Annotated in this window: 54 protein-coding genes, 1 pseudogene and 1 riboswitch (1 of these 56 only partly in view); of the genes and pseudogenes, 25 read left to right on the top strand and 30 right to left on the bottom strand. The window is 46.5% G+C overall.

Annotated elements, in window-relative coordinates; translation table 11 throughout:
• Positions 1-190, top strand: the 3' portion of a protein-coding gene (locus L4D19_RS06680; protein ID WP_036821101.1) for an Lpp/OprI family alanine-zipper lipoprotein. 74 nt of this gene lie to the left of the window's left edge; only the last 190 of its 264 coding nucleotides appear in the window; its start codon lies off the left edge, out of view; the stop codon is at positions 188-190.
• A 45-nt stretch (positions 191-235) separates the two neighbouring features.
• Here L4D19_RS06680 and L4D19_RS06675 read toward each other — a convergent pair whose 3' ends face one another.
• A complete protein-coding gene (locus L4D19_RS06675; protein WP_428451780.1) occupies positions 236-904 on the bottom strand; it encodes a response regulator transcription factor in 669 nt (222 codons plus the stop codon).
• Between the two features lie 629 nt (positions 905-1533).
• Here L4D19_RS06675 and L4D19_RS06670 point away from each other — a divergent pair.
• Positions 1534-2820 carry a cytosine deaminase gene (locus L4D19_RS06670; RefSeq protein WP_428451779.1) on the top strand — a complete coding sequence of 429 codons (1287 nt, stop codon included), beginning with the start codon at positions 1534-1536 and terminating at the stop codon, positions 2818-2820.
• Positions 2821-2873: 53 nt separating this feature from the next.
• On the opposite strand, the gene L4D19_RS06665 is transcribed toward L4D19_RS06670, so the two are convergent.
• The gene (locus tag L4D19_RS06665) at positions 2874-4163 is read right to left on the bottom strand and encodes a S1 family serine peptidase (protein WP_428451778.1); all 1290 of its coding nucleotides are present in this window, start codon (positions 4161-4163) and stop codon (positions 2874-2876) included.
• A gap of 228 nt (positions 4164-4391) precedes the next feature.
• Positions 4392-4886: a hypothetical protein gene (locus tag L4D19_RS06660; RefSeq protein WP_428451777.1), complete on the bottom strand. Its 495-nt coding sequence runs from the start codon at positions 4884-4886 to the stop codon at positions 4392-4394.
• Positions 4887-5186: 300 nt separating this feature from the next.
• On the opposite strand from L4D19_RS06660, the gene L4D19_RS06655 reads away from it, so the two are divergent.
• The gene (locus L4D19_RS06655; RefSeq protein WP_075761912.1) at positions 5187-5759 is read left to right on the top strand and encodes a PhnA domain-containing protein; all 573 of its coding nucleotides are present in this window, start codon (positions 5187-5189) and stop codon (positions 5757-5759) included.
• An 88-nt stretch (positions 5760-5847) separates the two neighbouring features.
• Here the strand turns inward: L4D19_RS06655 and L4D19_RS06650 are convergent, their stop codons facing one another.
• The gene (locus L4D19_RS06650) at positions 5848-6216 is read right to left on the bottom strand and encodes a VOC family protein (protein ID WP_428451776.1); all 369 of its coding nucleotides are present in this window, start codon (positions 6214-6216) and stop codon (positions 5848-5850) included.
• A 214-nt stretch (positions 6217-6430) separates the two neighbouring features.
• A riboswitch (TPP riboswitch) is annotated at positions 6431-6528 on the top strand.
• A gap of 68 nt (positions 6529-6596) precedes the next feature.
• On the opposite strand from L4D19_RS06650, the gene thiD reads away from it, so the two are divergent.
• The 5 genes and pseudogenes from thiD to tenA all read left to right on the top strand — a co-directional run bounded on the left by thiD (position 6597) and on the right by tenA (position 10728).
• Positions 6597-7424, top strand: coding sequence for a bifunctional hydroxymethylpyrimidine kinase/phosphomethylpyrimidine kinase (gene thiD / locus L4D19_RS06645; RefSeq protein WP_428451775.1), 828 nt, complete (start codon positions 6597-6599; stop codon positions 7422-7424).
• An 11-nt stretch (positions 7425-7435) separates the two neighbouring features.
• Positions 7436-8209 carry an ABC transporter ATP-binding protein gene (locus L4D19_RS06640; protein ID WP_428451774.1) on the top strand — a complete coding sequence of 258 codons (774 nt, stop codon included), beginning with the start codon at positions 7436-7438 and terminating at the stop codon, positions 8207-8209.
• A 79-nt stretch (positions 8210-8288) separates the two neighbouring features.
• Positions 8289-9017: pseudogene (locus L4D19_RS06635) on the top strand (ABC transporter permease); the annotation flags it as partial.
• A gap of 67 nt (positions 9018-9084) precedes the next feature.
• Positions 9085-10026: an ABC transporter substrate-binding protein gene (locus L4D19_RS06630; protein WP_428451773.1), complete on the top strand. Its 942-nt coding sequence runs from the start codon at positions 9085-9087 to the stop codon at positions 10024-10026.
• Positions 10027-10059: 33 nt separating this feature from the next.
• A complete protein-coding gene (gene tenA, locus L4D19_RS06625; RefSeq protein ID WP_428451772.1) occupies positions 10060-10728 on the top strand; it encodes a thiaminase II in 669 nt (222 codons plus the stop codon).
• A gap of 36 nt (positions 10729-10764) precedes the next feature.
• On the opposite strand, the gene L4D19_RS06620 is transcribed toward tenA, so the two are convergent.
• Positions 10765-11364: a TetR/AcrR family transcriptional regulator gene (locus L4D19_RS06620; protein ID WP_428451771.1), complete on the bottom strand. Its 600-nt coding sequence runs from the start codon at positions 11362-11364 to the stop codon at positions 10765-10767.
• Positions 11365-11462: 98 nt separating this feature from the next.
• On the opposite strand from L4D19_RS06620, the gene L4D19_RS06615 reads away from it, so the two are divergent.
• Together L4D19_RS06615 and L4D19_RS06610 are read left to right on the top strand one after the other, a co-directional pair.
• A complete protein-coding gene (locus L4D19_RS06615; protein ID WP_428451770.1) occupies positions 11463-12074 on the top strand; it encodes a glutathione S-transferase family protein in 612 nt (203 codons plus the stop codon).
• Between the two features lie 11 nt (positions 12075-12085).
• Complete coding sequence (locus L4D19_RS06610) at positions 12086-12754, top strand: glutathione binding-like protein (RefSeq protein ID WP_428451769.1); 669 nt, start codon at positions 12086-12088, stop codon at positions 12752-12754.
• Between the two features lie 81 nt (positions 12755-12835).
• Here the strand turns inward: L4D19_RS06610 and L4D19_RS06605 are convergent, their stop codons facing one another.
• From L4D19_RS06605 to L4D19_RS06580, 6 genes are all read right to left on the bottom strand, one after another.
• Positions 12836-13498, bottom strand: coding sequence for a YdcF family protein (locus tag L4D19_RS06605; RefSeq protein ID WP_428451768.1), 663 nt, complete (start codon positions 13496-13498; stop codon positions 12836-12838).
• A 130-nt stretch (positions 13499-13628) separates the two neighbouring features.
• Positions 13629-14171 (bottom strand): YaeQ family protein, encoded by a 543-nt coding sequence (locus tag L4D19_RS06600; protein ID WP_428451767.1) that lies wholly within the window; start codon positions 14169-14171, stop codon positions 13629-13631.
• 61 nt (positions 14172-14232) lie between these two features.
• Positions 14233-14577 (bottom strand): hypothetical protein, encoded by a 345-nt coding sequence (locus L4D19_RS06595; RefSeq protein WP_428451766.1) that lies wholly within the window; start codon positions 14575-14577, stop codon positions 14233-14235.
• Positions 14578-14787: 210 nt separating this feature from the next.
• A complete protein-coding gene (locus L4D19_RS06590) occupies positions 14788-15135 on the bottom strand; it encodes a GIY-YIG nuclease family protein (protein WP_428451765.1) in 348 nt (115 codons plus the stop codon).
• A gap of 61 nt (positions 15136-15196) precedes the next feature.
• Complete coding sequence (locus L4D19_RS06585; protein ID WP_428451764.1) at positions 15197-15868, bottom strand: YceH family protein; 672 nt, start codon at positions 15866-15868, stop codon at positions 15197-15199.
• A gap of 326 nt (positions 15869-16194) precedes the next feature.
• Positions 16195-17133, bottom strand: coding sequence for a GGDEF domain-containing response regulator (locus L4D19_RS06580; RefSeq protein WP_428451982.1), 939 nt, complete (start codon positions 17131-17133; stop codon positions 16195-16197).
• Between the two features lie 282 nt (positions 17134-17415).
• Here L4D19_RS06580 and L4D19_RS06575 point away from each other — a divergent pair, with 282 nt between their 5' ends.
• From L4D19_RS06575 to L4D19_RS06565, 3 genes are all read left to right on the top strand, one after another.
• Positions 17416-17868 (top strand): DUF3069 domain-containing protein, encoded by a 453-nt coding sequence (locus L4D19_RS06575; protein WP_075761882.1) that lies wholly within the window; start codon positions 17416-17418, stop codon positions 17866-17868.
• A gap of 252 nt (positions 17869-18120) precedes the next feature.
• Positions 18121-19419 carry a winged helix-turn-helix domain-containing protein gene (locus L4D19_RS06570; protein WP_428451763.1) on the top strand — a complete coding sequence of 433 codons (1299 nt, stop codon included), beginning with the start codon at positions 18121-18123 and terminating at the stop codon, positions 19417-19419.
• A gap of 80 nt (positions 19420-19499) precedes the next feature.
• Entirely contained in the window at positions 19500-21881 is a 2382-nt protein-coding gene (locus tag L4D19_RS06565; RefSeq protein ID WP_428451762.1) for a fatty acid cis/trans isomerase, read from the top strand.
• Between the two features lie 93 nt (positions 21882-21974).
• Here L4D19_RS06565 and L4D19_RS06560 read toward each other — a convergent pair whose 3' ends face one another.
• The 6 genes from L4D19_RS06560 to L4D19_RS06535 are packed head-to-tail and all read right to left on the bottom strand — an operon-like array spanning position 21975 to position 32668.
• Positions 21975-25694 carry a cellulose synthase subunit BcsC-related outer membrane protein gene (locus L4D19_RS06560; RefSeq protein WP_428451761.1) on the bottom strand — a complete coding sequence of 1240 codons (3720 nt, stop codon included), beginning with the start codon at positions 25692-25694 and terminating at the stop codon, positions 21975-21977.
• Positions 25685-26800 carry a cellulose synthase complex periplasmic endoglucanase BcsZ gene (bcsZ, locus tag L4D19_RS06555; RefSeq protein WP_428451760.1) on the bottom strand — a complete coding sequence of 372 codons (1116 nt, stop codon included), beginning with the start codon at positions 26798-26800 and terminating at the stop codon, positions 25685-25687. Before bcsZ ends, L4D19_RS06560 begins: the two co-directional genes overlap by 10 nt.
• Positions 26800-29040 (bottom strand): cellulose biosynthesis cyclic di-GMP-binding regulatory protein BcsB, encoded by a 2241-nt coding sequence (bcsB, locus tag L4D19_RS06550; RefSeq protein ID WP_428451759.1) that lies wholly within the window; start codon positions 29038-29040, stop codon positions 26800-26802. The genes bcsZ and bcsB overlap by 1 nt, the downstream gene beginning before the upstream one ends.
• Complete coding sequence (gene bcsA / locus L4D19_RS06545) at positions 29040-31649, bottom strand: UDP-forming cellulose synthase catalytic subunit (RefSeq protein ID WP_428451758.1); 2610 nt, start codon at positions 31647-31649, stop codon at positions 29040-29042. The genes bcsB and bcsA overlap by 1 nt, the downstream gene beginning before the upstream one ends.
• Entirely contained in the window at positions 31642-32460 is an 819-nt protein-coding gene (gene bcsQ, locus L4D19_RS06540; RefSeq protein WP_428451757.1) for a cellulose biosynthesis protein BcsQ, read from the bottom strand. The genes bcsA and bcsQ overlap by 8 nt, the downstream gene beginning before the upstream one ends.
• Positions 32461-32485: 25 nt before the next feature.
• Positions 32486-32668: a hypothetical protein gene (locus L4D19_RS06535; protein WP_428451756.1), complete on the bottom strand. Its 183-nt coding sequence runs from the start codon at positions 32666-32668 to the stop codon at positions 32486-32488.
• Positions 32669-33185: 517 nt separating this feature from the next.
• Between L4D19_RS06535 and L4D19_RS06530 the strand changes: the two genes are divergently transcribed.
• The 4 genes from L4D19_RS06530 (at position 33186) to L4D19_RS06515 (ending at position 37389) form a co-directional block, all read left to right on the top strand.
• Positions 33186-34718, top strand: a complete 1533-nt coding sequence (locus L4D19_RS06530) for a BcsE family c-di-GMP-binding protein (RefSeq protein ID WP_428451755.1) — start codon at positions 33186-33188, stop codon at positions 34716-34718.
• On the top strand, positions 34715-34876 hold the full coding sequence (locus L4D19_RS06525; RefSeq protein ID WP_428451754.1) for a hypothetical protein: 162 nt from the start codon (positions 34715-34717) through the stop codon (positions 34874-34876). Before L4D19_RS06530 ends, L4D19_RS06525 begins: the two co-directional genes overlap by 4 nt.
• A 23-nt stretch (positions 34877-34899) precedes the next feature.
• Positions 34900-36576 carry a cellulose biosynthesis protein BcsG gene (gene bcsG / locus L4D19_RS06520; RefSeq protein ID WP_428451753.1) on the top strand — a complete coding sequence of 559 codons (1677 nt, stop codon included), beginning with the start codon at positions 34900-34902 and terminating at the stop codon, positions 36574-36576.
• A gap of 141 nt (positions 36577-36717) precedes the next feature.
• On the top strand, positions 36718-37389 hold the full coding sequence (locus L4D19_RS06515; RefSeq protein ID WP_428451752.1) for a cytochrome b/b6 domain-containing protein: 672 nt from the start codon (positions 36718-36720) through the stop codon (positions 37387-37389).
• A 64-nt stretch (positions 37390-37453) separates the two neighbouring features.
• On the opposite strand, the gene L4D19_RS06510 is transcribed toward L4D19_RS06515, so the two are convergent.
• Positions 37454-37903, bottom strand: coding sequence for a c-type cytochrome (locus L4D19_RS06510; protein WP_428451751.1), 450 nt, complete (start codon positions 37901-37903; stop codon positions 37454-37456).
• Between the two features lie 171 nt (positions 37904-38074).
• On the opposite strand from L4D19_RS06510, the gene L4D19_RS06505 reads away from it, so the two are divergent.
• Complete coding sequence (locus L4D19_RS06505; protein WP_428451981.1) at positions 38075-38902, top strand: DUF2797 domain-containing protein; 828 nt, start codon at positions 38075-38077, stop codon at positions 38900-38902.
• 64 nt (positions 38903-38966) lie between these two features.
• Here L4D19_RS06505 and L4D19_RS06500 read toward each other — a convergent pair whose 3' ends face one another.
• The 4 genes from L4D19_RS06500 to L4D19_RS06485 all read right to left on the bottom strand — a co-directional run bounded on the left by L4D19_RS06500 (position 38967) and on the right by L4D19_RS06485 (position 41564).
• Positions 38967-39599 (bottom strand): putative ATP-dependent zinc protease, encoded by a 633-nt coding sequence (locus L4D19_RS06500; RefSeq protein ID WP_428451750.1) that lies wholly within the window; start codon positions 39597-39599, stop codon positions 38967-38969.
• Between the two features lie 64 nt (positions 39600-39663).
• Positions 39664-40557 carry a phosphotransferase gene (locus tag L4D19_RS06495; RefSeq protein ID WP_428451749.1) on the bottom strand — a complete coding sequence of 298 codons (894 nt, stop codon included), beginning with the start codon at positions 40555-40557 and terminating at the stop codon, positions 39664-39666.
• 337 nt (positions 40558-40894) lie between these two features.
• Complete coding sequence (locus L4D19_RS06490) at positions 40895-41125, bottom strand: DUF3389 domain-containing protein (protein WP_160650922.1); 231 nt, start codon at positions 41123-41125, stop codon at positions 40895-40897.
• 4 nt (positions 41126-41129) lie between these two features.
• On the bottom strand, positions 41130-41564 hold the full coding sequence (locus tag L4D19_RS06485; RefSeq protein ID WP_428451748.1) for a hotdog fold thioesterase: 435 nt from the start codon (positions 41562-41564) through the stop codon (positions 41130-41132).
• A gap of 129 nt (positions 41565-41693) precedes the next feature.
• Between L4D19_RS06485 and L4D19_RS06480 the strand changes: the two genes are divergently transcribed.
• On the top strand, positions 41694-42485 hold the full coding sequence (locus L4D19_RS06480) for a M48 family metallopeptidase (protein WP_428451747.1): 792 nt from the start codon (positions 41694-41696) through the stop codon (positions 42483-42485).
• Positions 42486-42575: 90 nt separating this feature from the next.
• Here L4D19_RS06480 and L4D19_RS06475 read toward each other — a convergent pair whose 3' ends face one another.
• From L4D19_RS06475 to L4D19_RS06465, 3 genes are all read right to left on the bottom strand, one after another.
• Positions 42576-43574, bottom strand: coding sequence for an OmpA family protein (locus L4D19_RS06475; RefSeq protein WP_428451746.1), 999 nt, complete (start codon positions 43572-43574; stop codon positions 42576-42578).
• Between the two features lie 254 nt (positions 43575-43828).
• Entirely contained in the window at positions 43829-44275 is a 447-nt protein-coding gene (locus L4D19_RS06470; RefSeq protein ID WP_428451745.1) for a PAS domain-containing protein, read from the bottom strand.
• Positions 44276-44278: 3 nt separating this feature from the next.
• On the bottom strand, positions 44279-45283 hold the full coding sequence (locus tag L4D19_RS06465) for a response regulator (protein ID WP_428451744.1): 1005 nt from the start codon (positions 45281-45283) through the stop codon (positions 44279-44281).
• Between the two features lie 355 nt (positions 45284-45638).
• On the opposite strand from L4D19_RS06465, the gene L4D19_RS06460 reads away from it, so the two are divergent.
• Complete coding sequence (locus L4D19_RS06460) at positions 45639-47135, top strand: FAD-dependent oxidoreductase (protein WP_428451743.1); 1497 nt, start codon at positions 45639-45641, stop codon at positions 47133-47135.
• Positions 47136-47220: 85 nt separating this feature from the next.
• Here L4D19_RS06460 and L4D19_RS06455 read toward each other — a convergent pair whose 3' ends face one another.
• The 3 genes from L4D19_RS06455 to L4D19_RS06445 form a co-directional block, all read right to left on the bottom strand.
• The gene (locus tag L4D19_RS06455) at positions 47221-47535 is read right to left on the bottom strand and encodes a cupin domain-containing protein (RefSeq protein ID WP_428451742.1); all 315 of its coding nucleotides are present in this window, start codon (positions 47533-47535) and stop codon (positions 47221-47223) included.
• A gap of 69 nt (positions 47536-47604) precedes the next feature.
• Positions 47605-48270 (bottom strand): chromosome segregation ATPase, encoded by a 666-nt coding sequence (locus L4D19_RS06450; RefSeq protein ID WP_428451741.1) that lies wholly within the window; start codon positions 48268-48270, stop codon positions 47605-47607.
• Positions 48271-48518: 248 nt separating this feature from the next.
• Positions 48519-49571, bottom strand: coding sequence for a PTS sugar transporter subunit IIC (locus tag L4D19_RS06445; protein ID WP_160650938.1), 1053 nt, complete (start codon positions 49569-49571; stop codon positions 48519-48521).
• Between the two features lie 321 nt (positions 49572-49892).
• Here L4D19_RS06445 and L4D19_RS06440 point away from each other — a divergent pair, with 321 nt between their 5' ends.
• Complete coding sequence (locus L4D19_RS06440; protein WP_428451740.1) at positions 49893-50798, top strand: DNA ligase; 906 nt, start codon at positions 49893-49895, stop codon at positions 50796-50798.
• Positions 50799-50899: 101 nt separating this feature from the next.
• On the opposite strand, the gene L4D19_RS06435 is transcribed toward L4D19_RS06440, so the two are convergent.
• A complete protein-coding gene (locus tag L4D19_RS06435; protein WP_428451739.1) occupies positions 50900-52792 on the bottom strand; it encodes a methyl-accepting chemotaxis protein in 1893 nt (630 codons plus the stop codon).
• A 267-nt stretch (positions 52793-53059) separates the two neighbouring features.
• Here L4D19_RS06435 and L4D19_RS06430 point away from each other — a divergent pair, with 267 nt between their 5' ends.
• Genes L4D19_RS06430 through L4D19_RS06420 form a run of 3 tightly spaced genes read left to right on the top strand, consistent with a single transcriptional unit; the run spans position 53060 to position 55357 of the window.
• Positions 53060-53374, top strand: coding sequence for a PepSY domain-containing protein (locus L4D19_RS06430; RefSeq protein WP_240152936.1), 315 nt, complete (start codon positions 53060-53062; stop codon positions 53372-53374).
• Complete coding sequence (locus L4D19_RS06425) at positions 53371-54030, top strand: response regulator transcription factor (protein ID WP_075761714.1); 660 nt, start codon at positions 53371-53373, stop codon at positions 54028-54030. Before L4D19_RS06430 ends, L4D19_RS06425 begins: the two co-directional genes overlap by 4 nt.
• Positions 54020-55357 (top strand): ATP-binding protein, encoded by a 1338-nt coding sequence (locus L4D19_RS06420; protein ID WP_428451980.1) that lies wholly within the window; start codon positions 54020-54022, stop codon positions 55355-55357. The genes L4D19_RS06425 and L4D19_RS06420 overlap by 11 nt, the downstream gene beginning before the upstream one ends.
• Before the next feature lie 91 nt (positions 55358-55448).
• On the opposite strand, the gene L4D19_RS06415 is transcribed toward L4D19_RS06420, so the two are convergent.
• On the bottom strand, positions 55449-55685 hold the full coding sequence (locus L4D19_RS06415) for a hypothetical protein (protein WP_428451979.1): 237 nt from the start codon (positions 55683-55685) through the stop codon (positions 55449-55451).
• Between the two features lie 264 nt (positions 55686-55949).
• On the opposite strand from L4D19_RS06415, the gene L4D19_RS06410 reads away from it, so the two are divergent.
• Entirely contained in the window at positions 55950-57596 is a 1647-nt protein-coding gene (locus L4D19_RS06410) for a P-loop domain-containing protein (protein ID WP_428451738.1), read from the top strand.
• Positions 57597-57671: the final 75 nt, after the last annotated feature.

Below are 57671 nucleotides of genomic sequence, written 5' to 3'. Positions count from 1 at the left end.
AGTTGATCAAATGCAGCAACTTACCAACAAAGTAGATATGCTCTCTGATCAGGTAGGTGCTCTGCAAAGTCAGCAAGATCAAATGGCAGGTGCAGTTAATGATGCACGTGCTGCTTCTGACGCAGCGTATCAAGAAGCAATGCGAGCGAACCAGCGAATCGATAATATCGCGAGTTCGTACAGCAAATAAATCAAAAAGTGGCGCTTCTAGCGCCACTCCTTTTATTTAGGTTGCTCAAACTACACCCACCGACTCAAGAAAACTATATCCTCTTCCTCGAACCGTTTTAATATGCTGCTTAGACAAGCCAGACTGCACCATCTTACGACGAATGTTACTTATATGCATATCAAGATTACGATCGAAAGGGCTTAACTCCTTTTTGAGCACTTCCTTTTGTAACTCGGCTTTTGATACCACAACACCGTGCTGGTTTATCAAATACTCGATAAGTTCAGACTCAGTCCCCGTTAAAGGCAACCGAGAAATCTGCTGGCTAAGATCCGTTTGGCAATGATTAATACTCTGCCTCTGACGTTCCAGGCCAACACGCCTCAATATTACAGTAATACGCGCTAATAATTCAGGCACCCGAAAAGGTTTGGCTAGATATTGATCAGCACCGGCCTGCAACCCCTCTAACATTGAAGGTTCATCGCCTAATGCCGTCAGCATCATTATTGGTGTAGCAAATCGCTGGCAAATTCGGCGAGCAACCTGCAAGCCATCAATGTTAGGCAACATCACATCAAGCAAAACAAGATCAACGGCATTATTCTGCATGTGTGCGAGTGCATTTTCACCACAATGCTCGCAATGAACATCATAGCCTTCTTCAGTCAGTACTTCTTTTAGCAATTCACACAGTTGAATATCATCATCAACAACTAGGATCTGGGACACAAACTAACACCCAAAGAAAAACAATTCGCATTATTATCCTTATTGTCATTTAGTTCAATGATGATAACAAAAATACTTATTCCACCCTTTTAAGTGAGCAAAAACCCCGCACCCGGTTCCACTTGTCTATGCCAATTTTTCCGGCCCGATAGCTTAACAAACCCAGCTAAATTTAGCGTTCAACACTCATTTCTCAGTGCCTTATTTGAAAAAATTATTGACGTTTTTTTGATATTGAACTAAATCAATCTATCTGAGATTACATGACTTTTTCATTACGTACAGTATTGACTTTGTTGAATCCGGCATGGGGATTAGGCTCAAAGCATTTCCCACAGAGTTATTCACAGCTTCTGTGGATAAACAATTTATCCCCAGCCCAATTTCAAAGTCGTACAACGAAAAAAACGTTGCTAAATACCTACTTTTAGCGGGTTCTCAGTTGATTGATACTCTGCCCTATAAAAATAGATACAACGTACCATCTCACAATTAGCGGTAATATCATTGCAGACTGCCTTAAAAACCATCATTCTCATAAGGACTTTGCTAATACTGAATTAAAACAGCCTACTGGACGGCTATCACTGGTGTAGCCCTTGGCGACTAAAGTATAAGGATTCGTTGAGATGCAAACCTCAGATATACTCATTCATAATATTTCGCTACAAGGCAAGGATGGCCTGCATCAAATTCTGATCGAAAATGGTCAGTTCAAAACAATTGCTCCGATGGATACAGTGCTACACCATACATGTAAAGTACTTGATGGCGAAGGTGGCATGGCTATGGCCCCGTTTTGCGAGCCACATGTCCATTTAGACACCACGCAAACAGCAGGTGAACCAAGCTGGAATATTTCCGGAACGTTGTTCGAAGGTATCGAGCGCTGGGCGGAAAGAAAGTCCATGCTATCTCTTGAGGATGTAAAACAACGTGCCACGCAAACGCTAAAATGGCAAATTGCCAATGGTGTCCAGCATGTACGCACCCATGTCGACGTTTCTGATCCAACACTGATAGCGCTAAAAGCGATGCTTGAAGTCAAAGAGGAGATGAAACAGTGGGTTGATATCCAAATTGTTGCTTTCCCTCAAGAAGGAATTCTCTCCTACCCTAACGGCAAAGAGTTACTCGAAGAAGCAGTGAAACTCGGTGCTGATGTGATTGGCGCAATTCCCCATTTTGAATTCACGCGTGAGTATGGTGTCGAATCATTACACTATGTATTTGAACTCGCCCGCCAATACGATCGACTTATTGATGTGCACTGCGATGAAATTGATGATGAGCAATCACGTTTTGTTGAAACACTGGCCGCCCTGGCTCATAAATTCGAAATGGGGGACAAGGTAACAGCCAGCCATACAACTGCCATGCACTCATACAATGGCGCTTACGCGTCACGCTTGTTTCGTCTGCTGAAAATGTCGGGTATCAGCTTCGTTGCCAACCCTCTGGTGAATATTCACCTACAGGGCCGCTTTGATGATTACCCCAAACGACGTGGTATTACCCGGGTCAAAGAAATGCTGACGGCTGATATCAATGTCTGCTTTGGTCACGACGATGTCTTTGACCCATGGTATCCGCTTGGTACAGCAAACATGATGCAAGTACTCCATATGGGGCTACATGTATGCCAGGTAATGGGTTACGACCAAATCAACAATTCACTGGCTTTAATTGGCACTAACTCAGCGCGTGCACTTAACATCCAACACCACTATGGTATTGAAGAAGGCAAACCAGGTAACCTGCTGATCTTACCCGCTGAGAATGGTTTTGATGCTGTTCGTCGCCAAGTACCGGTACGGTATTCAGTCCGTCAAGGCAAGATCATTGCACAAACTCAACCTGCAACGACACAAATTTGCCTAGGAGAAAACAGCGAAGAAGTGACTTTCTGCCGATAGCTACTATTGCGAATAAAGCCACCGTTCCATTCTGGTGGCTTTATTCGAATTACTTACCCTTCTCTAACCCCTGCCCCGCAACGAGCCCAGCAAGCAATAATCATCAATAATATCGCCCCGCAGGTGCTTGCTCCGCCACTTGCTGACTTCAAATTGCAGTTAGTGTGTGAAATGCCAGAAGAGTTAAGATTACAGTCACTATTTACAAGCTCATCTTCTTTTCCGTCACCGGAGCCTGTACCACTACCGGACTCTGCATCACCACCCGAACCACCTGTATCTCCCTCTGGCGAAGTCGAAGAGGATTCTTCGGCTGTAATAAAGTCGGGCTTGGTAACTGGCTTTTCGGGGATGGTACCGACAATCGATAGAATCCATGGGTAATAGGTACCAATCCGTGTATAAAAACTCGGACGCACAAGCGAACCACAAACCAATTTGCCTATAGGGCCACCGCTGACAATACCAAACTGTACCCATTCTCCCAGCTCATTCTGTGCTCTTAGAGGCCCGCCACTGTCTCCCTTGCATGAATCCGAGCCAAATTCCAGCGAAGTACCATCGCTATCAAAAATGACCGATGGCGGTAGTGTACAGATCTTTGTTCGGTTCATTGGGCTATCAATGATGTAATGAGCGTCGTTTCCAAGCTCTAGACGAGTAAAACATTCATCCATTGGGACAAACGATAGCTTAGCTTCCAACAATCTTTTTGATACCCCACCTCCATTTGTCTGAGTTGATCCCCAACCGGATACTTTTGTATTCTCAGGTCGTTCTTTATCAGACCACTGCAACCCTAACTGAACATCGAGTTCATCAGCATCTTTATCCGTTGCCAGAGCAACATGATTAATGTTCACAGAGAAAGGCTTATCAACTCGCAATAAAGCTAGGTCATTCTCTAATGCTGTACTAATCACCTCGGTAAGTATAGAACCATCCGGCTGGAGGGTTTCTTTGAGAATTATCTGGGGGGAATATTTGGGATAAACGACAACATGAGAAACCGCGTATAGCGTTGCAACGTCTTCAACAACACTGCTTGTTGTCCCTACCATCACACTCAACTGACTGGGAGGAATCACCAAAAACTTACCATCGTCCCCCTGTCTGACAACACAATGTGCGGCAGTAAGCACCCAGCGTTGGTTAACGACGGTTCCGCCGCAAGTATGGCTTAGCTGATTTGAACTTAGACGAATCGAGGCCATCCAGCTATAGTCTTGACTAGGCTTAACGGGCGAGCCTCCGACTACATAACCAGTAACATCTGAAGCGATTGCCTGGCCAATATATAACAGGCATAAGCCTACTGAGGCGAGTAAGTGCCTAACTGTCATTACGTTCAATCCCTGGCAAATAAAAGCAGTAATTTACCAATGGATATAAAAGTGAATATGAGGAAAAAGATGTTATGCGAGGATATTCGAATTAATTTACCCCGTAACATAAGCAAGCAACATTTATCAGTTAATCTGATCCAATTTTATTTATTGTTTACTCGTCTAACTCGAATATAACTAACTGGGCTTGACGTACAAACCCAGTTTTAAAACGCTGCTTACAAATTACAGCGCTTGCAGTGAAGCACAGCTTACTTCGTTATAAGCAATATCCACGTACAGCCCACCAACTTCAGCGGCTAATTTAGGATAAAATCCATTGCTTGACGCTGTTTTGACTTTATCAAGATCAATCGTATAAACCGCCAAACCGAGCATATTAATCTCACTCGGCAGGCAGCTGCTTGAATTTCCGCTCTGGAAGCAAACCTGATCAGTGATATCAATTCTACCGCAAGTCTCTCCCTCAACCGCGATTCCCAGATTTTCAAGTGTAGACTTTGAAGCAACTGGCAGACCGTCTGGCGACGTATTCCCCTGGCTTGCGCTTGTAATTACAGCAATGTCGTAGTAACCAGGATCCAATGTTCCTAGCTTACTGGCTACCTGCGCGCCCGTAACCGTAAACACTTTAGTATTCCCTTGCGCTAAATCTTTGACATCATCTTCATCACAGCCTGCCAAAGCAAGTATAGATAGTAAAAAAACAGCCTTCTTCATCACTCGTCCCTACATCGTCTTATAATATTAATTTAAGGCAATAATGATTTTATCCTTATCTCTACATTATTACAGCCTTTCAACAACAATGAGCAAATAAATGATAGCTTAAGGCGGTTATTTCTCTTCAAACAGGCTGCTCGATAACGGACAAAAAACGACCAGCGCCAATAAAGATGTTCACTTACCATACAATTCACTATCAGCTTAGGCTTATTTGTGTGACCTAAAGCAGGATTTCTTTCCTTATCGAAAAATGCTGGCATAATAATGCCACAACAAATCTACGGACAAATCCCTATGACTATTGAAAACATCGTTAAGCAGCGTGCTGACGCAAAATGTGAACTTTGTTCATCTGAAGATAACTTGAGCGTGTATGAAGTACCTGCTTCTCCGGACACAACTGCTGGTAGCTGTGTAATGGTCTGTGGTACTTGCCGAGGTCAAATTGAAGATGCTGATACAATGGATCAGAATCACTGGCGCTGCCTGAACGATAGCATGTGGAGCCAGGTACCTGCCGTTCAGGTTATGGCTTACCGTATGCTGAAACGTCTTTCGGCTGAAACGTGGGCACAAGATCTTCTTGATATGCTTTACCTAGAAGAAGACACAATTGAGTGGGCTGAAAAAGGGATCGCGCTAGAAGCACTAGACTCTATTCAAACTCTGGATGTTAATGGCACTCCGCTTCAGGCTGGTGACAACGTCACTATCATCAAAGACCTGCCTGTCAAAGGGTCTAGCCTGGTTGTTAAGCAAGGCACCGCTGTTCGTGGCATTCGCCTAACAGACAACCCTCTGCACATCACAGGCAAAGCAGCCGGTACCAACATGGTAATCATCGCCGCGTACTGTAAAAAAATGTAATTTACGTTCGCAGTAACGATGAATCACCAAAGGCGCTAGATAGCGCCTTTGGTGTTTATGAGGCTACCTAAATCATAGATTGGCCATATTATTTATCGGACCATATCGCAAGCTCGTTGCCACTTGGCTCGGTAAAATGAAAACGACGCCCACCCGGAAATGAAAAGATAGGCCTAACAATAACCCCGCCCGCCTTTTCGACACTTTGCAGCGAAGTCTCAAGATCCTGACTGTAAAGTACAACCAAAGCACCGCCACTGGCTGTGGTCGAACACAATGTCGACTGAAAAAAACCGCCATCTAACCCTTGATTGGAAAATGCGGAATAGTCTTCACCATAATCAACAAACTCCCAACCAAATGCCTGAGTAAAAAAAGCCTTTGTCGCAGAAAGATCCACTGCAGGGAATTCAACATAATTGATTTTTTCATGCGATTCTTTTTGGGAATTATCCATATTTCACCTCTTGAGATTGATTACCCCACCTTTATTTGTCTAAAGCTTACACAGGTTGGTGATTTTAATCTCAGGGGCAGGTCAAGTGAAAACAGTCCTGACCCAGAAATTTTCACAATCATGTTTGCTCTCTGATAAAAAACATGGTTAGAATAGCGGGAAAATTAATAACAGCATCATTTGCTGTTTAGTCAAACATATTAAACGAATTTTAGTACGTTAGTCGGGGAGCCTTTGGCTGAGACCATTTCGATGGGACCCGTTGAACCTGATCCATTTAATAATGGCGTAGGGAACTAGCAACCGTGTCTCTCTGCGCCCTTCTCTCATGTGGCCTTTCTTTGACACCTGCTACCCTGCGCTCAACTTTAGGGGTAGTTATGGCGATTCCATCAAAAACACCAATCACACTAACGATTGCCGGCTCTGATAGTGGCGGCGGTGCAGGCATCCAAGCCGACATCAAGGCTATTTCGGCGACAGGAAGTTACGCCTGTTCCGTCATCACCGCATTGACGGCACAGAACACTCAAGGTGTGTCTGGTATCCTTGCCGTCGAGCCAGAGTTTGTCGAACAACAACTAGACAGTGTCTTTACTGATCTTGATGTCAAAGCTGTAAAAGTTGGCATGCTAAGTGACACCAATATTATCCGTGTAGTTGCCGCCAAGCTCCGTCAATACCAGCCTAAATATCTCGTTGTCGATCCTGTCATGGTCGCGACCAGCGGTGACCTCCTACTGCAACAAGATGCTATTTCAAGCCTGAAATCAGAACTGTTGCCGCTAGCTGATGTTATTACCCCTAATCTACCTGAAGCAGCAGCCCTACTGGGTGTCGCTATCCCTCACAGCGAGCAGGAAATGACGAATATGATAGACGGATTACGTGAAATCGGCGCTAAATCCGTTCTTCTCAAAGGCGGTCACCTGGAACAGGACACCAACAGTACCGACCTGCTTATTCTGGCTAATGATGTGATCCGCATGAGCACACCTCGAATTCCGACTAGCAATACCCACGGAACCGGCTGCACACTGTCTTCGGCAACCGCATCGTTTCTTGCCCAGGGCATTGAGCTAACAACTGCCGTCCAATGCGCAAAATCCTATATCACAAAGGCTATCAGCCACGCTGATGAACTTGAAGTTGGCTCGGGACACGGGCCGGTGCACCACTTCTTTGCAGGTCACTACCAACCTGAATAAGAGTATTGGCTATGTGCGTATCCACAACAATCCAGCACTCTCGTGCTGTCGAAGTACGTATGCAGCATGTCTCGCTGACATACAAAGATGCTAACGATGCTCTGTTCGCGGATCTGAATCTAACCCTGCCTGCCGGTGAGTGGACATGCCTGCTGGGTAAAAGTGGCTGTGGTAAAACAACACTGCTAAGGCAACTTGCAGGATTGAACGAAGATCGAGTCAATTGGCATGGCAGCCTTGCCACATCCGATAATAAGCCTCTGGCCGAACGCATTGCCTATATGGCCCAGCAAGACCTGTTACTACCATGGCTGTCGGTAATGGATAACATCTGCCTAAGTCATCGTTTCGGTTCATCTCCCTCCCCTCGGGATCAGGATAAAGCCATCAGGCTGCTTCAGGCAGTAGGGTTGGAAACCTATGCTACAGCAATGCCAGATCAACTTTCGGGAGGAATGCGCCAGCGGGTAGCACTGGCCAGAACGCTAATGCAGGACAAACCGCTAGTGCTTATGGATGAGCCATTCTCGGCACTCGATGCCGTGACACGTCATAAATTGCAGACTCTGTCAGCCGAGCTTCTCAAAGACCGTACTGTGTTGCTGATCACTCATGATCCTCAAGAAGCACTGCGCCTCGGGCACAATATCTACATCATGACTGGCAAGCCTGCCAAACTCATTGAACTAGATGCGCCAACATCACCGCCACCAAGGCAATTCAATGCCCAAATGGCAAACCACCAGCAGACCATTATTGATCAACTGGAGCAAGATTATGGCTGATCAACCCAATACCATGACCGAGTCAGTCCAAATCCGGCATTTAATTCCGAAACAGCACCGCGGGCTATCGCAAAACCTGATGCGCATTCTGATCAGCTTTGCTGTGATTATGGGTTTATGGCAGGCCTCAGTCGTAGCATTCGACATGCCGGCCTTCATTTTGCCTGGTCCGGCAGCAGTCTTAAGCAAGTTAATCGAACGCTCTGATGTGTTATGGCACCACACAATAGTCACCAGTACCGAAGTTATATTCGGACTGTTGCTTGGTTTGTTTATGGGGCTGTTTTTTGCATTGCAAATGTTGCTTTTTGCCCCTTTACGCCGCTGGCTACTGCCAATTCTTATCACCAGTCAGGCTATTCCCGTCTTTGCGATCGCTCCGATTCTGATGCTATGGCTGGGATATGGTATTGCCTCGAAAGTTGTCATGGCCGCCCTGATTATCTTTTTCCCGGTAACAACCTGCTGTTATGACGGCCTTCGCCATACACCTTCAGGATATCTGGATCTGGCCAAAACCATGGGCGCAACGCGCTGGCAGCTCCTATGGAAAATTCGGTTACCGGCGGCTCTGCCAGCTTTGGCCTCAGGCATTCGAGTCGCAGTTGTCGTCGCTCCAATCGGCGCTGTAATTGGTGAATGGGTAGGCTCTAGCGAGGGTCTTGGCTATTTAATGCTTCAGGCAAACGCCCGAATGTTTGTCGACGAAATGTTTGCCGCCCTTTTTATCCTGGCTTTCTTTTCAGTCAGCCTCTATTTCACCGCCGATGTATTGCTGAAAAAAGCAATTCCGTGGCAAAGCAAATAACACCAACAAAGTCTGACTATCAGGCGAATAAACTATAAAGATAACAACTTAAGGACAGGAACAATCAATGAAAAAGCATTTAATCCATGGATTTGCTGCACTTTCTCTATCTATGGCCTCATTCAGTGTGGCTGCTGAAAAAGTCACCCTTATGCTGGACTGGTTCGTTAACCCCAACCACGGACCTATCATTTTGGCCCAAGAAAAAGGCTGGTTTGCCGAACAAGGCCTTGAGGTCGAGATTCAGGAACCTGCTGACCCGAGTATTCCGGACAAGCTTGTTGCCGCTGGCAAGATTGATATGGCCGTTTCGTACCAAAGCACGCTTATTTCAAGTACTGCCGCAGGTTTACCGGTCGTACGCTCAGCGACCCTAATTTCGGGTCCGCTAAACTCTCTAATTGTGCTTGATAAATCAGGTGTAAAAAGTCTGGCGGATCTAAAAGGTAAACAAATTGGTGTCGCGATTGGCGGTAACGAGGATGCAACCATAGGCACCATGCTTCGATCTGCCAATGTCAGTATGGATAGTGTAAAAATCATTAACGTTGGCTGGGCGCTTTCATCTTCTCTCGCTTCCGGCAAAGTGGACGCAATTTGGGGCGGATTGAGAAACTTCGAGCTGAATCAACTAAAACTGGAAGGCTACAAAGCTACAGCATTCTACCCTGAAGAGCACGGTGTTCCGCCATATGACGAACTGATCTTCGTAGCCAACAAACACAAGTACAGCCCGGAAACGGTGAGTAAATTCAACAAGGCTATCGAAAAAGCAACTGTCTACCTGATCAACCATCCTGAAAAGGCCTGGCAGGAATTCGTAGCTTATTCTCCCGATACTTTGAATAACGATCTCAACCGTAATGCCTGGGAAGATACCCTTACCCGTTTTGCATTGCGTCCGGGAGCTGTTGAACTGAAACGATATGACGAATATGCCGAATTCATGAAAAAACACAAGATCATCACAACCCTGCCGCAGGCTAAAGATTACGTACTGACGTACTAATCACTTCTTGACTTAATTTAACAAGGACTCCCAGTGAATCATCAAGACCTTATCAAAGCCTGCCAGCAAGACTGGCAGGATTACACCGAACATAGCTTTGTTACTCAACTTGCTAAAGGTGAGCTAAATAAAAGTGCCTATCTTCATTATCTTAAACAGGACTTTTTATTCCTCAAACACTATGCCCGAGCCTATGCACTCGCGATCTTCAAGGGGCGTACCCTTGCTGAAATGCGTGAGCCGTTACCAAGCCTAACTGCTTTGCTTGATTCCGAGATGTCCCATCACGTCGAATACTGCGCCAAGTGGGGGTTGACCGAATCTGACATGGAAGGTGAACCAGAAGATTTCGGTACAGTCAGCTACACTCGCTATGTCCTTGATACCGGGATGGCCGGGGATCGTGTTGATCTCTTTGCCGCCCTCGCTCCTTGCGCGATTGGCTATGCCGAGATCGGTACTCAGCTCCTTAACTGGCCTGAAACAAAACTTGACGGTAACCCTTACCAAAGCTGGATCCAGCTATACAGCGGTGAAGAGTTCCAGTCTGGTGTACGCGACACAATTGAGCGTCTTGATGAGATGTTGGCTGAAATTCCGCTAGACAGCCAACGCGGTCAAAGACTGTGCGAGATATTTAAAACAGCGACTCGTATGGAGGTTGCCTTTTGGCAACAAGGCCTGAACGCTTCTAATAGCTAACCCAAACGCCTCACAAATGTTTTCAGTATCAGGTGTCTATTCGCAGGCACCTGGTGCTTTTTGACTATCAAGCATAGTCAGTAACACAGACAAGGCATCATCAATCATTTCGTATTGCCGAGCTTTCCCCAGTACTCTTATTCCCTGCATCTGCATCACCAAGAAATGGCTAAGCCTCGCCGGTTCAACACTTGTATTCAGCTCTCCTTGTCGCTGCGCATTTTCAATCGCATTCTTAAAGCTATCGGATAGCGTCTGATAAAGCAGACTTCCGGCATCCAGCACTTCATTATCACTGTATGCCCGCTCCAAAATGGCATTCTGCATAAAACAACCGCATTTTTGCTCCCGTTGCAAATCGGCGAAGCATGTCAGATACGCAACAATGTCCTGATAACCCGCATCAGCAGACAGACTATCTGAAAGCATCGGAAATGATATTTTCTTCAGGTAATAGTCCAGCGCTTCCCGATACAATGACTCCTTGTCGGTATAAGTGTTGTATAGGCTGAACCGATTTATTCCAAGGTGATTAACCAGGTCTGCAACAGAGGTTTCCGCGTAGCCTTTTTGCCAAAAGAGTTCCATCGCCAACAGCAGTTTTTCCTCGCGGTCAAAATTCTTCGATCTGGCCATTCCTATTCCTCGCCAAAAAAGATCAAATCATACTTGACTGATCGTTCCGTTATTGAGTAGATTTTAAACTAAACGAGCGTTCAGATAAAGGAAGTATAATGAAAATTTATGAACTAGGACCGGCACCAAGTGCTCGCCGAGTCAGTGTTTTTCTGGCTGAAAAAGGAATAGACGTTGAACGTCAGCAAGTCGACATTCGTGGGGGCGAAAACCTCAGCGAGAAATTCAAGGCGCTAAGCCTCAATGGGCAGATCCCTGTACTTGAACTCGATGACGGCACGACAATCTGCGAATCTGTCGCTATTTGTCGCTACTTTGATGAAGCCTTCCCGACAGAAGAGTCACTCTTCGGCAATAGCGCACTAGAGAAAGCCCAGGTTGAAATGTGGCAGCGCCTAATTGAACTACGCGGCCTGCTGGTCGCAATGCAAGCCTTTCGTAACATTAGCGGCATCTACAAAGACAGAGAAAACTGCATAACGGCTTGGGGAGAAGAATCTCGCCAGCGGTTAGTTGATTTCCTACCAACGCTTGAGAAACAACTCTCGAAAACAACCTATGTTGCCGGTGACACTTTCAGTATTGCTGACATTACTGCAGTCATATTGTGCGATTTCATGAAAAACCTAGAAATCCATATCGATGATAACTTTCCTAACTTACAACGCTGGTATCAACTAGTTAGCGCCCGTCCCTCCGTTAAAAGCTAAAAGGAATTAATATGATAGATCTATACACAGCAGCCACGCCAAACGGCCATAAAATCTCTATTGCGCTGGAAGAAATGGGACTTGAATACCGAGTCCACCCACTCGACCTGATGGAGGCGGAACAAAAACAGCCAGAATTTACCGCCATTAACCCAAACGGTCGAATTCCAGCTATCGTAGACACAAAAAACGACAACTTCGCGGTTTTTGAATCCGGTGCCATCTTATTGTATCTGGCAGAAAAAACTGGAAAGTTCTTGCCTGAGGATCCTAAAAAGCGCTCTCAGGTTATTCAATGGCTGATGTTTCAGATGGGCGGTGTGGGACCAATGATGGGGCAGGCAAATGTGTTCTATCGTTACTTCCCGGAAACCATTCCGGCGGCAATAGAAAGATACCAGCACGAAGGCCGCCGTTTGTTCGAGGTCATGGATAAACAGCTAGCCAAACATGCCTATCTCGCTGGTGATGAATATACCATCGCTGATATGGCAACCTGGCCATGGGTTCGAATCTATGAATGGAGCGGAATTGATATCGACGGCCTGGAGCATCTGCAACGCTGGCTCAATGAGCTTGCCGAACGCCCTGCTTGTCAGAGAGGTATTCTTGTTCCACCGCCATCAGAACTAAGTGACGAAGAAAAGGCGGCTGAAATTAGAAAAATGGTGACCCGATAACTGAGCTTAGGGTCTGTTGATCTTCATCATCTTTGAGACAGGTGAAAATAGATAGATGAACAGACCCAAGCAAGAAACGAACTAGAGAGGTGTTTGCGAAGTATTGATTAAATGTTCGTTGAAACCCAGTTCGACCAGTGATTCAAATGCTTGCCAGACATCGTCAGGAATATCTTGTGGCATTGAATACCCCAGCGCTGGGTAATCTTTGATTCGCTGAAGATCGCCTACCATAACGTTTATTACATCACTGTAGGTGAGCAGTTCATTAGGATACTCATCAAAACTGATAGGCGGCGATGTCACCATCACTTGCTTGCCCGGCCACTGCTGCATAAATGTGGCGTAGGTTCTTCTCTCCATAAATGGCTTTTGAACCAATATCAGCGTTGTAGGGTCAAGCCCCTTATCTTCCAATAGCGCCTTGGTAAAAAGAATGTTTTCACCGGTATTCGTCGACTGGGGTTCAATAAGAATAGATTCTTTGGGTACACCCATATCTGCAGCAACCAAGGCAAACGCTTCAGCTTCCGACCCACTGAACATACCGCTCGTTAATTCGCCGACTCCGCCAGAAAAGACAATATATGGTGCGTAACCATCTAGGTACAACTTTGCTGCATGCTCGGCAACTCGGATATCGTTACTGCACAGAACAAAAATACAATCGCTTTTCTCAAGCTGATCATTGAGTAAGTGGTAGTTCCAGACTTTCTTAGCCAGAGAGTGAACCTGTGATGCCATATATCCGTCCTTGAACTGAAACCGCTGGACCCACTTTGAATCCAGCATATTGAGGTAGTTTGGGTATTACTTTGCACAGCTAGAATGAAGTTAGCATGACAATATCAGCGAATACCGCTTTGAGATCTGACTAGGCCCGATGCCACCAGTCCGGGACGATGTTACAGCTGGTTTCACCCGAGCTTAGCCAACCCTGCTCTCCCTCAATAGTCAGTTGAAGCTGCATAGTACGCTCAACCATCGCTTCCAACTCGGCTAATGTTTCATCGTTGATGAAAACGACTGAAACGTTCACATATTGAGTGATCTTGCTTTTGTTTTGCTGCCACCAGACCGAGGCAGCATTGTCACCATAGGCAAAAATAATCACCTGCTGCGAACGGTGGGAGGCTTTACGAACCCGTTTTTCTTCCGGTAGACCTAGCTCAACCCATAGCTCTATCTCATCACTGAGGTTCTTAATCCACAGATCAGGCTCGTCGGTTTCTGATAGCCCTTTGGTAAATTGCAGATCTTCATTTGCATTCAAACCCCAGGCAACTAGGCGCAGCATTAATCGCTGGATTGTTTCCGAAGGATGACATGCTAATGTGTGCGATTTATCAATATAAACGTGACGGTCCAGATCAGCGACGTTGAACTGGGCCTTATAAATGGTGGCTTTCTGTGCCATAACAAAACACCTGATTTTAAGATGCCTGAAGTGTAGTAAGAATAAGACTAGAGTTCAATTTCTATTGGCTTTTCAACGCAATAACTTGCTTGTTAATGGTGGTCATTTCTCTTGCCAGTTGCTGGCATTCTTGCTGCAGCTCAATCTCAGGCAGTTGAGTAAACTTTTGCTTGTAGTGCTTTCCCGCTTCGGCCAGTAACGTTTTCCATTCAATGACGTCTACTGCTGAAAGCTCTTCGTTTAGCAGTCTCTTTCCTTCCAGGATATAGTCTTTGGCAACCACGGCATAATTATCAAAGGCCGTTTCAACGTCAGTACTTATGCTGCTCTCAAGTCGGTTGCAGCCTTTGATGAAAGTCTCTCTGAGTTGATATGTCGTGTATATCCCGACTAGCTTATCTTTCAACACATCTCTTTGCCCTCTCGGGTTAGGAGAAGAGGTCACCTCTGAGGCCTGAGCTGCCAGTGAAGCAAAAATTAACGAAAAACCAAAACACCAAGTTCTAATGAACACAGTTATTAACCTATCATACTTACTATTAACTCCATGATACGTGATTACTGCTATTGTGCTGTGCGATTTTCGTGATCTAGCACTCACCTTTAAAACAATGTTTTATTCCAATAGTGTATTGATTTTAAGGGTGTGGTTAATAATTAACTCTTTCTTGGCTTTCGACAGCCTTTTGATTCTGTACTCCAGCCGCATAGCCGTTTTCTTATCACCGACTTGCTCAAACCAGGCTAAATTCAATGGGCCTTTCCCTTTCAGGTACTTGGCCCCTTTCTTACGTCCACTATGTTCATTCAGACGGCGTTCGACATCTGTCGTCACACCACAATAAAGTTGATTTGATGCGGTTCTTATTAAGTAGACCGACCATTGTGCGGCTTTATTACGCTCTGCATCAGTCTGCTTCGCTGTATGTTCAGCCAGAGAAGTGTTATGTGTTTGCTTCATCATATAAAAAGGCTCAGCCAGTGCTGAGCCATACTTTAGTAAATTACGCGACTAATTTCTTCGTTTAAGATGTCAATGATTCAAGTAGCTCTTTAAGTTCGGCTATCTCTTCTTTCATTGCTGCAACTTCTTCTTCAAGTTTTGCCATGCGCTGAGAAGTTGGTGATGAACCGCCCGTAGTCGGAGCCGCAGCAGCCTGCTCAGCCAAGGCTTCGAGATCAACCTCACCACTGAACAAATGCATGTATCGAAAATCTCGCTTGCCCGATTCTTTTGGCAGCTTCACAACATACGGACCTTTGCTATGTTCTGCCAGGCCATTTAATACAGCTTCTGCCTCTTTTACGTCAGCAAGCTCACACAGACGGTTCGTTCGGGTACGGATTTCGCCAGGTGATTGCGGACCACGCAGCAACATCACACACAGCGCAGCCTTCTCCTGCTTGGTAAACTGCAATGTACTGAATTCAGTATTGCAGAATCGGTGCTGGTACTTCGCTACGCGGCTACCAAATCCTGCCGTTACTTCCTGAATAATGCGTTTAGCTTTCAGCGCTTCAACAGTATCCAGTACGGTCGCTTCGTCCAGCGACATCACAGGATCTCGATTACTTTTCTGGTTACATGCTGTCGTCAATGCATTCAGTGTTAATGGGTATTGATCCGGGGTAGTCACTTCTTTCTCTAGCAAACAACCCAACACTCGCGCTTCATTCTGCGAAAAGCAAATATCCATGATCTTCCCTCACCCTTCTTATTGTTGATACCAATACTGATTCCACTCTTTATGAACACGTCATGCCAAGACTGGAATCAGCACTGACCTGTAGGCAGATTAGCACGCGCAGCCTGAACAACAAGCGTTTGCCGAACCGAGTGTTTGAAAATCAATCAATTAGCATTCAATCTTGCGAAGTTATCTCATTTAACCTTAATCGACGGGAAAGTTAGAGGCTGTTGTTTTGATGGGAAGGAACAACGCAGCACACTTAACTGCCTTCCAAATCCAATTTCAGGCATTGAAAGAGCAGCTAAGTCGGTACAGAAAGGAGGTGAACTCAATCAGGTAAACTCTGCAGCAACGTAACGATTACGCCCCTGCTCCTTCGCTTTGTAAAGCACCTTATCAACGATTTCGTACATGTTCTCAGGCGTTTCAAGGCCCGTAGGGATCCACGCAACCATCCCTTGGCTTACGGTTACCACATCCGACGTCGTCGATTTCGAGTGAGGGATCTCTAGCCGCTGGATACAGGCCTTCAGTCTTTCACACTCCTTAACAGCCTTGGTTTTGTCACAATGGCTAATCAAGACCACAAACTCTTCACCACCGTAACGGGCGGCAAGCTCCCCAGCCCGACTAAAGGTCTGCTTGAGCTCGCCGGCAACCGCCTGTAGGCAACGGTCACCTTCAAGGTGCCCGTAGTGGTCATTAAACGGTTTGAAGTGATCCACATCCACCATGATGATGGTCAGCGATAAGTTATTGCGTCCATGCCACGAAATAAACTCAGCCAACTTCTGATCAAGATAACGTCGGTTGGCCAGCTTGGTTAAGCCATCTTCATTAACCTGTTGCGAAAGGCGCTCATTAGCCAGTTCAAGTTGCTCCGACGCTTCCTTCAGTTGGTGTCTCATGTGCGCAATACGCTGCATGGCTTTTAATTTAGAGACCAAAACCATTTTGTTTACTGGCTTGACCAAATAATCATCTCCGCCCATATCAATGGCTTTGGCAATCATTTCAGGTTCATCATGACCGCTCAGAAAGATGATAGGCACCCAGTCAGGGTGTTGAATTCGAATTTGCTCCGCCACCTCGGTGCCACTCATATCCGGCATGCTGACATCAAGCAGCACTAAGTCCGGATCAAACAACGGGTATTTTTCAATGGCTTCATGTCCTGAACCAACAGCCTCGACAATATGACCAAGACGCTGCAACCTCATTGCGAGCTGCATACGTTCAAGGTGAACATCATCGACCAGTAAGATACGCATTGCTTCCATGAAAGCATCCTATTGATATTGAAACATTTGTATTGTCTTTAGTTATAGCACAGCTAGAAAATTTGCCTAACGATAATATGAGCATACTTTCACTATAGGCGATCGAACGTGACCTGCTTAGCAAGTTTTCAATTCTGACTGGCAATCTGTTACCGATAACAAGCTATATTACTCTGGCTAACCAAATTAGACGGTTACGCGGAGAAAAGTTGACATTTATACGTAGGGCTATAGGATTCCCCTCCTTAACTATTCATGCTGTAGGAATTAGCTATGTCTGAGATTGAAAATAAAGAAGAACAAATCGCCGAAGAAGTAACCTTTACTCTTGACGATTGTTCACCAGAACTTCGCCAGGTTGTCGAGTTTGAAGAAGTGCCGGAAGAACTATTGGGCATGCTAGTCAACGTCTACAAAGCTTCTGAAGGAACATCTCGCCTGGCGTGGGACCAGCTTCCTGCAAGTGCGCAAAATGTGCTGGACAACTTCGAACAGTTTCATGCTCTTATCGCGCTTAGCCAGAGCTACTCAGGTGTAGACTTCCTGGGTGAGCTTCAGGAATCGAAAAAGCCTGATGACATGACAGACGAAGAATACACAGAATACAAAGCCGTTATGCTAGACAAAGTACTGCATAACTGCGTAAAAGACATGTGCAAGCAGCTGAAAAAAGCACGCCGCAACCCACCAATGAAGCGTGAGTTCCTGGAAATCTTTAAGAAGTAATCTTATTGTTCCAGCAGGGAGGTATTCGCCTCCCTGAGCCCCTTCAGAGCTGCACAATCATTTCCTTCCCCGCACGAGCCAACTCCCCTACTCTTTTCCCTTATTCATGGTAGACTTACTTTCCAGCGTAAAATTAAACCTAGCGTCCTAGATTACTTTATCTATGCCTTTTGCTGATGAAACCTCTAGTAACTAACGCTATGAGTTCTAAAAGGAAACGTTCCACTGTGTCACAAGTCATCAGAGGTATTAATGTCAAGCCGTGAGCAGATTAAATTTCAAACTGACGTTTACTTCATTCCATGCCAAGGCATCATCAAATCTTCTGACTCAATACAAAAGCTCAACCTCTCAGAACAAAACATCCTGACTTTTTTAATCGATAACCACCAGCGTCCGATTACCAAGAGCGAATTACTGAAAGTAGGATGGCCTGATCGAGTTGTTACAGAAGCATCATTGTTTCAGGTTATACGGGCGCTTCGGGTAAAACTGCAGGAAAGGCATAAAGGTGAGGTCATTGAAACCTTGCCTCGTGTTGGTTATCAAGTTACTCAGTTCGAACGACAGGAAGTCCCACTCGACACAGAGCTGACAAAGAAAACCAAATTTATCTTTAAGCACCCTCTTTTCCCATTTTCGTTTGTTTGTTTTCTTCTTATCGCCAGTATTGGTACCTATTTCTGGTTAAATCATTACAAACGACCGGCACAAAATAATTACTTAACCCAAACAGAAAACTGGGGAGATAACTCAGTTACTCTCATTGCCACTAATGAAGACGATTTGGATGATCTGCGGCAAAAACTCAATCTTGCCTACCGGCTACACCTAAAAATGGTCTCACCACCCAAAATTACCAAGGTAAAAGCCTTTGCTTATAAGGGTGACGGAATCTACTCTGTTGCATGGTGCCGCGTTGACAAAGAAAGCGCCTGCCAGCCAAACACCGATTTTTCATATACTTTTGGCTATCACAACTGGGAACAATTTTCTGATCTTCTCGTTCATGAAACAAAGACCTACCGGGATGATCCGGTTATCCAAACCCAGCTGGCACGAGAACCAACCGCGCAGGTATTCATGAACTATATCGACGAGTCCGGTATTCAGTCGAAGGTTGTCCATCACTATATCTCGAAAGGTGAATCTGCCACGCTCAACTACTCTTATATGTCTTTCATTACTGAAAAAGACACAGACTTCCATCACGCCCTGTCAGTGCGTGCGGCTACCTTATCGATCATCGAAAATGAGTCGCCTTTTCTTTCAACCGCCCAGCTTAAACCAGACATGTTTCATTGGGCGTATCAGCCAAGTGATTTATTTGTCGAGGAGAAGTCGACGGCGCTGATGACTGAATCGAAAATGAGGGATGACTTTCGAGCCAAACGTATCGCGTACAGTTACCTACTATACCAACAGCCCTACTTGGATCTGATCTTCTATCCCAATGTAGGGATCTACTGGGTCCATAACAGTGTGAAAAACACCAAACTGTTTAATTACAAGCAATATATACCGGAGTACAAGCAGCAAAGCGCTAATTGAACAACGTTAAAATAAAATCTTGTTATACCGCGGCGGCTACTTATACAATATTGAGATGTCAACCAGTTAATAAATCATCCATGCGCTTACCTTTTTTTAAGCAGAGCAAAAGAGTGGCGGTGCTCCTCGCCACCCTGATTTTTTCAGGCTGTGCTGTATATGCCGGCTTCAACTACGACCAACTCTATGGTCTGCCTGAACCCAAAGACCGGATAGTACCGGCAGCTACTCCTATCGCTCAGCGCTACCTCTCCGATGTTAAACCAATCATCGAAAACAGATGCGTGGTTTGCCATGCCTGCTATGATGCTCCGTGCCAACTAAAGCTAAGCTCAGCGGAAGGCATTGACCGTGGTGCCAATAAAGAGAAAGTCTACGAAGGTACGCGTCTGCTGGCTGCCAATACCACGCGCATGTTTATTGATGCTCAAACTACGGCCCAATGGCGTGAAAAGGGCTTTGCCCCCGTGCTCAACGAACGTGAGCAGTCACCTGAGGCCAACACCCAGGCAGGTGTCATGGCCAGAATGCTTCAGCTGAAACAAGCGCACCCGCTACCATCCGATACAGTCCTTAATCCGGATAACTGGGACTTTAGCCTGGACAGGGATCAGCAATGCCCGACGATTGAGGAAATGGATCAATACGAGCAAGCCTACCCTAAATGGGGCATGCCTTATGGTTTACCTCAAATCGCGAAAAGCGAAAACGACACGCTTATGGAGTGGTTGGCGGTTGGCGCCCCGATGACCAGTGTTGAACCGCCTTCACAGGCAACATTGGCAAAAGTGCGCGAGTGGGAAACCTTCCTAAATGGTGATTCTCTCAAGGAGCAACTGGTCAGCCGTTATATCTACGAGCACCTGTTTGTTTCTCATCTCTATTTTTCAGATGAAGAAAAGCCGGTTTTCTTTAAACTAGTCCGCTCAAAAACCGCACCTGGCAACCCTGTTGATTTAATCGCGACCCGTCGACCATTTGATGATCCCGGAGTATCTCGAGTCTACTACCGTTTCGAGCAGGTACGAGAAACCATTGTCGATAAAACTCACATGCCTTACGCCCTTAACAAGAACAAGATGGCAAGGTATGACGAACTCTTTTTCGAGCCCTCTTACATTGTTTCTACCCTACCGGGCTATGAGCCAGATCTCGCAGCCAACCCTCTGATGGCATTCAGCCAGTTGCCGGCCAATGCCCGCTATCGATTTATGATCGATAATGCACAAAACACCATCATGGGCTTCATCAAAGGGCCTGTATGTCGTGGCCAGCTGGCTTTAAATGTCATTAATGACCGCTTCTGGGTCTTCTTCGTTGCTCCTGAAATGGCTAACGTTCCTAGCGTCAATACCTTCTATGCAGAACAGGCACACAACCTGCGTTTGCCGGCGGAAAAAGAAAGCAACACCCTACCGCTAACAAACTGGATTTCCTACGCTAAACAGCAAGGGCGTTTCTTACGAGCCAAAAACGAGCTACTGAACCAAACCTTTGAAAACGGAGAGCATTTAACAACAGACTTGATCTGGGATGGCGACGGTAGCAATGACAATGCGACCTTGACCATTTTCCGTCATTTCGATAGCGCCACCGTTGCAAAAGGACTCATTGGCGAACATCCGAAAACGGCCTGGGTACTTGATTATTCATTAATTGAACGGATCCATTACCTACTGGTTGCCGGTTTTGATGTCTATGGTAATTTCGGCCACCAGCTTATTACCCGGATGTATATGGACTTTCTGCGTATGGAAGGTGAATCTAATTTCTTGTCACTACTACCGACAGAAACCAGACATCAGGAGCTCGCTAGCTGGTATCAGGATTCCGGCCAACATTTAAGCCAGTTCATACAGGGTGATATCAATGCCTTTAACCAGCCGACAGGTGTCCAATTCAGCACTGATAATCCTAAGAAAGAGCTGTTTAATATGCTGCTGGATCGCTTAAACGATGTGAATTCGAACCGTTTTGCATTGTCTAATGCGCAGTTAGCACCAGTAAGCATTGCAGCCCTTGATACGATTAACCATTTAAAAGGCAAGCAGGCAACATTGTTCCCCGAGCTGACGTTTATCGTCATCGAACCAAGTGATCGCACCGTCCAGCCGCAGCTGTTCACACTGGTTAGAAACAGCGCCCACAAGAACATTTCAAGCCTGTTTGATGAAGAATCTAATCGCCAGTATGAACAGGACGACGTTACTTTGGTTTCAGGCTTACTTGGCAGTTATCCCGGTGCCTTCTGGTATCTACAGGAGTCCCAACTGCCAAAACTGGCTGAACAAATAAAGACAGTGAGTACAGAACAAGATTATCGCAAACTTCTTGATAACTACGCCATTCGTCGAACAAGTTCGGACTTCTGGTCTTTCAGTGACAAGTTGAATCAGATATATCGAGATAGTTATCCGATTGAGGCTGGGCTACTTGACTATAACCGCCTGGAAAACCGATAACGAAATCACCGTCATCCTCCAAAAGCCTGCTTCGTGCAGGCTTTTTTCTTAATCGACAAATTTGATCGAGCAATGCAAGGCTCAGCCAACTGCTTAATAGTAATCCGCATAAAGAGCGACAGGCTCTGGCGGTGTTTTTATCGGTTGCCAGCCCTCATTGAAGGTATATTTCACATACAATTGAAAATGGTTCGGCTCATAGAATTCAGACCGCTCCGCATCCACCAGCGCCCCGACATACCACTTCGAACTCACCCGTTTTTCTGCCGCCAACCGAAGGGAATAACCAAAGTCCCCACCTTTTTCTTCACTGCCGTCAAACCCGTAGGGCGCATCTAGTTCACTCCAGGAATGTGATACCGAGGCATAAGCAGAATAGGCCCAGGTATTTTGATAGCGGCCGTAGTAGCTGACCGGTAGCGAAAGCGAGAAATATGACTGGGGACTATAGTATCCGCCATGCCCAACGGCAAACTCACCCAAGTTTTTATCGTAACTCATATAAAACGCACTGATACCGGCACTCAAACGCTTATCTTCCTCGGCGATTAGCTTGCGGTAGCCGCCCCCCATCAATGCAAAACGGGTATTGTCTACGGTATTTTTCCCATCCAGATAATGGAATTGCGCACTCGACCAATAACCATACGGCCCGCCGTCATCCCAGGACAGGCCAAGGTTGATACCTGTTTTTAGCACCCCTCCCCACTCCTGCTCAGTTGGCGTCGTCGGGGGTACGGCCGCTTTTATGCCCGAATAAGACACAGTTGTACTGGTTTCAGGGCGACGTGACAAAGCAGCCCGAAAAGTAAACTGGTCGATGTCAAATACCTTCTCGACCCCACCAACTACTCCGGTATTGAGGAAACTCAGAGGCGTAGTTCCGATATCGATCCGCCAGTCTTTGGCTTCCCAACCAATGCCAATGGCAGTGCCGCTCTGCTTATCTTCAAAACGGACATCACTATCAAAAAAGGTTTGATCACCAGAATCTATCTCAACATAATCCACCTTTACGACCAAATGACCATCATGCTCAGGCAAAGGGATCTTGGCTTCCAAGGGTACATTGAGCTCATGGTTCTCACCTTCACGAAAACCATAATCTATCCCAAGCTTGATATAGCCGTCTTCCCTGGCTCTCAGGGTATCGATATCTGCCTTCACCTTACGTGTCAACCAATAGTCATCAGCTTCAAGATACATGGTTTCCAGGGTCAGGGTCTGCTCACCCTTTTTAGCCGGATGTTTCGCCTGCCTGTCGGCCAGCAAAGTCTGGTACGCCAGCTTTTCTGCAGTTTCCCATTGCTGTTTTTCCATCGCAATGTTCAACGATTCCCACTTATCAATGACCGTCCCATCATTGCGTTCACTAAGCTTGGCCAGCATCAGGGTCGCATCCTGATTATTATCGGTCTCGTAAAGTACCTCAGCCAATTTGAGTTGCTGTGAATAAGAAAGGAGAGGCTGACGCTGTATCAAGCGCTGTGTGACATAGCTAAAGGTTTTTTCATCAGCCAGTTTATGACTGGTCCGAACAAGACGAAGTGCTATCTCATCTTGGCTGGCAACTTCAGAGTTAAGTAAAAACTGAAACGTCTGGTGTGCTTTACCGACATTTCCGACGGCATAATCGGCTTTGGCACCGTATAATTCGTAGTCGGCCACAGTCTGATAGTATTTCGCCTGTAACTCTGAGTTAAATGTCCGGTCTTGGGCAGCTATGCGCCAGCTATCGAACAGAAACCTATCATCGAGGGCAACAGCAGCCTCTCCGTAGCGAATGAACATATTATCATTCAATGTTGAAAGCTCCGGAGCACCAAGAACTAAACGCGCCTTGCCAAGATCTCCCATTCGTATCCAGGCAAACGCCAGAGTTAACCGACTTTCTACCCGCTTGGGGCGAGGATAGCTCTGCAACAACCGGGTCGCCTTATCAGGATCTTTCTCATAAAGGGCAGTGGCCCGGACAATCACTTGTTTGAGTTTCATCCTTTCCAGAGTCTGACGCATACTGATTGTTCGATTTTCGTCAGGTATAGACGAAACCGTAGCAATTGCGGCCTCAAGCCGATCTTGCTGGGATAAATACAGGCCATAGGCATATACCATTTCCGGCTCCGATGTAGCCGTGGCCCAGTTCGCCATCAGGCGATCAGCCAGCGCTTTCTGATGGTAGCCTACCAGCAAATCAGCCACTTCTTTTCTTAACCAGGGATCGCTCGGGTTAAGTGCCACCAGCATATCGAGCGTTTGCTGTACTAGGCGCAAACTTTTTTCGCTACTCGCATAAGTTTCAAGCCGCCGTGCCAGCTGTTCTATCGTTAGCGCATCAATTTCCTTTCGTACCAACACTTGTTGCGCTGGCGTAAAAGAGCTCACCTGCTGCAACGCAATCTCGGGTTGCTGCTGCGTCACATAGGTAGCCAATATTCCTCTGAGTGCTGCTGCATTCAAGGGATCCTTTACCTTTGCCTTCCGAAAACCGGCACTTGCCGCTAAATAGTCTCCCTCGGACAGAGAAAGATTTGCCAGACGGGTATAACTTTGCGGGTTGTCTGGCAAGAGAATCTGCGCTTTAGAATAGTATTCCTTGCCTTGTTGAATATTCCTCTCTTCAACTAGCTGATCGCCACGATCAATGTGTGTCCAGTACTGGGCAGTTCGAACAAGGGATTGGTATTTTGTGGCGTTATCAGGGTCTTCGTCAAAATATGCGGCCCGCTTGAAATACAACAATGCCTGCTCAGACTCCCCTACACGCAGATAATACTTTCCCAACGCCTCAAGTAGCAGAGGATCATTCGGCCGGGTAGACATCGCATAGCTTAGCTGCTCGTAAGCATTTGGGAGGTTAGCGGGATCCTCGGTTTTCACTAAAGCTATTCCCTTTAGCTTGGCAAGATAAGTCGGATCTTTTAGCCAATCTTTCTCCTGTCTCCAGCGGGACTGGGCAGCAATATTAGCTTGCTGGATAGCGAAATTGTAGGGGAAGTAGCTGGCAAGTGTCGCATGCTGTTTTGCCCAACCTTCATCAACGGGCAGATCTTCGAGTGCTCTTAGCCACGTATTCGCTGCCTGTTCCCCGACATGTGGATTTGCTGCCAACCTCTTAACAGTCGCCAGCATCCAGGGGTTAGCTGAGTCCCGCTTTCTGAGGTGGCTGGCAAGCCTGAGCTGTAAAACCGGTACATCCGGGTATCGGTAATTCATCTCCTCCAGCTGATCTTTGACCCGTTCCCAGTTGTTATCATCTTCACCAAGCAAGGAAAGATAATCTAGTCGAAGTTGATATGTTGGCATCCCATGCGGAAACAGAGCATCGTAACCGGAAATGGCTTCTTCTGTGCGCCCCAGTTTTTCCAGCAACTGAAGTCGTTTGTACTCATTCCGCTTATGGGTATAAATGGATAGATATGACTCTAATAACAACACCGAACTCGTTCCGGAATGTTGCACTCTCAGCAGGTTCAGTATCAACTCAGCCTGCTTGATCTCATTCTTTCGCGCACTAAGGCGAGCACGTGCTGCTTGTCCTTGTATATCATATGGCGAGACAGCTATTAATCTCTCTAGAGCACTTTGGACAATATCATCACGATTCATCAATTCCGCGGTAACAATCTGGCCATGGAGCCAGTCAACAGAGTCTATCGCTTGGGGCTGGGATGCTTGCTGTAATAACGACGGCGACAAACTATAGACTTGTTGACGCTGCTCAGGGGTCAGTGCCCAGGCAGAACCGGCAATAATGAGCCAACAGAGAGACAGACTTACTTTCGCTATCATGCGCACCGAAATCACTGACATTGCGTATCCCAAAAGGTAACCAAGCTGCCATCACGATCGAAGCGGTATCGGTTTTCAAACCATCCCTCGCCAAAAAGCGCAAGAACATTATCGTAGTAGTAATCTTTCTGCTCGCTAAGCAGCGTCTCCTTCACCGTCTGATACTGACTACTCGCAAGTTCACGTTCGCCCGATGCCACCAACAGCGGCAACATAGAAGCTGAAAAACCAGCCGACCCCTTGCCCCGATAAGACCCGTTACGCGTATCTACCGTTTGCGGCGGTAACCCTTTTCGTGTATTTGCCGAGACCATGGGCTGCATAACCTCGACAACCTGAGGCTTAAACGGATCATCATCGGCCAGCATACCCGCCCATAAATAAGTACGAATCGCGTTATAGCTCCCCTCCCCTTTAGTTTTCTTGTCCCGCGTATAACCTTTATCGGAATAAACAACCCAATCAGGGCTAAAGCCTTTTGGCATCGATTCAACGATGAGCCTTTCACTTCCCTTTCTGAGGGACGCCCAGTCTTGATGAGGGAAGGATGTCGCCATTTTTTCTATCAGTTGAATAGGCACATAGCTGGGGTTGAGGCGGTAAGTGCGGTCATCAATAACAAAACCTTTAGGCGCCGGCAGCAAGAAACGCTCACCTTGTTTCAGCGCTACGGTCTCCTCGCGCAATATCCTGCTGGCAAGGAAGTAGGCAACACTCTGATAGTAAAAGTTGTCCCATAGCCGGCCAGCTTCATACAGGGTATAGGCTATCCACAGGTCCGAATCCGAGGCTGAATTAGCATCGAGCACAGTAAACATTCCCTGTGCATCTCTTCCCCACAGCCATGCAGGAAGCCGGGCTGTCAGATCACCTTTGGCCAAGTGTGCTTGGGTCCACTTAAAGAGTAAATCAAAGGTATCGGGATCATTGGCAATCAACGAAAAAAACAATGCGTAGGACTGCCCTTCAGAGGTAGTGATCTGCCTCGGATCGGATGCATCAAGCACTCGACCATCATCAAGAATGTAGGTGCTCTTAAACGTTTCCCATCGAGGCCAGTTACATTGCTTGGCAAATACCTGAGAGCTGATCATAATGCAAACTAGCAGAGCAATTAGCTGTTTCATTACTTACCTCCGTCAGCCAATCTGTCGGCAGAAATTCGTCGCAATACACGCCAGAATATTATCGTGAGCGAGACAATTAGGAATACGACACACAAGGCGAGCAATACCGGGTGGGAAGAGAAGTGATACCAAACCAAGTCCATTACTGGTAGTTGCCCTAGGTAAAAACTCTTTCCGACCTCGAAGCTCGCCACCTGCCCTTCCTGTATAGTGACAACCGAACCAAACATATGGTCTAACTTGCCACTGTCATTCAGCGCATCACCAATTAAGCCAAAATCATTTGGTTGCGATGCCACTAGCGAAATGAGGCTACGTGTCTTGGTTAGAGGTGACTCCATAGCAACCATGCTTGCAAATGCACCTTGAGCCGTTATATCAACGGTCCCTAAAACATCTGCCTCTTCAGGCTTGCTCTGTATCCAGCTCGCCCAACCCAGCTTGTTATTACTCACGGGCAAGGCTAATTTCCTGGTCATTTCCCCCAAAATCAGGTTGGCGCCATCTTGAGAAACGGCATAATCATCCTTTGGCGATAGCCGCCCAATCATCAGAATATCTTTATCAATCAACAGTTCCGGATCCCAACGATCCAACATGGCTACCTTTATTGCCGGATACCCTGTTTTGGCTCCAATCGCCCCCATCGTATCGAGCATCAGCGCTACTTCAGGCGCAGGCGGATTTGGCTTTATAACCACAGCGGTTTCCGATAAGTCGGCCATTCTGGAATATGGAAAGCCTGATTTTGCAAATGCTCGTAAATTGGGCATTTTTATGTAATGTGGAAAATCTGAGAAATCCAGCGTGGAATCCGAGTCCATCACTGCGTAATAACGGCTGGGTTGTGCCGACTGACAGTTACCATCCGCCCCTGATATGAAGCTAAACTCAAACTGCATCGTATTACTGCTATCAATACGAAAAGCCGGGATACGAGAAGTGGAATTCACGCTGATTAACGTGTCATCCAGTAGCGGTACTCTGATCGGGCTGCTACCGGCATGCTTGCCCGTATCCGATAAATTAAAGGCTTCGACAAACTGCCCATTTACCGAAAAGCTCATTCGCGATTCGGCACTCCCTAACGGCGGGGAATAGCGGTAGGCTAACTCAAGCGGTATGCCCCTCGACTGCCAGGCAAACAGATCCGGTGGTAAGTGGAATTCCACATTAATAGGTGCAGCACTACGCCCTTCACGCTGTAACTGATAAGGCCCCTCAACCAGTTCGGCAAAACTCACCGGCCTGTCCGTTCTCACCCAGTTCGGCGCATCGTAGGGCTTGCGAGGCTTTAGTTCGGTAACATTATTGATCCGAGCTATAGGGCCAGAGAGCAAACTGTCTCCTAGCACCAAACCACGTACAGCTGTATTCAAGTCAAGGCTGTCACGCCCCAGTACAAGCAATAACTTCCGGTAACGGTTGGTGGGATGTGTAATGAGCTGAAGCACAGGGCCATTCACTGTTGGCAGGTCTTTAATAAATGAAGGGCGATGCTGATTCGTTGCAAAGACTATCGCATTGTGCTGCTGGGGAAGGTCGTCAAAATAGACAGGGAAATTAACACCGCGCCAACTGGCCAGAGTGCCAAAGTAAGAAGCCATCACCCCTGCAGCGGTTAAGCCGTCAATGTCACGTTGAGGTGGAAAAACAAAAGGAAGCGTTAAATGCGAAAAGTCTCTTTGATCAAAAAATGGCGCAGGTAACAAAGCGAGATCCGTTGCCAGAACAGCATTGTGGACTTGCAGCTTAATGCTACCTGCCTTGCTGATTTCAGCCCAGATACTCGGGCTATTCGGATCACGGCAGGTACTGTTGATTGATCCAATAAGTTCAAAACGTAACTGATTAAAGTTACTAATAAACCTTGGGTTTAGCGGTATCGAAGCAGACACGCGTTGCCCCTGGTCACCCTCATTAATGGGAACTACCCCCATCAGCTCTTCATTCAAAAAGACTTTTAGATGAGAAACGGCGGACTGCAATGCCGGAGAGGGAATAAAACTAAACTCTAACACCGCTTTCGAGACGATTTCATCCAGCCGTGAACCGAAGCTCAGATAAGCCGTACTTTCGCTTCCGGACATAGTGATAGAACCATTAATACCCAACTGCGAAAAGCTAATATCCTTATGCTCGATATCCGCAACAGGATCAGACGCCTGTACAACAGTCGCAAAACAGAAGAGCTGTAAACCAACGAGAAGTGTTATTATTTTGATGGTTAGTCGCTTCATTAATCATCCCTCAACTGCACAAACCTTGGCCTAAATGACGACAGATAACTAAGTAGAGCCCCAATAACTGACTTTAGAGAGAGGTAGGATTTTTTAACGGCCGAAGGGCTATTCTCCAATAGCTTTTCATAACCTTTCACGCCTACCATCAGTACGCTTTTGAAACTATTCATTGGTCTATCTGGTTGATATTGCTTTTTCCAAATCAACCAGTTATCCGCACGGGCAAACGTGCACTGTACGAAATCAATTTCTTGTTTGGTTGTAAGGGGACAGAGCTTAAGGCCAACGCACTCTTCGTCACGGTAGATAACCATGCATTTAAACGTTATTTCCTCTGACGAACGGTGCAAGGTCACTTCTATTTCAGGTTGTCCGTCAAAGATTGAATTGTTCGCAGTTTTGACCCGCAGCCCTCCCAGTGAGAAATCGACCAAAGTCGCCGGAAACATATGGCCGCTTTGTAGGCGAACCATCGCAGGAATTTCGACATCGATACGATGATTCTTTCGAATCTGCTTCTCTTCGGCCGCAACAGCAATTGCGCCTCCCAAAATAAACAAGTTATACAGGGTCCAAACCAGATTAACCCCGGTGGTTGCGAGCTCGTCTCCTGGCCCCCATCCAAGCCGGTAGATCCCGAAACCCAACCCAACGACATTCATTCCTATCAACACCAGATAGGGTTTCGAAATACTCCAGTCAAAATAGGCCTCTTCAATCAGCCCGCCTTTTTCGGTCACATTGAAGCGGCCTTTTTCCGGGGCAAACAACGCAACGGTAGTCGGGCGAGCGATATACCAGGCCAATACCGTTTCATAGACATCCCCCCAAAAAGAATGCCGATATTTTCCCTGGATTCTCGAGTTCGCTATAGCTGCATGGGTCATATGTGGCAACACATACAGAACAATTGCGATCGCCGGGGCATATATGATCTGCATATGAAAAACTAGAAAAGCCAGAGGAGCGACAAGGAAGATTAATCGGGGGATCCCTGATAAGAAATGCAGCATAGCATTGAGGTAACAGAGCCTCTGAGGCCACTTCAATCCTTTCCCCCGCAAAGGGTTATCCAACCGAAAAATCTGCGCCATTCCCCTTGCCCAGCGGATCCGCTGACCGATATGCGCCGATAAACTTTCTGTTGCCAAGCCGGCCGATACTGGCTGGCGTAGATACGCTGAACGATAACCAAGGCGATGCAACTTCAAGAACGTATGGGCATCTTCAGTCACCGTCTCGACCGCAACGCCACCAATTTCATCTAGCGCAGAACGACGTAATACCGCACATGAGCCACAGAAAAAAGTCGCATCCCACATGTCATTGCCATCTTGTACCAATCCGTAGAACAAGTTCCCTTCATTAGGCACATCCCTAAAATTCGCCAGGTTACGTTCAAAGGGGTCTGGCGAGAAAAAATGATGCGGCGTCTGCACCAGTGCCAGTTTGTCATCTTTCAGAAAGCCGCCCATCGTGACCTGGAAAAAGGCCCTTGTTGGCACATGGTCACAATCAAAAATAGCAACAAACTCACCACTAGAACGCTTTAAGGCATAGTTGAGGTTACCGGCCTTGGCATGTTCATGGGTTGGCCTGCGAATATAATGTACCCCAACCTCCTTTGCGTAGGCCTTGAACTCATCGCGCTGCCCGTCGTCCAATATATAAATATTGAGCTTATTTCTGGGCCAATCCACACCAAGTGCTGCTAGTACGGTTGTTTTAATCACATCCAGGCTTTCGTTGTAAGTCGGGATCATCAAATCAATCGTTGGCCATTCTGAAACGTCTTTTGGCAACGGGATAGGCTTTCGCTTTAATGGCCAGGCATTCTGAAAATAGCCCAGCATCAAGACTAACCAGGAATAACTTTCCGCCATCAGCAATATCAAACCCAGAGCCAAATCGACGGAGTTGTCCCAATTAAGTGTCGAGGTATAACGCCACCATATGTACCGGCACGAAACAGTAACGGAAAGAATGATCAACAATAAGTTAGGCACCCGACCAGGCAAGCGCCGTATCATCATTGCTGCCAGCCAAAGTAACAACACGAAAATAACTTGTGCCTGCCAGGCAAAAGGAACCGTAAGACAAAGCACTGAAGCAACACCGACCAACACTGTTAGCAATAACTTGGAGAAGCTCACTCTATCGGGGCTGTTTACTGTTTGAGATTTATCTGCCGCCTTTTCGACCCAGGCTCCAGCCCAATGCACGAAGGCCATCGGAAGGCCAATAAACCACAACAGGCCGTCTCGTAGGGTATTGCCCAGCTTTGTCTCCCTAGCTTCTCGTCGAGTTCGTTCAGCACCATTTTGCTTAACCACAAGCAACCATAGCGCCTGTATCAAACAGCGTATCGAATCCAAAAAACGAGGTCTGGCAAAATTAATATGCGGGAAAAGCGTTAGAGGTAATGTCCAAGTCTGATGCCCGAAAACGGTTGGCCGAAGAACAATAGAGCAGATACAAAACCAGATGAACAATATAAAACGACCTGAATTCGACGCATGCTCACTCTCGGGATATACCGCCAGGTGTTTGTTGAAGTTCTGAATAACTGAGGGCTTGATTACCCCTTTTGCAATGAAGCTAAGCATAACTGCCTTCATCACAACTGAGGGCAGCAATGCTCCACAGCGCTAAAGTTTTGAACTCTGCAGCGGCAAGACTGCCGGGAGAATAGCAGCCCACGGTTTGTAAATTAGCCGTTGCTTCCGCAAGCGCCTCATCGAAATGAATCGGGTTTGAAATTAAGGTCTCTCCCCATATTTTTTTCATATAAAAGGAAAAGTCACTACTCACTTCACTCGTCGAATAGAACTTATTCGCAAGCAGTTTGATTTTGGAAAGCTGACTAACACTTTCACCCTGGGCATCGAGAATAGAATAGCAAGCCGTATCGGGATTGATCACGACTAAGTGCAGATCAATAGTGGCATGAAGATCTCGCAGAGGCTCCATGAAACTGCTAGTAAAGCTAACAGATGGTAAATGAATGATGGCATAGTCAAATTGATCAGCCAGCGTTGTCAGCATCTCAGAAAAAAAACTGTTAGACAGCCGATAAACTGATTTGGGATCTGAATAAAAATCGATTTTACGCTGTTTACTAATACTCTTCTCCCTGCCGGATAGTACAGGTTTCGCTTGTGCTCCGAAGGGAAGAAAGCTCACCCCGGCAGGGCTTTGATGAAAAGCAAGAGCCCAGTCCTCGCCACAATATTCACGGCTAGCCCAACCATCACCATCTGTCATTTTCATCGAGAAGTACACACGAAGAAAATTACGAAAGTCCAAGTCTACAATTGCAACATTCTTATTAATATCATGAAGCCCACCAGCAAGGTTAGCAGCAACCGTCGATGCACCAACCCCGCCCTTCAAGCCAGAGATAGCGATTAATTTCATCTATTTAGACCTTTCGAAGAATAAATTATGGCTCTTTTATTTCTATTATTCCATTTACAGGTTTCGGATGGCGTTCATTGACTTCATCAAAAACACCCCAACGCCCGTTAATAATGCGAGCCCTTTCGTTATCGGCAAACTCTTCATAGTCAAACTCATCCAAATGGTATGAAGATGCTATGTAAGAAAGATCTGATTCTATATCCATATCACTTTATAGTTATTTTAAAGACACAAAATGTATTGATGACGGACGTCAACAGAAATTTCATATAAAATCAATTACTGATTTTAACGCCTTAGTCAGTAATACGCTTATCTACTTATAATCATAATTATCAACATAATAAGAATAGCAGAAGTTAATAAAACAGCCACAATCTGACTTTTTTTATTGCACTTTTTTACTCCTCGTTGAGATCTAACTGAAAAGCAAGCACCACCCTATCTTTGACTTTTCGGCCTAGTAGCCCCCTCTCCGATTTGGCTTCAGATGCGTCTGAGCCTTGATGGCTATGAGTAGGTACTATCACTATGAGTTTATCCTGCTGAAAATTGACCAAATTACGATCTTGGTACTAGGCTTATTAACAATTGGGGAATGTCGAAACTGAAGCATATTGATTTTATTTCATCCATATAATTGGCATCTGACATACCAACCAATTCTAAGTTGCCTTAACAGTGAATATAGCGGCTGTAAAAGAGTATGAGCAATGTAGGTTATGACTAATTTTATTCTTTCAGAAGATGATAAAGTGATAAATTTGCTTGAGACTGATCCTTGCAGCCTTCAAGGACCACATGCAGCAGATTCAGATTATCACGTCTTATTATTTAATACGTCTTATGATTGCTACCAGCAATTCTCCATTAAGAATAAAGACAAGCTCTTAGCACTTTATAATGAAGTATTTTTCTTAAAGTGCAGTAACAGCCTGAAAAACATCTTTCAGCTACTTGATGATATTGAGAAAATACCCGTGACATCAGGTAGTACATTATTTGTTGTATCAGATAGCAGCTTATTTTCATCTAGTAACAACGAACAGCTTAGCACTGCGTTATCACGTTTGAAGATCTGGCAACTTCAGTCAAACATCACTGTGTATTTTTGCATTTATGACGTCCGTCATAATAAGTCACTCGCTTCAACGTTGTTGGCTCATAGCAACCAGGTTGAAAGTGTCTCTTTCGTGAGCACTTCAGATGAAACTAACTACCACTACACGCTTCTTTTTGCCCACACCAAACAAGGCATTATGACTAACGCCGACTATTACTTTGATGCGAGCCAAAAGACATATACTCCAATCGAAGACAAAGCGTACTTGCGCAATTTATCTATCACCGACACTATCAATGACAACCGAAATGTTTTAACGCTGACCTCTTTGTTAAGAGAAAATGAAATCCCCCCGGCACAGTTTCGGTTCTTTGAGACTCCGGAAGAAATTCTAGAGGCATCAATAACCAACAAGAAGGCAACCATCGTTTTTCCTTGTGTTTCCTACGAAGCAATTGAGGGGATATCACGTCTCGCCTTCCAACTAAGGACATCTTGCGGACTTGAACTGAAAATTATTGTCAGGGAACTCATCCAATGTATCAGCTATTTTGATGAACGCCTGTTATTGGACTCGGGAGTCAATCTTATCGTTCCCGCCGAGGTTTCTTTCTCTCACTTTGTCAGCCAGACGCTCGCAGTACAGAACCAAGTATATGTTGGTCAGCTCCCTGACAAATATGAAGACCTTCTCAATTTGCGGCCGCGTTACAGTTATTCAGGCCAAAGCGATATAACATTGTTCACTCAGCACGTTAAGTCACTTATTTCACAGCAAATGAGCTTAAAAATAGACTTTGCCTTGATAAGGCTCAACATACTCCCGAGCCAAGACATAACAGAGTGTGCCTCATTGTGTAAGCTACGACGTGATGGCGATCTGCTCACGGCCGGAGATGGTGTTATCTATGTTTTTTTAAGTGCAATTAGAGCCAATGATATAGACGACGTACTAAACGGCATCTTTCACCTCAAGGTCAGTGAGCTATTTTCTAGTTATGACGTTTTTATCAACCCGGTTGACATTATTGAAGAGCTTACCAACGCAACAGCTCCACATTTAAACAAAAACGTCAAAACTAAACCAACACGCTGGCACACAAACAAACCGCTACCTAGCCACAAGACTACAACTCGCATCTACGCCAAGCGTGTACCGCTAGAACGGAAATCTCAGAGGGTACTACCATGAACCTGACTGATTTTATTCTGACAATCTCGGTTGCGACTACTGTCGGCTTTGTGCTTGGCTTTTTCACCAACTCAATGGTTTCCCAAGTCCGTCGACGCTGGCTAAACAGACACCTTAGCTATTTCAAAAAATACAAAAACAAAGATGATGCATTGTAATTCAAGCAGGGAAACGGCCTATCATGACAACGAAACAACTCAGTGAAAAAGTAACTTGGTCTCTGGGCTGGTGGAATATCTACTTTTTGCTCAAGATAGCCCTAAAGGTTAAAGGGGTAATAGGATTTTCGACCCTCTACAATTTTGCATTTTTCTTTTTCCTGCTGATCCCTGTGGCTAACAAGGGGCTAAGAGCAGCCAAAAATATCATTGCCGTCGTTGTCGGCCTATGGCTGTTTCACTATGATTCGTTCTTACCGCCGCTTAACCGATTAACCACCCAACTTTCTCAACTACTACAATTCGATACGCTCTATCTGTTTGAACTGCTTACCCGTTTTATCTCTCTTGATATCATCCTTTTATTTGGCCTTATCCTCATCGCTTACTATTTTGCTCATCAAGTCTTTAGGGTAACAAGCCTAGTGATGATCATCATGGTATTTTTTAGCTTTAGCCATACAGAAAAACCGCTCTATGTACAGGCCAAAGTACCTGCTGCCCAGGTTGCGCAAAATGAAATACATAAAGCTCCTATCGTTCCAACCCAAACAACGGCTGCCTTATACGTAGAGCACCCTACTGCTAAATTAAAGCTTCCTGATATCATTGACGATATCAGTCTGAATCAATACCGGAAGGCTTTTTTTGCTAATGAAGCGCAAAAACGCTCCAGCTTACAGAGCGGGCTCAGCATGAATCATAACTTTGATATCCTCCTACTGAACATCTGCTCGATATCCTGGGACGATCTCGCCCTCACAGGCCAGACAACCCATCCTTTATTAGCAGAATTTGATATCCTGTTTGAAAATTTCAACTCCGCAACAGCCTATAGCGGCCCAGCGGTTATTCGCCTACTACGTGCCAGCTGTGGTCAACAAGAACACAGCAGCCTTTTTGAAAGTGCAAGCAACAACCAATGTCTGCTATTTGAGAACCTGACACAACTTGGTTTCAAAAATGAATTGCTTTTAAACCACAACGGTGAGTTTGGGAATTTCATGACCCATATCAGCAACAACATCGGTGCGCTCTCTCCCGCTGTCGAACTTGATAGGTTATCGCCGTACCAGAAAAGCTTTGATGGCTCGAGTATTTACCGAGATGCCACTGTATTAAAGCAGTGGCTTGCCCAAACCAACCAAACTCGCAATACGCCTACAGTCACCCTGTACAACTCTATTTCAGCCCATGATGGAAACCGGATCATTCGAGGTAATTCCGGTAGTAGCCTAATCAGCTACAGGCAGCAGCAAAAAAATGTTCTTGATGATCTCTACGCATTTGTAGACAAGCTTAAAAAGTCAGACCGGAATCTGGTTGTGATATTCGTCCCTGAGCACGGCGCTGCAATGCGAGGTGACAAAATGCAAATTCAGGGAATGCGAGAAGTCCCGACTAAGACCATAACGCATGTTCCTGTTGGCATTAAGTTCTTTGGCCCCGACCTCAATATCCAAGGCGATAAAATACAGCTGAGCCAACCCAATAGTTATCTCGCGATTTCCGATTTGTTAGGGAACATTATCGCCAGCGATGTCTTTTCCGGAAGGCCCTTCCAGTTGAGTGATCTTGTTCAGAATTTAGACGAAGTCGGGATTGTTTCTCAAAATCAAGGAACTACCATTCTTGAAATCAGAAAATCCTCTTTCTTGACACTGGATGATGAAAGCTGGCTCCATTACGATGCTAATTAGAGACTGAGCAATAGCTTGGCTTGCCACTTTTTACATCAGCTAAATTGTAAATGTTTGAAAAGATGGCATAAACAACATGGTATGACACTGTTAATTCTGTAAAAATAATCACACTTGATTAACAATTACAGGATATAAGCAATGAATGTATCGACGCGAACCTGGGATGGCTTCGTAAGAGGTTATCACTGGTTGCAAGCCTGTTCCGTTGCCGGATTATGGTATACCGGTACGGAAGGTCTCATGGACTGGCACTTCGCAGTTGCCTATTTCTTATTGGCTCTTCTGCTCACCCGCCTGGTATGGGGTATGGTTGGTAGTGAAACAGCCCAGTTTCGTCATTTCGTCCGCTCTCCTAAGGCTGTATTCCAGTATTTGACATCATTGCATGATAAGGACAGTCAGGCGACACAACATCCCGGACACAATCCGGCAGGTGGCTACATGGTGCTTTGTTTCTTTGCTTTGCTAAGCATCCAGCTTATAACGGGACTATTCGCCAATGATGACATTATTTCTGAAGGCCCATTCACAATGTATGTAAGTGGTGAGATCAGCAGCTTGCTCACGGAAATTCATGCGCTAAACTTCAACCTGATTTTAGCTGCAATAGGTCTTCACCTGTGCGCTATCATTACCTATTTGCTAGGTAAGGAAAACCTCATTAAGCCTATGATTAACGGTAATAAGCCCCTTCCAATAAGCATTGCGCCGAGAATAACAAACGGACTGATTGGGTGGCTGATTTTTGCCATGATTGGCGGGGTAATTTACATCTACTTCGCACAAGAGATTGTGAGTTATCTTTTCTGAGATATAAACGCATCGGGGGTAAAGTGTCTTCACTTTACCCCCGATTGTTATTCTGCTGCTGGCATTAACGGAATTTATAATCGCTATGGCAGGATTTACAGTTTTTCGCTGCTACGCCAAACGCACGTTTCGTTGCACGCTCGTCACCTTCAAGAGACACCGTTGCCAACTGGGCCAGATCGGTCTGAAACTTGTTGAGTTTCACCGAGAAGCCATCCCAGTCAGACCAGATTTCAGGTTTTGCTTTCGTATCACCAGACTCAGTACCAGGTTCCTTAAACGCTTCCTCCGGCATTAACGATAGCTGAGAGATAAATTGTGCACGTTGGCTAAATTGCTTCTGATCCCAATCTTTACGACCTTTAACCATTTCAGCCATATCACCAAAGTTTGTCGCAATCATGGAAAATGCAGACTGACGGTAATGGATAGCATCTTCCGGTTTTTCAAAAGGTGATGCCGAGACACTGGTTGCAACCAACAGTACGCTGCCTAGTATTACTTTCTTCATCATTGTAGTTCCATCTAGTTGTTGTTATTAAACAAAATGATACCAATACAACACAGACAGTAAACATCTATAGCCCACAACTTACAAACATTTACAATACTGTAACCAGTGATAAATCAGTTCTGAGATTGGGTGCGAGTAATGATAAAATCATCCGTACTACAAAAATACAATATGAGCAAAGTCATGCTAGGCACACTAAAAAAAATGAAGTCATCACTAGGGAATGAAGTTGAGTACCAGCTTCCTGTCGGTGATGAACTCTTGCCCCTAAATCCTCTCATAGGCAAAACACTGAAGCTGACCTATACCGGTAATATCTTCTGCGATGCCTGTGGCAAGAAAACAAAGAAAAGCTACTCACAGGGACATTGCTTTCCTTGTATGAAAAAGCTGGCTCGCTGTGACATGTGTATCATGAAGCCAGAAACCTGTCATTATGCCAAGGGAACCTGCAGGGAGCCTGAGTGGGGGGATACCCACTGTATGGTTCCACACTACGTCTATCTTTCTAATACGTCAGGTTTAAAGGTCGGCATTACACGCCATACCCAGTTACCGACACGTTGGATAGATCAAGGTGCGACACAGGCACTACCTATTTTAAGAGTAAAGACCCGTCAGATTTCGGGGCTGGTTGAAATCGCCCTGGCAGAGATGGTGGCAGACAAAACGAACTGGCGGGCAATGCTCAAAGGTGACAACGAGAACATTGACCTGAAAACTGAGGCCGAGAGATTACTCCCTACCATTGAAACTCGCCTCAATGAGCTTCTAGCACTGTACGGTGAAGATGCCGTCGAACAACTCAATGAAGAATTGGTCAGCATTCAGTACCCGATAACGCAATACCCAACAAAAATCACATCTCACAACTTCGACAAAAACCCAGTCGTAGAAGGGACGTTAGTCGGTATCAAGGGGCAATACCTGATCTTCGATACCGGTGTGATTAATATACGCAAGTTTACCAGTTACGAAGTGACGGTTGAGACACCGTAAAAGGTGACGTTACACAGCAAAAAAGGCGGTATTACCGCCTTTTTCATTGTTACTAAAAGTTTTGCTATTTCTTCGCCTTTGGCTGTACGTATTTTCGTGTCCCGTCGACAATAGCAACGTCCCGGATAAAGTTAATTCCGAGCACAATCCCCTTGCCTGCCGTCAACGCGAACTCCGTCAGCTCATTCAGTTCGCCCAGCTTAGCCCTTAACTTAACAACGGCCTGACGCTCTTTGCTTCCATTTTTACCTTTCAGCCAACGTTCAACAGGTAGTTCTACTGAGTGGCCACTGGTTTTAAATTTAATCCAGTCATTGCCATCTCGCTCAAACTCCTGAACATCCGTCACGCCAATCGTGGAAAGCTTCACATCGGAGTCAACCTTCACTCTTACATGCTGCTTAGCTGAATCTAACCAAACCCACTCTTCTGCACCCAGAATTAACTTTCCGTCCTGGGTCTTTGTCACAACCGGTGCAGGTTTAGGTTCTGGCTTAGGTTCTGGTTTGAGTTCAGGTTTGACTACAGGCTCTGGCTTTGAAACCGGGGCAATCACAGGCTCACTAACAATGGGCTCAACAGGCTTTGCCTCTCCCCCAACCTCTGGCTCAGGTTTGGGTTCCGGCCCTCGAGAAACTTGTTGCTGTGCACACCCAGCGAGTATGACTGCTGCTATACAGGCTGCAATTATTCTCATTCTGTTAACCTTAAATCATTCCTATACCACAATAATATGCTGATAAATCATTCGCTAGCAAGTTCTACCTGTGGGCATAGATCTCGTTAAATTGATTTACCTTGGACGTTAGCCATGCCTCATCATACCATCCCATGTTTCGGCTATGCTTAGCATCATCCCACAGACTGAGGAACCAGCGTCTAAGCTCGAAGCCTTCGGCTAATGGCACTTTTTCCTGATATCGCTCAACAAGCTGCAAATCTGGGCGAACATCGTAGAGGTGAAATAGATCGAATTCGCGGTGCTTATAGCCCGCATCACAAGGGTCGAGAATTGCTGCTACTTTAAATGTCCGAGGATCAAATAGCACGTTACCGACATGGCAGTCATCATGAACAAATGATGAGTTATTATTGATGGGCGAAAGGATCTCCTCTTTTCTCTCCCACATTGAGCCGTAGGCTTCTTTAAGTTTGGGCGAGAACGGTGAGCATCCACTTTGCACGTAGCGCAGCACCGGCGACATCCAACTGTCAAACGCCTTAATTAGGCAAGGTTCGTATTGACCTTCTGCCAGCTCAAAGCCTTGTTGCGCCTGGTTATCATGAAGAGCAAGCAATAAATCTGTATAGCTTTCACGAAAGCTCTCAAGTGCGACCGGGTCATTGGGCAAATCATGAGCCGACATCCCATCGAGCCATTCCATCATTATGTAGTCATAGCCTTCTTCCCGGCCGAAAAACAATATTTCTGGAACAGAGCAATCAAGGCAATCAGATAAACGTTTTAAACCAGTGATTTCTTTCGCCAGCCGCCCTATCTCTCTCGAGAACTTTACGACAGCTTTCCCTCTTGGCGATGCAACAAATACAACCCAACCATAAAAAGTTTCTTGGATGTTGCACAGTTCAGGTCGCTGACTATACATAGTCAAATAGGCAGTTTCAGCAATTTGCTTAAGCTGAGGTTGAATCATTAACACTCCCTTTACCTTGAGAAACTGAACTCACTCAGTTACTTATTCCCTACACAAATACGCAGTCAATAATTCATTATTTTAGTATTATCACTCACATCCAGAGTGCAACAAATGACACTCCGTCGCTAGAGTTTTGGGTCAAAATAGTAATTAATGAGCACGTGCTCTCATAAAATTGTATCCAAGGAGCCATTTCGGATGTGAAAACTCGCAGATCGAAGTGTTATGGGAAAGGATCTCAATCCATTCTTAGAAAACAAAGAGTTACTACTTGTCTTTATCAGTTACCATAAAGACATTGAGTATACGTGATACCGATATACCAGATTACACCTTATTGAATCGCAATACCTACCGCTTCAGCAAGCTGGTTCAATTGCTCTTCACTATCCAGCCGTACCGACCAGTTAACACCACTTCCAGTCGCGGTAACTACATTGGCACCACCAATTAAGGTAATATCGTCAACCCTCGCCTGCAATGAGGCTCGAGATACACCATTAAGACGAACAACCAACTCGTGCTGATTGGCAATGATTCGTCCTTCAGAAAAAGATAAATTCATAGAGTTACGCGTCTTTCTTCTTATGCTTCATTACAGCCATTGTCAAACGACTGGTACACACCAAACGTCCCCGCTCTTCTGTAATTTCAATCTGCCAAACCTGGGTTGTCGTCCCGATATGCACCGGTGTTGCGGTTCCTTTAACAATTCCGCTGCGAACAGCACGTACATGGTTGGCATTAATGTCCAGCCCGACACAATACCTCGTCTCGTCGACACACATATTAGCAGCCAGTGAGCCAAGCGTTTCTGCCAACACGACTGACGCACCACCATGAAGCATCCCAAGCGGCTGATGGGTTCGCGCGTCAACCGGCATCACAGCACTCAGGCTATTGTCATCAAAATCGCTGTACTCTATTCCAAGATGTTCGACCAGCGTATTCACCGAGCTCTGGTTCAAGCTATCTAAGGTGAAGTCTTTTTTCCAAATACTCATGAGGTTACCTATAGATCATTATGTTGCTAGAATACCACTCTCCCCCCTTACCGACTACTAACTCTGCGCCTGTCGTAGTATGATCGAATCATTAGTTTTTCCTATAATTGAATGGAAGGAGTCATTCAGATGAATTACTTTCGACCTCTTATCAGTACGGCGCTTATCGCCTCGGCCCTTGCGCTAACGGCCTGTTCCAGTTCGCCGACAGGTCGTCAGCAAGTGCTGCTTTTCTCAAACCAAGACATGTCGCAGCTTGGTGCGCAGTCTTTTGAGCAGCTAAAACAACAAGAAACCATCAACCGCGATTCAAAAACCAACCAATATGTACAATGTGTCACCCGAGCCTTAACAACCAAGCTGAGCCCGAGCAGCGGCTTCAGTCAATGGGAAGTGGTGGTATTTGACAGTAAGCAAGTCAATGCCTTTGCTTTACCGGGCGGAAAAATCGGTGTTTATACCGGATTATTGGGTGTCGCAAACAATCAGGATCAACTCGCCACCGTCATTGGCCATGAAATCGGCCACGTATTGGCCCAGCACAGCAACGAACGCCTTTCGCGTAACCAGTTAGCCAATGCCGGTCTACAGCTCTCCAGTATGGCTATCAGTGGCACGCAGTATCATGATGCCGCCATGGCCGGGCTTGGGCTCGGGGTACAATACGGTGTACTCATGCCATATGGCCGTGCCCAGGAGTCAGAGTCCGATATCATTGGCTTGCGCCTGATGGCCGAGGCCGGTTTTAACCCGAATGAGAGCATCAGCCTGTGGCAAAACATGGCCAAAGCATCAGGAGGAAGCCAGCCACCGGAGTTGTTGTCAACTCACCCGTCGCACTCGACACGAATTGATGATCTGAGAGCCGAAATTGGGCGCTTGCCTAGCTACAATGCAACACGCCCTCAGTGCCAGCTATAATTAGGCCAGGTCTTATTTAGGACAGATTACCCTAAAGGAAAAAGCGCCCGAAGGCGCTTTTTTTACTCAATAACACTGCTTCCAAACGTGTTACTTCGTAATTTCAAAACCCGGCGTGTACACTTCTACACGACGGTTTTTAGCACGACCTTCTTCCGTATCATTTGGTGCCAGCGGCTCCGACTCCCCTTTACCCTGGGCAACAATACGGCTTTTGTTAATGCCAAAGTGCGCGCCAAGATAACCGGCGACAACAGCGGCACGCTCTTCAGACAGGTTCTGGTTATACTCTTCGGATCCTCGGCTGTCGGTATGGCCAACGACATAGAGTTTTGTTTCCGGGTACTCCACCAGCCGTTGGGCAATAGGTTGGATCCGATCGATATCCGACTGCGATAAAGCATTACTATCAAAGGCAAACGGCAAGTTGACACTCAGCGCTTTCACTTTCATCACTTCCGGCTGAACGGGAACCGGTGCCGGCTCGGGGACTGGTTCTGGCTCTGGCTCGATAATGGCTACCGGCTCTGGCGCTCCCCAATAGTAGACCAGGCTAACACCGTAGAAATGAACATCACTTTCGCCCGGACTGCTACCTCCGACCTGGTTGTAATATTGGTACTCCGCGCGAGCAGACAGATCGTCATTAAAGAAATACTCAGCACCGATCCCCGCAGTTGCAGATACACCGTTATCGTCCTGATTATTTACGCTGTTATCGACATCAAAGACGTAGCCACCTAACTTACCAAAGAGATCAAATGACGGCGCGGCATGCCATGTGAACTTACCCACAAGATCCAAGCCGTGCACTTCAAACCCGCCACCACCAACATTGGCGTCAGCCTGCCCCAGATAGGTGTAGCCACCTTCGACACCAAACCAAGAATTGTAGGTATAACCAATAAAGGCACCACCGCCCCAATCATCGCGTTCAAAGCTGCTCTCGGCACCATCCAAAGCACCACCGAAGCTATCAAAGTTGGTACCACCAATACGCGCACCGGCATACCATGGGTTATCTGTTGCAGCATGAACGACTCCCGAAACTAATAATGCCAATGGGAGAATTTTGTACATTTTTGTCATATCTAGATATCCCTATTATTGATTCTTTTTTGCCACTACCACTTAAGTGTTTAGAACCGAATTTGGATTTTTACAAGGGAAATACAACGAATTAATAAGAAAAATCGTACATATATCAACAATAAAGAAAGGGGATTGTTCAGATAACCCTAGAGGAGCAGCCTAAGTACATCGGCGATATTCAGACTTGTAAGATTAAAAACCCATTATTGAAATAATAAAAAAGCTCATCGAAATGAGCTTTTTTATGGTAATTATTTGTCTTTTAACCGCCCTTCAGCCAGCGCTTCGGCCGTGGCATCTTCCACTGCCATAAAAAGATAATCAACGTCACCTTTTGGCGAGGTCATCGGGTTCAACGTAACGTTTTGGTACATAAATGGCGCTTGCTGAGTGATTGGCCTTACATTACGGCACTTAAACAGGTAGGGACGCTGACGCCAAATCAAAAAGCTCCGGCAACCTAGTTCAAACACAGGCTTGGATTTTGCCGTAAACCATTCTGACGGTATCTCAGGGAATACCTCAAAGAGGTTCTTTCCGATCGCCTCATGGGCCTGTTTGCCGCTATGATGGATCATAAATCCATTCCAGACATGAATGGTAAAGTCTTTATCCAGTACGACAAGGCCAACATCAACATGCTGCACCATATCTACCATCCAGTGAAATTGTTCAAATTCAGCAGGTAAAGAAAACATGGCCTAGTCCTCATCCATCAAGTAAGACAATTTGTTATCGAGTAAAGGAAGTGACTCATCAACAAACATCAGCAGCAGGTCACATTTAATTGATGTATTCTCAATCCCGTAACTGACTTCAAATGTCATCGTTCTACGCCAATTACCTTCAGTCTGCGCTATCATCCTCTCAATAGGCATGTGTTGACCCAAGAGCACTGGGTGACTCTGAAAAAACTTCACCTCGGCCTGCTGACCTAATCCCTTCAGGAATGAACCAACCAGAATATTACTGACATCCATCAGCAGTTCCAGCTCTGAGTCCCCGTCAGCCTCTATCGGATACTGCATCATTGCCATCAGATCTTTTACGCTGGAGTCACTTAACAGCACCAGCGCTTCACCTGCAATCCCCTCACCGCTAAAGCCCTGGCAAATGCCAGACATCGTACTGCTACTTGCAAGGTGACGCATTGTCATATGAAGTTCACTCACTTCAAATACATTGACGTTTGGCAGAGGCAAGTTAACAAACACGTCGAAGTGACGTGCCAACGAATCAGCGGCACGACCAATTGCCACGTTGGCCACCTCAAGATAAACATCACGACGCCGTAGAGCGGGCGTCGACACTCTCTGAATCACCGCATCAAATGCGACAGGCTCAGAGGGCGTCAGCTCTTTGAGGAATGTTTTCAAGAAGGCTTTGTCGACGGGCTTCTTAAGAAACTCAATCGCACCAAGCGCTTTCACTCTTGCCTGTGCTTGTGGCTGGATATCCCCCGACACCACAATCACTTTAATATCTATTCCTTGCTGTTTTATTGCCTCCAATGTCTGGTATCCATCCATTTCCGGCATGGTCAGATCCAGGAACATCAGGTCAAACTTTTCTTTCTTAAGGTGCTGCAAGGCTTCCAAACCGTTAACAGCAAAAGTAACTTCAGCATTCAGGGAAGCCGGTAAGGCTCTTGCCATCTGCTTTCGAGCTAATGCCGAATCATCACAAATCAAAATTGAAGTAGCCATGCGTGCTCCTCGCGCTTCTTATCTGTTGGAGCGCTGCTATATATTCTTTTTAATAAACTTTCCTCATGATGATAACAGTAGAAGCGCTATTGGTCTGCTGAAATATGCCATCACCACCTATTTATAAACATCTTTATATCACCAAGCATGTGACACCGTCACAATTTAATTGATATAGTCGTCATTAATCACTCATGGCTACTTTCACCGTGAGTATAATATTTACAATGTAAATATTGTTCTGAAGGTAATGATTTACCTAATCCACACAGAGTAAGTGTTTTAAACACGATCAAGGCAACGTAGAATGCTAACCATTATCACGATATGACTTAAATGGCCTAATCAGCATATTATGAATGTTCATAGTTCCCACCGCACCGATAACCACCCACCTGTCAAAGTTGGCGTGATCGGTGGCGGTATCGCTGGATCGACAATAGCCCTTCGTTTGGCTGAGCTTGGTATTCAGGTTGAATTATTCGAGGAAGGCAAGAGCCTGGTTAACGGCCCGCCAATTTGCCATTTGCATGCAGGCGGAAACCTTTATCGGGAAATTTCTGACCAGCAATGCCTAACCCTGCTCAAAGAGTCGATTGATACACTTCGGGTTTTTCCTCATACAGCCAATATCCGCCCAACCGTAATTGCCGTCCCCCAGCGTGACCAAGGCGATCCTGAGGCACTTATTCCACGATTGAAGCTGCTACAGGACGCCTACCGTCAATTCGTCGAAGCAGATAGCCACAATCAAGTTCTCGGTGATCCTGGCCAATATTACAAACTCTATTACCGTAACGAACTCGAACAGCTAGCCCGTGCATCTATCCCCGCCGAACCGGGCTCGCTTGATGACTGGATGATCCCCGTTGCCAAGAATATCGATCTGGATAAATTCAAGTTTCCGCTGATCCTCGTACAGGAATATGGACTTAGCGTATTTCGATTGGCGGCAACGGCCAATTTAGCCCTCGAACAACTTGCGTCGTGCAAGATCAATACTCGCTCTACGGTTATAGATATCCAACAAAGCCATGAGTCTGGCACCTGGACAGTAACCCATCAGCAGTTTGATCCGACAATAGACGATCACATCACCCATTCCGTTAATGTCGATTACTTAATCAATGCCTGTGGCTACCGAACCGGTACGCTGGACAATTGGGCGAACATACCCCGACATCGTATGGTTGAGTTCAAGGCGGCCTACGTGACCCATTGGGCAGAATGTCAAGGCGTGTGGCCGGAAGTGATTTTCCACGGTGAACGTGGGACACCAGATGGCATGGCACAGCTCACCCCTTACCCTGACGGTTTCTTTCAGCTTCACGGCATGACTGAAGACATTACGCTATTCCGTCAAGGATTGGCCAGGAGCACGGCAGAAGATGCCCAGCCAGCATTGGGGACATCTTTCATTAGAAAACTCAAGCAAGGCTGGACTAACTCAGACATAGACACACGAACAGGCAGAGCGATTGCGCATATGGCGCAGTTTGTACCCGCCTACCAGACGGCGACTGTCGGTGGAAAACCCTTATTTGGTGCTCAGCAGATCCCGGGAGATGACCTTTCTCTTAGAGCCGCTGATATCTCTTTTGCGGGTCGTCGCTATGCCAGGACAGAAATCGTCAAGGCATCATCTGCTTTGTCGGCTGCTGAAGGCGTGATTCAACAGCTCGTTATTGAAGGCCTGGTGCCCGATCTGAAAGATGATACCCTGCCCTTAGAGCAGCAATTCCCGGTAACATCAGGGCTAAGCCAAGAGGAAATCGTTACCAAGGCCGAGACGTTAGCGTCAGAGAGAGGTTATCCGCAGGCCTTGGCAGGCCTTGTTCGATTTGAAGTGTGATCATTTACAGCCCAGTCCGGTTCAACAAATCAAAAGCCGATAAATAAAGCAGCTCAACCTAGCTATCCTCATGGCGAGCTGCTTGCTAGCGATAGAACACCGCTAACCATATGGTCTCTTGGTCAGGTCTCGTCCACGACACCTGATGACGTTGGTGGGCCAGAATATTCAGGTGGTCGCCTTCCTTCAGGTGCACTTCCCGGCAGCCATCTTCAAACATTATTCGTGCTTCGCCTTTTAGCACCACAACCCACTCATGCTCATCTTGGTCGTACCACTCACCCGTTGGCGTCGTATGACCTTTGGAAATAATACGCTCTATACGAACACTCTGTGTGTTGACAATATCCTCAAACACCTCCTCTGGCAATTCAGCCGGAATGTTGCCAAAAAGGTTCATCCTTCCTCTCCCTATAATAAAAAGGCGAGGTATCACCCCGCCTTGTAAATTACACTTACTGCTATTGCCCTACTGTTTCTTAGGTAGGTTAACTTCAATCTTTTGGTTAAGTGCTTCCAGCTCAGTCTTCAGTGCTGTTAATTGCGCTTCTTCATCAGCAACAGCCTTTATCTTGGCATCGTACTTGTCGCAATCTGCCTGCGAAACCCAGTTCCAGCTTGTGCCAGACTTAAACTCGTCACACGGTTTCTTAAAGTCTTCGGCAACTCGTTTGGCTTTCTTCACATCCGCTTCTGCTTTAGCTACCTGTTTTTGCAACAACAATTGCTGCTGATAAAGCTCTTTCGAATGGCTCAGCACCACTTGCTGTTTTTCTGTCGCCGTCTCCAGTTCAACCACTTTGGTATCCAGCTTCTTCTTGGTCACGACCAACTTTTTCCGCTGTTGTTTCAGTTGAGCCAACTGTTCCTCATAATCAGCCTTCTGTTGCTCAAGCTCGGCCTGCTTGCTGGTCAATTGCTCAAAGGCCTTCTCGAGTTCTAGCGCCTTTTGGGTTTCCAGTTCTTCAAAGCTTTCCTGAAGCACCTGCTGCTTTTCGGCCAATACGGCATTTTTCTGTAATAGCAGCTCATACTCTTCTTGGCTGGGGCCGGGATTGCGGTTCCATACAGCCGAAGCCAGAATACTTCCCAGTACAAACCCAACCACTAATGATACTTTCCAAGATGACATCATATCTTTTTAACCTGCTAAACAATTCGCCTTTGTCGCTCTGCAGCCGTCATTGCCCGATAAGGCATTAACCTCTTGCAAAGTTCAGAATACTCTTAATATATGAATAATATCAGCTAGATAATCTCTTTGTGTCATGTTTACATCAAAACAGGCATAAATGTGATAAAACCCAACAAGAAATCCGGTTAATTTGGCACAGGCGTAAAAAAGGAGCACTTATCATGCTCCTTATCAACTTAATTCACTGCCTACTTAGACGTCAGGTTGAGGGTCAAATCCCCCGGCTTTATCCACCCCGCCTTTCGCATCACTTCGGCAATTACCAGCGTAATAACCGCAGGAAGGATCAAATGCATCATAAGGACGGCAGTATAAATTTCACCGCTGCTCCAACCGGCAGCATCTAGTGCGATAAATGACTGGATCTGGCCAACAAAGCCTGACGTCCCCATCCCTGCGCCCAAGGGCGTGTTTTCCATAGCAAAAACCAAAGTCGCAATTGGGCCAAGAATGGCAGAAGCCAGTATTGGCGGGTACCAAACTTTATGATTCTTGACGATATTTGGCATTTGCAGCATTGATGTCCCCAAGCCCTGAGCCACGACGCCTGCCCAACGGTTTTCGCGAAAGCTCATTACGGCAAAGCCGACCATCTGTGCACAACAGCCGACGGTTGCCGCACCGGCGGCCAAACCATTCAAACTAAGCATGATAGCAATTGCCGCACTACTGATAGGTAGCGTCAGCGCCATTCCCATAAGTACAGCAACAATCATCCCCATTAGCAGAGGCTGTAATTGTGTCGCATACATAATGAGATCGCCCAGCGCTGTCATTAACGCACCGACCTGAGGACCAACTAACGTTCCGACGATAACACCAACCACCACAGTCACTGCCGGAGTAAGCAAGATATCAATTTTTGTTTCGTTCGCGACCAGCTTACCGCATTCAGTAGCGGCAACTGATGCAATGTAAGCCCCGACAGGACCGCCTAATGCTGCCCCGGCAGCACCTGCTGTTGTTGCCGAAAACAGTACTAGCGGTGGCGCTTTCAAGGCATAGGCAATGGCCACACCGATTGCGGGACCGGTCATCTGTTTAGCGATAGGCCATAACGTTTCAGAAAAAAGCGGGATCCCCAGCTTCATTCCAAGGGTATTCAGAATAGAGCCGATCAGCAGAGAAGAAAATAATCCTAGTGCCATATAGCTCATGGCATGAACAAAATATGTCCGAGCAGAAAAGTCTATGTTTTTCCGTTGAAGGAAGTCACCAAATTTGTGTTGTGCTAGCTGCATGGTAATACGTCACTGTATATCGCAATGGGTCGATGTGAGCCAAAAAACTCAAAGTCGCTGATTTTACATGACTCCATCCATACGAGCCATATTCAACCAAGTTATAGCCGCTCCACCAGCATCTTAGAGAACATATAGCCAAGATATTGATATTATTCCCAACGGACATAGCTCGCACTCGCTATGCCCTCACTTTGTCATCTCTTCAATATATTCAAGCCCGCAACACATATTCGAGATTCCCCCGTACAGCAACATTTACTCGATCTCATCCTGTACATACCGTTAAACACCAACCCTACTCGCAATTTGGAGCGCACGATGACACTTTCTTCTCCGGCACAAATGCCATCAAGCTTCACTCGGCTCGCTGCTGCCATTGCACTGGTTCTCAGCCCGTTTCATCTACACGCCAAAACGGCGCCGCAAATTATGACGGCACAGCCTTACCACGAGCAGTTGCAGCCTGAACTCTCATCGAGCCAGAACACAATTTCAGCCTACTACGCTAGCGAAAAACTCGATGGAATTCGCGCCTTCTGGAACGGTGAACAGTTGGTAACCCGTACTGGCAAAGCGATAGCCGCACCTGACTGGTTTATTGAGTCGCTACCATCCAACATACAGCTCGACGGAGAGCTCTGGGCCGGGCGGGGACTGTTTCAGCAAGTCGCTGCAACGGTGTTGGACCATTCACCCAACGACAAGCAATGGCAGGCTATTCATTATATGGTTTTTGATATCCCTTCCAGCCCCTACCGGTTTGAACGCCGCCTGAAGCAACTATCGGAAGTGATTGCAACCATCGACCGCCCTCACTTACAGGCCGTCCCGCAATACACCTATACAGACAGAAACGCTCTCGACACTAAACTTGACGAGATCACTGCCGGCAACGGAGAAGGCATAATGCTGCACCATAAAGACAATCTTTATTCTCACGGCCGATCTGACCGTTTACTTAAGATGAAGCGTTATCAGGATGCGGAAGCCGTTGTTATTGGTTATGAGGATGGAAACGGTAAGTTCAGCGGTAAAATGGGAGCGCTTTGGGTCCTCACCGCTGACAATGTAAAATTCAAAATCGGTACCGGGTTTAATAATGATGAGCGCGAAAACCCACCACTTATCGGCTCAGTCATCAACTACCGCTACAACGGCTATACCGACAACGGCATACCCCGTTTCGCCCGATTCATCCGAGTAAGAACCAACGCAGATATCTAGCTTAAGCAAAACATCACCTGCAAAGTAGGCAGTACCGGCATCAAAAAAGCCGCTTTTTCAAGCGGCTTAATTTCAACTAACTAAAAACTGCAATAAGAACATTAGAGCTTGTAACGCTTAACCTCTTGTTCCAGCTGATTAGCAAGTGCCTTCAAACCTTCAGCCTGATGCGCCGCTTCCTGGGCCTCACCTGCCATCTGGTTCGCAACCTCCTGAACACCTTCCGTATTCCGGCTAATTTCAGCTGTCACGCTCGACTGCTCTTCAGCCGCCGACGCAATTTGCGTCGCCATATCACTGATCACATTGATCTCATTCGCAATATTGTTAATGCTGATACCGGCATCGTCCACATCCTTCACGCTGGTTTCCGCTAGCTGATGACTATCAGACATCACAGTGACCGCCTGCTTAGTTGTCGACTGCAGTGTTTCAATCATCGTCTGGATCTCTTCTGTCGAGGTATGAGTCCGCTGAGACAGCACTCTGACTTCATCCGCTACCACTGCAAAGCCTCTTCCCTGCTCACCTGCCCGAGCCGCTTCAATCGCTGCATTCAACGCCAGCAGATTGGTTTGTTCGGCAATATCACGGATAGTTGCAAGGATAGAACTGATCTTTAGCGCGTGACCATTAAGATCTTCGATAATGCCCACGGCACTATTGACCTCTTTTGCCAAGTTACCAATCGATGACTGACTCTGACCAACCTGCGTATGTCCTTCTTCCGTCAGTGCTACCGCTTGCTCTGCTGTTTTAGCGGTATTCTCGGCATTACCAGCGATTTCCTGCGTCGCGCTGGCCATTTCAGTCACTGCAGTCGCCACCATAGTGATCTCATCTTGCTGATGACGAATATTCTGGCTTCTCTGGGCAGCCGCATCCGCCGAGTCAGCCGCTGAATGGTTAAGCTGCAATGTAATATCACGCAGATTGACAGCCATGGTATGCAAACGACCGACAAACTGGTTGAAGTTATCCGCCAGCTTGCCGACTTCATCATCTGACTGAACATTGATACGAACAGTCAGATCCCCCTCACCGTTGGCAATATCAGACAGCGCGGCCGAGACATTGTTAAGCCCCTTAAACAGATGAGATACCAACCAGGTTGTAAATAAAGAAACGAAGAGCATGATTAGCACACCGCATACAGCCAGCTTTAATAACATACTGTTGAGTGGCGATACCAATGTTGCCTTGTCCATAACCAGCGCTATTGCCCACGTCGTGTTAGGGATCGCGCTAACAGCAACTGCCTTTTCACGGGCATCCATCGTGGTAAAAAAGAGTGACTGAGATGCCATGGCCTGTGCCAAATTATGCTCGCTAAAGCCCTGCCCCAGTTCCGTGATTGGCTTAAGTTCCATATCTTGATTTGGATGGGCAACAACCAGGTTATTCTTAGTATCAAGCAACATGGCAAAGCCCTTACCCGGGACCGCAATATCGAGCACATCCTTCATCAGCTGGCCCAAAGCCAGGTTTGAGCCTACTACTCCAAGCATTTTCCCTTGGTTATATACCGGCTCTGCCAGTGTCACCACCAAAGTCTGCATAGTATGACTTATATAAGGTTTGGTCGTGATTTGCTTACCCGCTGCAGAGGCTTCCTTATACCAGCCCCGTACGCGAGGATCATAACCAGCTTTATTCAACGACGGATCATGGCGGTGCATCACCCCTTCCTTGGTGCCATAGTAGCTTAGGCCAAAACCACCCGATGTCAGAGTTTGCTTAAGGTGACCGACAATATCCAGCTGTGAATCGCGCTCAATAGCATCGACTGTTGCGGTAACAGCGTTTTGGCGGTCATGGAACCAGTCACCAATGCCCTGACTATAGGCCTTCGCGGTGTTCTGGCTCTCGCTTTCAATAGCGGTCCATGCCTGCTCTTCAAGTGCTTGGTAGGAAACACCTCCTAGTATTAGGAGAGTCAGTATAATGAGTAGTACGCTTGATAATACAAGCTTCAGTTTAAGAGTTAAGCGCATATGATTCCTGGATCTAGTTATAATACTCAGAGGAATATAATGCTTCTAAATAATTATGCCACCAGCATCTGTTAAACTATGCGCACACAATCACTCAACGGTGGTTTTTTGCACGGGTATTTCGTGATACTGATATCAGACTAACCTTCAAATCAGATAATTTGGTCTCTATATCACTGAAGGCTTTACATATTCATTCTCGGTTCACCTAAGTTCAGTTACAATCTATACATGAAGATCAATAAGCGATTACTCACAGCACTTTGCATGGTTTTCCTTTTAGCGCCAGTGGCTAACGCGGCACCGACGCTAGAGATCGACGAAGATCATGACGATGTTATGCAAGCCGTCCAGCAGGGGCTCATCCAGCCATTCTCTGCTCTGAAGGCGACTGTCAGTAAACAACTCCACGGCCGGATAATAAAGGTTGAATTGGAGGAAGATGATGATATCTGGGTATATGAACTCAAGCTCATCGACCCCAACAACAATATTGTCAGAGTTGAATACGAGGCAAAAACGCTTTCTATTATCGAAATCAAAGGCCGTAATCTGGAAAATGTCATCAAGGTATCCGAATGAAAATACTTGTCGTTGAAGATGAAATCACACTAGGCGAACAAATCGTCGATGGTTTGGAGCAAAGTGGCTGGGTCGCCGAACTGTCTACCGACGGTATAGATGCCCTCTACCGAGCAACCTCAGAACCATGGGATGCCATCGTCCTCGATTTAGGATTACCGAAACTTGACGGCCTCACGGTGTTAAAAGGGATCCGAGATGAGAATGTCAGCAGTCCAGTCGTCATTCTCAGCGCCCGTAATGAGTTGACCCAACGCGTCGAGGGGTTGAATGCTGGTGCTGATGACTACCTGACTAAGCCCTTTCAGATGGTTGAACTCGTGGCCCGCCTGCGCGCCCAGCTTCGTCGCTCTACCGGTAATGCATCTCCGGTAATTCAAGTCAGTGGCCTAAGCCTGGATACACGCAGCTCAAAAGTGCTCTACAATGGTGAAGCCATTGATTTGACAGCACTCGAATTTAAAGTCCTGTCTTACATGATGCATAACGCCGACAAGGTGATTTCTCGCTCTGAGCTGGTCGAGCATATCTACAAGCAGGACTTCGACCGGGATTCCAATACCATTGAAGTCTTTATCGGGCGTATCCGCCGCAAGATTGGTGGCGATGTCATCAAAACAGTTCGAGGGCTTGGATACCGCATCAATGCCGATTAACACGCGTAGCAAACATCTGCCTAGCCTACGCAGTCGCCTGCTCCTCGCCGCGACGGTATGGCTACTGGCCATCACGCTCTCTGCAGGCTATTTGGTGCCCAGCTTCATCAAAAGCTATCTTATCGATCAGGAAAAGCAGCAGCTATACCTCTATCTCGATGAGCTAACAGCACTTGCCGATGTGGACGCAACCGGTAAGTTATACCTGCCAAGCAAACTGTCTAACCCAAGGTTTCAATCGCCCTACAGTGGCCTTTACTGGGCGTTGACGGTAAATGACACCCAAATCCGCTCCCGGTCATTATGGGATGCGAAAATTACCGGCAACGACGACGATGGCTATATCGGCCCTGATGAACAGTCATTGCTGGTGGTAAAACGAAAATTCCTGCTGCCTGAAATTGATGAGCCGGTAGAACTTGCGATTGCTGCCAACCAAGACAAGCTGATGGCTACCCTGAAAAAGCTCACCCATGGTTTATGGCTGATCTTGCTAACGATGGCGGTTGGTATCCTGGTCCTTACCTGGCTTCAGGTGAGCTGGTCGCTCTGGCCATTGAAAAAGCTCCAGCAAAACCTGAAAAATGTTCGCGAAGGTAACTCCACTGAACTTACCGGCTTCTATCCTCTCGAAGTCAGGCCTGTTATCGATGATCTCAACGCACTACTTTTCCACTATCAGGAACTGTTAGAGCGAGCCAGAAACCATGCCGGTAACCTATCGCATGCCTTGAAGACGCCAATTGCCGTTCTAAACAATGAAGTTGCCCTACTCGATGAAGAGGCAAAGCAGAAGTTGTCACCACCACTTCAGCAGCTACAACAACATATCGATTATCACCTGGGACGGGCACGAATGGCCGGTGCGGCTAACATTCTGGCGGCGAAGACGGCGCCGTCCACCCGTGTCGATGCGATATCTATGGCAATGGATAAAGTCTATGCTCACCGCAACGTCGTACTGGTCAACGAACTGGACAGTGAACTGAATGTAGCAGTTGAAAAGCGAGATCTGGACGAGATTATCGGCAACCTCATTGAGAACAGCTATAAGTGGTCAAACAGCCTGATCCGCGTTCACCAAACCGACAGTGACGCTCATCAGGTAACCATCATCATCGAAGATGATGGTCCCGGTATCGATGCCAGTGAATATGAATCGGTACTAAAGCGCGGTGTTCGACTTGACGAAACCACACCGGGCACCGGCTTGGGGCTTAATATCGTAAGTGAACTTGCGCATAGCTACCGGGGAAGTCTGACCCTGAACAGTAGCTCTCTAGGCGGGCTAAAAGCAGAACTGCTATTACCGCTACCGAGAAAGTGAGTGCTAGATTTGCCCCTTACGCAAAATGCAGCCTTGAGGCTGCATTTTTGTATCTCTTATCTTATCACCCTGTGTATATACGGTCAGGACTCTACACAGGCCAGAAGGTCAAGTTAACGATCCTCACAACTACACCGATAACAAAGCAGCTCACCCCCAGGCGATACCACTTGTACTCAGCGGTATCCATGCCAACACGCTTGTAAAACATTTTGACAACACCGCCCCAATCACTTGTTCGCTTGCCATATTGCATAACGCTCTTGGTTATGAACAACAACCCGGAAATGATCAGCACCATTTCGGCAATACCCATTGTGGTCTCCAGCATGACTTCTCCTTCGCTTGCTGTCATCCATCCTGATACAAACTTAGCGTAACAATGAAATTGCACAATTAGACCAAAGTGGAAGCCCTGCAGAGTTTCGGCCAAACTTAGTCACAGTTTTACCGCAAAAGCACAACCAAGAAGTCGTGAACTGTTTGTCCGCAAACCATAGCTGACTGAAAACACCAGATAAGTGTACCGATTGGTATGCCTTTCGTGTAAAATCCAGCCCCCGGAATTATCAACGTACGATATCGAGGCGATATGCAATTACTCGAAGCCAAATTACATAAAATTGACCGTCACAATTACCGCAGCTACTCAAGCCTGCGTGGAGAATATCAATTCGTTGACTTCGACTTTTTTATCGATACAACACAGGCTGATCCCTTTGCGCCAGCCTCGCGTGTCCGTGCCCGCAGGAAGTGGTCGTTAACTGATCTTGAATGGCTAAAAGACCAGTCGGCTGACTACCAACGTGCAGCACGTGATTTCATTGCTCGCCAGTTTGCTGATTTAGCTCAGCAAATCAATGAAATTCAGATTGATCGTCCGGGCCAGGCTATTCTGGATCGCACAGCTGTTGTCTTTGATGAAGAAGCGATTGAGCTTCGCTTTCGCATTAACCTACCAGCGGATGGCCGAACCATCATTGCAAAGAAGACAACGAATCTTCTGACCTACACCATGCCAAAGGTTATTCGACGTGCAACCATCGCCCGCGAGTTGCCACTTGATGAGATGAAGCGCCATTGTGAGACTGTCGAAGATCAGGTTGCTCTTCGCCGCCAGCTGAAAGAAAAAGGTCTGATGTCTTTTGTTGCTGACGAAAGTATCCTGCCCCGCCTTGCGGGTAACAGTGACTTACCGATGCCTGATGCCGTCCCGTTTGTCAGCCCGGAGAGCCTCGCTGTCACCCTTGAAGCGCCGCATAAAGGCACGCTTCGCGGTATGGGGGTTCCGCTGGGTATTACTATGATTGTCGGCGGCGGTTTCCATGGTAAGTCGACACTGCTAAATGCTATCGAAAACTCAGTCTATGACCACATTCCGGGTGATGGTCGTGACTATGTTGTCACTGACGATACCGCTTCGAAAATTCGCGCCGAAGACGGCCGTTGTGTCCACAAGGTTGATCTGACTCCATACATCAGCAACCTGCCAATGGGCAAAGACACTAGCTCATTCAGTACCCAAAACGCATCGGGCTCCACCTCGCAGGCCTCTTGGCTACAGGAATCACTGGAAGCCGGTGCCCAGTCGCTGCTGATTGATGAAGATACCTCGGCATCAAACTTCATGATCCGCGACGAGCGAATGCAGTCCCTTATCGCCAAAAGCGACGAGCCAATCACTCCGCTGGTTGACCGTATCTCGCTTCTTCGCGACCAGCTGAATATCTCTGTTCTGTTGGTTATGGGAGGTTCGGGAGACTACTTGGACGTGGCTGATACCGTTATCCAAATGCATAACTACGAAGCTGTTGATGTTACGGCCAAAGCTCGTGAAGTCGTGAAGTCTCACCCGACTCGTCGCCAGCTTGAAGGCTCTGAAGAAATCCGCCGTCCTCGTACACGGAAAATCAACCGCTCTGCACTGCAAACAATGCTTGAAGACGGTAAGTTCAGAATTCAGGTAAAAGACAAAACGTCGCTACGCTTTGGGCGTGAATTCATTGATCTGCAAGCTCTGGAGCAAGTCGCTGATCCGAGCCAACTTCATGCAGTCGGATGGCTTTGGTTCCAGCTGGCACAAGGCAAAGGTTGGGAAAAGAACCCAAGCAAAGCATTCCAGCAAATGCTCCATGATGATTGGTTCAAAATGATGCCTAACTACGGCGATCTGGCCAAGCCTCGTGTCGTTGAAGTCATGGCAGTGCTTAACCGTATGCGCGCAGCTGATTTCAAATAAACCAGCACAATAAAGTATACCTTTCTTTAGGCGGCATTATTTATGCCGCCTTTGTTTTGCTTATTTAGATGCCTT

The organism is Photobacterium kasasachensis, assembly GCF_050336885.1.
In the GTDB taxonomy this organism is placed as follows: domain Bacteria; phylum Pseudomonadota; class Gammaproteobacteria; order Enterobacterales; family Vibrionaceae; genus Photobacterium; species Photobacterium kasasachensis.
Note: the sequence above shows the minus strand (reverse complement) of the source record. Positions and strands in the feature narration are given on the sequence as shown.

Excerpts from the sequence above, each read along its gene's own strand:
- bcsZ (WP_428451760.1), bottom strand. The coding sequence starts at position 26,800 with ATGAAACAGCTAATTGCTCTGCTAGTTTGCATTATGATCAGCTCTCAG.
- L4D19_RS06485 (WP_428451748.1), bottom strand. The coding sequence starts at position 41,564 with ATGAGTATTTGGAAAAAAGACTTCACCTTAGATAGCTTGAACCAGAGC.
- thiD (WP_428451775.1), top strand. The coding sequence starts at position 6,597 with ATGGCGATTCCATCAAAAACACCAATCACACTAACGATTGCCGGCTCT.
- L4D19_RS06605 (WP_428451768.1), bottom strand. The coding sequence starts at position 13,498 with ATGGCATCACAGGTTCACTCTCTGGCTAAGAAAGTCTGGAACTACCAC.
- L4D19_RS06450 (WP_428451741.1), bottom strand. The coding sequence starts at position 48,270 with ATGATGTCATCTTGGAAAGTATCATTAGTGGTTGGGTTTGTACTGGGA.
- L4D19_RS06445 (WP_160650938.1), bottom strand. The coding sequence starts at position 49,571 with ATGCAGCTAGCACAACACAAATTTGGTGACTTCCTTCAACGGAAAAAC.
- L4D19_RS06465 (WP_428451744.1), bottom strand. The coding sequence starts at position 45,283 with ATGGCTACTTCAATTTTGATTTGTGATGATTCGGCATTAGCTCGAAAG.
- L4D19_RS06575 (WP_075761882.1), top strand. The coding sequence starts at position 17,416 with ATGTCTGAGATTGAAAATAAAGAAGAACAAATCGCCGAAGAAGTAACC.
- bcsG (WP_428451753.1), top strand. The coding sequence starts at position 34,900 with ATGACAACGAAACAACTCAGTGAAAAAGTAACTTGGTCTCTGGGCTGG.
- L4D19_RS06560 (WP_428451761.1), bottom strand. The coding sequence starts at position 25,694 with ATGTCAGTGATTTCGGTGCGCATGATAGCGAAAGTAAGTCTGTCTCTC.
- L4D19_RS06500 (WP_428451750.1), bottom strand. The coding sequence starts at position 39,599 with ATGAGAATAATTGCAGCCTGTATAGCAGCAGTCATACTCGCTGGGTGT.
- L4D19_RS06610 (WP_428451769.1), top strand. The coding sequence starts at position 12,086 with ATGATAGATCTATACACAGCAGCCACGCCAAACGGCCATAAAATCTCT.
- L4D19_RS06580 (WP_428451982.1), bottom strand. The coding sequence starts at position 17,133 with ATGCGTATCTTACTGGTCGATGATGTTCACCTTGAACGTATGCAGCTC.
- L4D19_RS06615 (WP_428451770.1), top strand. The coding sequence starts at position 11,463 with ATGAAAATTTATGAACTAGGACCGGCACCAAGTGCTCGCCGAGTCAGT.
- L4D19_RS06660 (WP_428451777.1), bottom strand. The coding sequence starts at position 4,886 with ATGAAGAAGGCTGTTTTTTTACTATCTATACTTGCTTTGGCAGGCTGT.
- L4D19_RS06475 (WP_428451746.1), bottom strand. The coding sequence starts at position 43,574 with ATGACAAAAATGTACAAAATTCTCCCATTGGCATTATTAGTTTCGGGA.
- L4D19_RS06670 (WP_428451779.1), top strand. The coding sequence starts at position 1,534 with ATGCAAACCTCAGATATACTCATTCATAATATTTCGCTACAAGGCAAG.
- L4D19_RS06490 (WP_160650922.1), bottom strand. The coding sequence starts at position 41,125 with ATGAATTTATCTTTTTCTGAAGGACGAATCATTGCCAATCAGCACGAG.
- L4D19_RS06535 (WP_428451756.1), bottom strand. The coding sequence starts at position 32,668 with ATGGATATAGAATCAGATCTTTCTTACATAGCATCTTCATACCATTTG.
- L4D19_RS06435 (WP_428451739.1), bottom strand. The coding sequence starts at position 52,792 with ATGCGCTTAACTCTTAAACTGAAGCTTGTATTATCAAGCGTACTACTC.
- L4D19_RS06665 (WP_428451778.1), bottom strand. The coding sequence starts at position 4,163 with ATGACAGTTAGGCACTTACTCGCCTCAGTAGGCTTATGCCTGTTATAT.
- L4D19_RS06495 (WP_428451749.1), bottom strand. The coding sequence starts at position 40,557 with ATGATTCAACCTCAGCTTAAGCAAATTGCTGAAACTGCCTATTTGACT.
- L4D19_RS06440 (WP_428451740.1), top strand. The coding sequence starts at position 49,893 with ATGACACTTTCTTCTCCGGCACAAATGCCATCAAGCTTCACTCGGCTC.
- L4D19_RS06425 (WP_075761714.1), top strand. The coding sequence starts at position 53,371 with ATGAAAATACTTGTCGTTGAAGATGAAATCACACTAGGCGAACAAATC.
- L4D19_RS06650 (WP_428451776.1), bottom strand. The coding sequence starts at position 6,216 with ATGGATAATTCCCAAAAAGAATCGCATGAAAAAATCAATTATGTTGAA.
- L4D19_RS06420 (WP_428451980.1), top strand. The coding sequence starts at position 54,020 with ATGCCGATTAACACGCGTAGCAAACATCTGCCTAGCCTACGCAGTCGC.
- L4D19_RS06505 (WP_428451981.1), top strand. The coding sequence starts at position 38,075 with ATGAGCAAAGTCATGCTAGGCACACTAAAAAAAATGAAGTCATCACTA.
- bcsQ (WP_428451757.1), bottom strand. The coding sequence starts at position 32,460 with ATGAAATTAATCGCTATCTCTGGCTTGAAGGGCGGGGTTGGTGCATCG.
- bcsA (WP_428451758.1), bottom strand. The coding sequence starts at position 31,649 with ATGCTTAGCTTCATTGCAAAAGGGGTAATCAAGCCCTCAGTTATTCAG.
- L4D19_RS06630 (WP_428451773.1), top strand. The coding sequence starts at position 9,085 with ATGAAAAAGCATTTAATCCATGGATTTGCTGCACTTTCTCTATCTATG.
- L4D19_RS06410 (WP_428451738.1), top strand. The coding sequence starts at position 55,950 with ATGCAATTACTCGAAGCCAAATTACATAAAATTGACCGTCACAATTAC.
- L4D19_RS06565 (WP_428451762.1), top strand. The coding sequence starts at position 19,500 with ATGCGCTTACCTTTTTTTAAGCAGAGCAAAAGAGTGGCGGTGCTCCTC.
- L4D19_RS06525 (WP_428451754.1), top strand. The coding sequence starts at position 34,715 with ATGAACCTGACTGATTTTATTCTGACAATCTCGGTTGCGACTACTGTC.
- L4D19_RS06430 (WP_240152936.1), top strand. The coding sequence starts at position 53,060 with ATGGTTTTCCTTTTAGCGCCAGTGGCTAACGCGGCACCGACGCTAGAG.
- L4D19_RS06460 (WP_428451743.1), top strand. The coding sequence starts at position 45,639 with ATGAATGTTCATAGTTCCCACCGCACCGATAACCACCCACCTGTCAAA.
- L4D19_RS06590 (WP_428451765.1), bottom strand. The coding sequence starts at position 15,135 with ATGATGAAGCAAACACATAACACTTCTCTGGCTGAACATACAGCGAAG.
- L4D19_RS06585 (WP_428451764.1), bottom strand. The coding sequence starts at position 15,868 with ATGGATATTTGCTTTTCGCAGAATGAAGCGCGAGTGTTGGGTTGTTTG.
- L4D19_RS06620 (WP_428451771.1), bottom strand. The coding sequence starts at position 11,364 with ATGGCCAGATCGAAGAATTTTGACCGCGAGGAAAAACTGCTGTTGGCG.
- L4D19_RS06455 (WP_428451742.1), bottom strand. The coding sequence starts at position 47,535 with ATGAACCTTTTTGGCAACATTCCGGCTGAATTGCCAGAGGAGGTGTTT.
- L4D19_RS06640 (WP_428451774.1), top strand. The coding sequence starts at position 7,436 with ATGTGCGTATCCACAACAATCCAGCACTCTCGTGCTGTCGAAGTACGT.
- L4D19_RS06655 (WP_075761912.1), top strand. The coding sequence starts at position 5,187 with ATGACTATTGAAAACATCGTTAAGCAGCGTGCTGACGCAAAATGTGAA.
- L4D19_RS06530 (WP_428451755.1), top strand. The coding sequence starts at position 33,186 with ATGACTAATTTTATTCTTTCAGAAGATGATAAAGTGATAAATTTGCTT.
- L4D19_RS06470 (WP_428451745.1), bottom strand. The coding sequence starts at position 44,275 with ATGTTTTCTTTACCTGCTGAATTTGAACAATTTCACTGGATGGTAGAT.
- bcsB (WP_428451759.1), bottom strand. The coding sequence starts at position 29,040 with ATGAAGCGACTAACCATCAAAATAATAACACTTCTCGTTGGTTTACAG.
- L4D19_RS06515 (WP_428451752.1), top strand. The coding sequence starts at position 36,718 with ATGAATGTATCGACGCGAACCTGGGATGGCTTCGTAAGAGGTTATCAC.
- L4D19_RS06570 (WP_428451763.1), top strand. The coding sequence starts at position 18,121 with ATGTCAAGCCGTGAGCAGATTAAATTTCAAACTGACGTTTACTTCATT.
- L4D19_RS06510 (WP_428451751.1), bottom strand. The coding sequence starts at position 37,903 with ATGATGAAGAAAGTAATACTAGGCAGCGTACTGTTGGTTGCAACCAGT.
- L4D19_RS06480 (WP_428451747.1), top strand. The coding sequence starts at position 41,694 with ATGAATTACTTTCGACCTCTTATCAGTACGGCGCTTATCGCCTCGGCC.
- L4D19_RS06600 (WP_428451767.1), bottom strand. The coding sequence starts at position 14,171 with ATGGCACAGAAAGCCACCATTTATAAGGCCCAGTTCAACGTCGCTGAT.